The sequence below is a fragment of the Metapseudomonas otitidis genome, from assembly GCF_900111835.1.
In the GTDB taxonomy this organism is placed as follows: Bacteria; Pseudomonadota; Gammaproteobacteria; order Pseudomonadales; family Pseudomonadaceae; genus Metapseudomonas; species Metapseudomonas otitidis.
Map to the genome: position 1 here is coordinate 1 of NZ_FOJP01000025.1, position 56133 is coordinate 56133.

53 protein-coding genes, 1 pseudogene and 2 riboswitches (1 of these 56 only partly in view) are annotated in these 56133 nt (G+C 66.4%); of the genes and pseudogenes, 32 read left to right on the forward strand and 22 right to left on the reverse strand.

Going from position 1 to position 56133, the window contains the following annotated elements; translation table 11 throughout:
• Nucleotides 1-453 (forward strand): Imm49 family immunity protein (locus BM198_RS26205; protein WP_074973587.1); only part of this gene is annotated, 453 nt, incomplete at its 5' end.
• A gap of 228 nt (nt 454-681) precedes the next feature.
• A complete protein-coding gene (locus tag BM198_RS26210) occupies nt 682-1587 on the forward strand; it encodes a DUF637 domain-containing protein (protein WP_074973589.1) in 906 nt (301 codons plus the stop codon).
• 805 nt (nt 1588-2392) lie between these two features.
• Here the strand turns inward: BM198_RS26210 and BM198_RS26215 are convergent.
• Nucleotides 2393-3548 (reverse strand): IS3 family transposase gene (locus BM198_RS26215; RefSeq protein ID WP_394328360.1). Its coding sequence is split into 2 segments (ribosomal slippage): nt 2393-3286 and nt 3288-3548, totalling 1155 coding nucleotides; the frame shifts between segments, so codons are not numbered across the junction.
• A 112-nt stretch (nt 3549-3660) separates the two neighbouring features.
• On the opposite strand from BM198_RS26215, the pseudogene BM198_RS26225 reads away from it, so the two are divergent.
• From BM198_RS26225 to BM198_RS26235, 3 genes and pseudogenes are all read left to right on the forward strand, one after another.
• Nucleotides 3661-3996 (forward strand): annotated as a pseudogene (locus BM198_RS26225) (putative toxin); the annotation flags it as partial.
• Between the two features lie 4 nt (nt 3997-4000).
• Nucleotides 4001-4762: a hypothetical protein gene (locus BM198_RS26230; protein ID WP_074973595.1), complete on the forward strand. Its 762-nt coding sequence runs from the start codon at nt 4001-4003 to the stop codon at nt 4760-4762.
• 217 nt (nt 4763-4979) lie between these two features.
• Entirely contained in the window at nt 4980-5387 is a 408-nt protein-coding gene (locus BM198_RS26235; RefSeq protein ID WP_074973597.1) for a hypothetical protein, read from the forward strand.
• A gap of 505 nt (nt 5388-5892) precedes the next feature.
• Here BM198_RS26235 and BM198_RS30815 read toward each other — a convergent pair.
• The 3 genes from BM198_RS30815 to BM198_RS26250 all read right to left on the reverse strand — a co-directional run bounded on the left by BM198_RS30815 (nt 5893) and on the right by BM198_RS26250 (nt 8621).
• Complete coding sequence (locus tag BM198_RS30815; RefSeq protein WP_074973599.1) at nt 5893-6123, reverse strand: SymE family type I addiction module toxin; 231 nt, start codon at nt 6121-6123, stop codon at nt 5893-5895.
• On the reverse strand, nt 6098-6718 hold the full coding sequence (locus tag BM198_RS26245) for a trimeric intracellular cation channel family protein (protein ID WP_074973602.1): 621 nt from the start codon (nt 6716-6718) through the stop codon (nt 6098-6100). The genes BM198_RS30815 and BM198_RS26245 overlap by 26 nt, the downstream gene beginning before the upstream one ends.
• Before the next feature lie 21 nt (nt 6719-6739).
• A riboswitch (glycine riboswitch) is annotated at nt 6740-6839 on the reverse strand.
• Nucleotides 6840-6930, reverse strand: a riboswitch (glycine riboswitch). It lies immediately after the preceding riboswitch.
• 47 nt (nt 6931-6977) lie between these two features.
• Complete coding sequence (locus BM198_RS26250; protein ID WP_074973604.1) at nt 6978-8621, reverse strand: methyl-accepting chemotaxis protein; 1644 nt, start codon at nt 8619-8621, stop codon at nt 6978-6980.
• A gap of 289 nt (nt 8622-8910) precedes the next feature.
• Here BM198_RS26250 and BM198_RS26255 point away from each other — a divergent pair, with 289 nt between their 5' ends.
• On the forward strand, nt 8911-9675 hold the full coding sequence (locus tag BM198_RS26255) for a glycosyltransferase family protein (protein ID WP_139233712.1): 765 nt from the start codon (nt 8911-8913) through the stop codon (nt 9673-9675).
• 78 nt (nt 9676-9753) lie between these two features.
• Here the strand turns inward: BM198_RS26255 and BM198_RS26260 are convergent, their stop codons facing one another.
• Nucleotides 9754-11238: a M4 family metallopeptidase gene (locus BM198_RS26260; protein ID WP_074973608.1), complete on the reverse strand. Its 1485-nt coding sequence runs from the start codon at nt 11236-11238 to the stop codon at nt 9754-9756.
• A gap of 540 nt (nt 11239-11778) precedes the next feature.
• On the opposite strand from BM198_RS26260, the gene cptA reads away from it, so the two are divergent.
• Nucleotides 11779-13563, forward strand: coding sequence for a phosphoethanolamine transferase CptA (gene cptA / locus BM198_RS26265; RefSeq protein WP_074973610.1), 1785 nt, complete (start codon nt 11779-11781; stop codon nt 13561-13563).
• Nucleotides 13564-13754: 191 nt separating this feature from the next.
• On the forward strand, nt 13755-14663 hold the full coding sequence (locus tag BM198_RS26270; protein ID WP_074973612.1) for a DUF808 domain-containing protein: 909 nt from the start codon (nt 13755-13757) through the stop codon (nt 14661-14663).
• Nucleotides 14664-14729: 66 nt separating this feature from the next.
• On the opposite strand, the gene BM198_RS26275 is transcribed toward BM198_RS26270, so the two are convergent.
• The gene (locus BM198_RS26275) at nt 14730-15128 is read right to left on the reverse strand and encodes a YkgJ family cysteine cluster protein (protein WP_069559939.1); all 399 of its coding nucleotides are present in this window, start codon (nt 15126-15128) and stop codon (nt 14730-14732) included.
• 238 nt (nt 15129-15366) lie between these two features.
• Between BM198_RS26275 and BM198_RS26280 the strand changes: the two genes are divergently transcribed.
• From BM198_RS26280 to BM198_RS26310, 7 genes are all read left to right on the forward strand, one after another.
• Complete coding sequence (locus tag BM198_RS26280; protein WP_074973613.1) at nt 15367-19059, forward strand: DUF2339 domain-containing protein; 3693 nt, start codon at nt 15367-15369, stop codon at nt 19057-19059.
• A complete protein-coding gene (locus BM198_RS26285; protein ID WP_074973615.1) occupies nt 19056-20420 on the forward strand; it encodes a DUF3999 domain-containing protein in 1365 nt (454 codons plus the stop codon). The genes BM198_RS26280 and BM198_RS26285 overlap by 4 nt, the downstream gene beginning before the upstream one ends.
• 183 nt (nt 20421-20603) lie before the next feature.
• Nucleotides 20604-22253: a histidine kinase N-terminal 7TM domain-containing diguanylate cyclase gene (locus BM198_RS26290; RefSeq protein WP_074973617.1), complete on the forward strand. Its 1650-nt coding sequence runs from the start codon at nt 20604-20606 to the stop codon at nt 22251-22253.
• 158 nt (nt 22254-22411) lie between these two features.
• Nucleotides 22412-23422 carry a class 1 fructose-bisphosphatase gene (locus BM198_RS26295; protein WP_074973619.1) on the forward strand — a complete coding sequence of 337 codons (1011 nt, stop codon included), beginning with the start codon at nt 22412-22414 and terminating at the stop codon, nt 23420-23422.
• A 3-nt stretch (nt 23423-23425) separates the two neighbouring features.
• Complete coding sequence (locus tag BM198_RS26300) at nt 23426-24025, forward strand: DUF924 family protein (RefSeq protein WP_074973621.1); 600 nt, start codon at nt 23426-23428, stop codon at nt 24023-24025.
• A 69-nt stretch (nt 24026-24094) separates the two neighbouring features.
• A complete protein-coding gene (locus tag BM198_RS26305; RefSeq protein ID WP_044405457.1) occupies nt 24095-24349 on the forward strand; it encodes a lipoprotein in 255 nt (84 codons plus the stop codon).
• A complete protein-coding gene (locus BM198_RS26310; protein ID WP_074973709.1) occupies nt 24349-24900 on the forward strand; it encodes a lipocalin family protein in 552 nt (183 codons plus the stop codon). The genes BM198_RS26305 and BM198_RS26310 overlap by 1 nt, the downstream gene beginning before the upstream one ends.
• Before the next feature lie 16 nt (nt 24901-24916).
• Here the strand turns inward: BM198_RS26310 and BM198_RS26315 are convergent, their stop codons facing one another.
• On the reverse strand, nt 24917-26275 hold the full coding sequence (locus tag BM198_RS26315; protein ID WP_074973622.1) for a formimidoylglutamate deiminase: 1359 nt from the start codon (nt 26273-26275) through the stop codon (nt 24917-24919).
• A 162-nt stretch (nt 26276-26437) separates the two neighbouring features.
• Here BM198_RS26315 and hutC point away from each other — a divergent pair, with 162 nt between their 5' ends.
• The 9 genes from hutC to BM198_RS26360 all read left to right on the forward strand — a co-directional run bounded on the left by hutC (nt 26438) and on the right by BM198_RS26360 (nt 36932).
• Nucleotides 26438-27190, forward strand: a complete 753-nt coding sequence (hutC, locus tag BM198_RS26320; RefSeq protein ID WP_069559931.1) for a histidine utilization repressor — start codon at nt 26438-26440, stop codon at nt 27188-27190.
• The gene (locus tag BM198_RS26325) at nt 27187-27759 is read left to right on the forward strand and encodes a HutD/Ves family protein (protein WP_074973625.1); all 573 of its coding nucleotides are present in this window, start codon (nt 27187-27189) and stop codon (nt 27757-27759) included. Before hutC ends, BM198_RS26325 begins: the two co-directional genes overlap by 4 nt.
• A 318-nt stretch (nt 27760-28077) precedes the next feature.
• Nucleotides 28078-29403 carry a YjiH family protein gene (locus tag BM198_RS26330; protein WP_074973627.1) on the forward strand — a complete coding sequence of 442 codons (1326 nt, stop codon included), beginning with the start codon at nt 28078-28080 and terminating at the stop codon, nt 29401-29403.
• A 38-nt stretch (nt 29404-29441) separates the two neighbouring features.
• The gene (hutU, locus tag BM198_RS26335; RefSeq protein ID WP_074973629.1) at nt 29442-31112 is read left to right on the forward strand and encodes a urocanate hydratase; all 1671 of its coding nucleotides are present in this window, start codon (nt 29442-29444) and stop codon (nt 31110-31112) included.
• A 6-nt stretch (nt 31113-31118) separates the two neighbouring features.
• Entirely contained in the window at nt 31119-32651 is a 1533-nt protein-coding gene (gene hutH / locus BM198_RS26340) for a histidine ammonia-lyase (RefSeq protein WP_074973631.1), read from the forward strand.
• A gap of 76 nt (nt 32652-32727) precedes the next feature.
• A complete protein-coding gene (locus tag BM198_RS26345) occupies nt 32728-34122 on the forward strand; it encodes an amino acid permease (RefSeq protein ID WP_074973633.1) in 1395 nt (464 codons plus the stop codon).
• Nucleotides 34123-34209: 87 nt separating this feature from the next.
• A complete protein-coding gene (hutI, locus tag BM198_RS26350) occupies nt 34210-35418 on the forward strand; it encodes an imidazolonepropionase (protein ID WP_074973635.1) in 1209 nt (402 codons plus the stop codon).
• The gene (gene hutG, locus BM198_RS26355; RefSeq protein WP_074973639.1) at nt 35411-36214 is read left to right on the forward strand and encodes an N-formylglutamate deformylase; all 804 of its coding nucleotides are present in this window, start codon (nt 35411-35413) and stop codon (nt 36212-36214) included. Before hutI ends, hutG begins: the two co-directional genes overlap by 8 nt.
• A gap of 181 nt (nt 36215-36395) precedes the next feature.
• A complete protein-coding gene (locus tag BM198_RS26360; protein ID WP_044405485.1) occupies nt 36396-36932 on the forward strand; it encodes an REP-associated tyrosine transposase in 537 nt (178 codons plus the stop codon).
• Nucleotides 36933-37071: 139 nt separating this feature from the next.
• Here the strand turns inward: BM198_RS26360 and BM198_RS26365 are convergent, their stop codons facing one another.
• A complete protein-coding gene (locus tag BM198_RS26365) occupies nt 37072-37503 on the reverse strand; it encodes a hypothetical protein (protein WP_074973641.1) in 432 nt (143 codons plus the stop codon).
• 95 nt (nt 37504-37598) lie between these two features.
• Between BM198_RS26365 and pip the strand changes: the two genes are divergently transcribed.
• The 5 genes from pip (at nt 37599) to BM198_RS26390 (ending at nt 41743) form a co-directional block, all read left to right on the forward strand.
• Nucleotides 37599-38573 (forward strand): prolyl aminopeptidase, encoded by a 975-nt coding sequence (gene pip / locus BM198_RS26370; RefSeq protein ID WP_044405487.1) that lies wholly within the window; start codon nt 37599-37601, stop codon nt 38571-38573.
• Complete coding sequence (dtd, locus tag BM198_RS26375) at nt 38573-39010, forward strand: D-aminoacyl-tRNA deacylase (protein ID WP_044405489.1); 438 nt, start codon at nt 38573-38575, stop codon at nt 39008-39010. The genes pip and dtd overlap by 1 nt, the downstream gene beginning before the upstream one ends.
• A 157-nt stretch (nt 39011-39167) precedes the next feature.
• Nucleotides 39168-39959, forward strand: a complete 792-nt coding sequence (locus BM198_RS26380) for a transporter substrate-binding domain-containing protein (protein ID WP_074973643.1) — start codon at nt 39168-39170, stop codon at nt 39957-39959.
• Between the two features lie 94 nt (nt 39960-40053).
• Nucleotides 40054-41016 (forward strand): amino acid ABC transporter permease, encoded by a 963-nt coding sequence (locus tag BM198_RS26385; RefSeq protein ID WP_074973645.1) that lies wholly within the window; start codon nt 40054-40056, stop codon nt 41014-41016.
• Nucleotides 41009-41743, forward strand: a complete 735-nt coding sequence (locus BM198_RS26390) for an amino acid ABC transporter ATP-binding protein (protein WP_044405493.1) — start codon at nt 41009-41011, stop codon at nt 41741-41743. The genes BM198_RS26385 and BM198_RS26390 overlap by 8 nt, the downstream gene beginning before the upstream one ends.
• A 395-nt stretch (nt 41744-42138) precedes the next feature.
• Here BM198_RS26390 and BM198_RS26395 read toward each other — a convergent pair whose 3' ends face one another.
• The 12 genes from BM198_RS26395 to ubiE all read right to left on the reverse strand — a co-directional run bounded on the left by BM198_RS26395 (nt 42139) and on the right by ubiE (nt 52826).
• Entirely contained in the window at nt 42139-42561 is a 423-nt protein-coding gene (locus BM198_RS26395) for a UPF0158 family protein (protein WP_069565327.1), read from the reverse strand.
• A gap of 55 nt (nt 42562-42616) precedes the next feature.
• Nucleotides 42617-44557: a HAMP domain-containing methyl-accepting chemotaxis protein gene (locus BM198_RS26400; protein WP_074973647.1), complete on the reverse strand. Its 1941-nt coding sequence runs from the start codon at nt 44555-44557 to the stop codon at nt 42617-42619.
• A 205-nt stretch (nt 44558-44762) separates the two neighbouring features.
• Nucleotides 44763-46682 (reverse strand): methyl-accepting chemotaxis protein, encoded by a 1920-nt coding sequence (locus BM198_RS26405; protein WP_074973649.1) that lies wholly within the window; start codon nt 46680-46682, stop codon nt 44763-44765.
• Between the two features lie 86 nt (nt 46683-46768).
• Nucleotides 46769-47476 (reverse strand): 16S rRNA (uracil(1498)-N(3))-methyltransferase, encoded by a 708-nt coding sequence (locus tag BM198_RS26410; protein ID WP_074973651.1) that lies wholly within the window; start codon nt 47474-47476, stop codon nt 46769-46771.
• Nucleotides 47473-48258, reverse strand: coding sequence for a twin-arginine translocase subunit TatC (tatC, locus tag BM198_RS26415; protein ID WP_074973653.1), 786 nt, complete (start codon nt 48256-48258; stop codon nt 47473-47475). Before tatC ends, BM198_RS26410 begins: the two co-directional genes overlap by 4 nt.
• Nucleotides 48255-48749, reverse strand: coding sequence for a Sec-independent protein translocase protein TatB (gene tatB, locus BM198_RS26420; RefSeq protein ID WP_074973655.1), 495 nt, complete (start codon nt 48747-48749; stop codon nt 48255-48257). Before tatB ends, tatC begins: the two co-directional genes overlap by 4 nt.
• 6 nt (nt 48750-48755) lie before the next feature.
• On the reverse strand, nt 48756-49019 hold the full coding sequence (locus tag BM198_RS26425; RefSeq protein WP_074973657.1) for a twin-arginine translocase TatA/TatE family subunit: 264 nt from the start codon (nt 49017-49019) through the stop codon (nt 48756-48758).
• A gap of 24 nt (nt 49020-49043) precedes the next feature.
• Nucleotides 49044-49379 (reverse strand): phosphoribosyl-ATP diphosphatase, encoded by a 336-nt coding sequence (locus BM198_RS26430; protein ID WP_044406663.1) that lies wholly within the window; start codon nt 49377-49379, stop codon nt 49044-49046.
• Entirely contained in the window at nt 49372-49773 is a 402-nt protein-coding gene (gene hisI / locus BM198_RS26435) for a phosphoribosyl-AMP cyclohydrolase (RefSeq protein ID WP_044406666.1), read from the reverse strand. Before hisI ends, BM198_RS26430 begins: the two co-directional genes overlap by 8 nt.
• 73 nt (nt 49774-49846) lie before the next feature.
• Nucleotides 49847-51442, reverse strand: a complete 1596-nt coding sequence (gene ubiB / locus BM198_RS26440) for a ubiquinone biosynthesis regulatory protein kinase UbiB (protein WP_074973659.1) — start codon at nt 51440-51442, stop codon at nt 49847-49849.
• Nucleotides 51439-52056 carry a ubiquinone biosynthesis accessory factor UbiJ gene (locus BM198_RS26445; protein ID WP_074973661.1) on the reverse strand — a complete coding sequence of 206 codons (618 nt, stop codon included), beginning with the start codon at nt 52054-52056 and terminating at the stop codon, nt 51439-51441. Before BM198_RS26445 ends, ubiB begins: the two co-directional genes overlap by 4 nt.
• Entirely contained in the window at nt 52056-52826 is a 771-nt protein-coding gene (ubiE, locus tag BM198_RS26450) for a bifunctional demethylmenaquinone methyltransferase/2-methoxy-6-polyprenyl-1,4-benzoquinol methylase UbiE (RefSeq protein WP_044406675.1), read from the reverse strand. Before ubiE ends, BM198_RS26445 begins: the two co-directional genes overlap by 1 nt.
• A gap of 127 nt (nt 52827-52953) precedes the next feature.
• Between ubiE and BM198_RS26455 the strand changes: the two genes are divergently transcribed.
• From BM198_RS26455 to BM198_RS26465, 3 genes are all read left to right on the forward strand, one after another.
• Nucleotides 52954-53229 carry a polyhydroxyalkanoic acid system family protein gene (locus BM198_RS26455; RefSeq protein WP_044406678.1) on the forward strand — a complete coding sequence of 92 codons (276 nt, stop codon included), beginning with the start codon at nt 52954-52956 and terminating at the stop codon, nt 53227-53229.
• A gap of 111 nt (nt 53230-53340) precedes the next feature.
• Nucleotides 53341-53781, forward strand: coding sequence for a phasin family protein (locus BM198_RS26460; protein WP_044406681.1), 441 nt, complete (start codon nt 53341-53343; stop codon nt 53779-53781).
• Nucleotides 53782-53791: 10 nt separating this feature from the next.
• Nucleotides 53792-54613: a phasin family protein gene (locus tag BM198_RS26465; protein ID WP_074973663.1), complete on the forward strand. Its 822-nt coding sequence runs from the start codon at nt 53792-53794 to the stop codon at nt 54611-54613.
• Between the two features lie 47 nt (nt 54614-54660).
• Here the strand turns inward: BM198_RS26465 and BM198_RS26470 are convergent, their stop codons facing one another.
• Both BM198_RS26470 and phaC read right to left on the reverse strand, forming a co-directional pair.
• A complete protein-coding gene (locus tag BM198_RS26470) occupies nt 54661-55278 on the reverse strand; it encodes a TetR/AcrR family transcriptional regulator (RefSeq protein WP_044406688.1) in 618 nt (205 codons plus the stop codon).
• A gap of 56 nt (nt 55279-55334) precedes the next feature.
• Nucleotides 55335-56133: the final stretch of a class II poly(R)-hydroxyalkanoic acid synthase gene (gene phaC, locus BM198_RS26475; protein ID WP_074973665.1), read on the reverse strand. It continues 884 nt past the right edge of the window; the window shows 799 of its 1683 coding nt (coding positions 885-1683); its start codon lies beyond the right edge, outside the window — the gene reads right to left on this strand; its stop codon occupies nt 55335-55337.

The following is a 56133-nucleotide window of genomic DNA, read 5'->3' on the forward strand; positions in this document are numbered from 1 at the left end:
GAAAAAGATGACGTCAAGACGCCGCATTTCTATTGGCATCAATTCCAACTGGTGCTTCGCCGTGACGACGAAGCCCTGCGCCAAACCATTGCCATAGTGGCCAAAAAAGGCCGAAAACATGACAAAACACTTGCTCAAGCTGGGCAAGATTTTTTCTCGTTACTGCTCAAGCAAGACAAGGAAGGCTTGCAAGCCTTGATCGAAAACCAAGCCAAGATCAAATCGGTCAACGAACTGGAGGGTCAGTTCTTGGCAGGCTTTGCCGTGGTACACGCCAAGCTGTGCTGGTACCGAGGCATTGAAGTTCAAATTCAAAACCCCTTGGTGCCTATGGCGTTGATGCCCATCGAGTCGCTGGATGCCTACGACGTGGAATACGACTTTTTGCGTTCGAACTGGGAGCCACCGCCACCCCCGGGATTACTGAATAAAATTAAACGCTTCTTTTCCTAATCAAAAAATAGGGGGTAGATCAAGTTTATTGGTCTAGGGTTGTGGAGTTAAATGAAAAAAGTCAGTGTTTTACATCGAGCCCGCATTTCATAGTGCGAACTGGGTAGTTCGAATTTTTCTGCTGAAATGGAAGCAGCGTTAGGGCGAAGAGTCACAAGAGGAAAGCCAGAGCATCCCGGGAATACGCCTGATCTATAGTAAAAACGTGATTTTCTTCCTGTTTTTAACTTGAAGCATATTGATCAGAAGATCATCAGCCAGACCATTGACGCCATGGTGGCTGCTGATCCGCAACTGGCCTGGCTGAAGCAGGTCGAGCAGCGCGGCGATGTCGACTGGCGCCGGGTGAAAGAAATCCATGACTCCTTCAAGTACAGCCACTCTGGGTTGGGTGCAGGGGCGCAGTTGGCGATCGCTGTTTTTATCGCAGCCGTTGTTGGCCCCATGGCAATTGAAGCATTGGGCTCCGTAGGCGGTAGCGCGGCTACCAGTCTGGCTACAGCGGGAACGATCAGCACGGTCAACAACAAAGGCAACCTCGGGGCTGTTCTCAAGGAGACCTTCAGCGGCGACAGTCTGAAAAACGCAGCGGTTGCAGGCGTAACAGCGGGCCTGACTGAGAACTTCTATGACGGTGTGCTGAAGACTAAAACCAACCCGGTCACCGGCAAGGTTACGGTCGACCTCAGCAGCCTTGAGGGTATTGGGTGCTTTGCCGGCAACCAGATGCTGCAAGACGGAACCTCTGCCGTTTTGAACAAAGCCCTTGGCCGGGACGTGGACTTCAAGGATGCCTTGCAAACGGCATTGTTCAACACGATTGCAGCGGCCGCCTTCAATGCAGTGGGAGACCACACGAAGGATGCCCTGGCTGATGGGAGTCCGGGAAAAGTCGCCATCCACGCCCTTGTGGGAGGTTTGCTCAGTGAGGCAACAGGCGGTGACTTTACAAGTGGTGCACTGGCGGCCGGAGCTAACGAGGCGCTGATCGAAGACCTCAATGCCTTGGTGAAAGGTAATGAAACGCTTCTGCAAGTGTCGGTAGCGCGAGTAGTGTTCAGCAGATATCCGGGGGGAATATACGCCATATTAATGGCGCTCTTGGTGAAGCTCATGGCTGGAAAAATGCTCTAGATAGTGGTCACGTACCTGTAAAGGCTCCTGAAAAGGTTACAGCTCTAGGCGTGGACTTTTTACCTTCGACCCCAAGAGTGGCAGAGTCGTTCTTTGGGGCTCTAAGTGTCGTGGTCCAAGTGGCTATTACCCATAATCTATTCCCGAGTCGAAGTTGAAGAATTGGACTGCTGAAGCGAGGGCTGCAGTTGTCCAAATGCCAGAGGGGGCTATGAAGAACAGAATTCTGGAATCATTAGACAAAGGCAAGGTTGACGTAAAGATCTTCAGGTGGCCTCAGTAGGTGAAGTTAATGAATTGGAATAGTGTTTTTTTAATTAGAGCTTGGTCGCCGCTTAAGAGAGTAGCCGCGCAATGCTATGAGGTGGGTGATGGCTTGTACTGTGGTGGTGAAGGTATTTTTTTCATGACTCAACCCTATAATGAAAGTTTTGAGGAGGGACTTCCTGAGGCGCCTTTTGTAACGTCGGCCTATTGGGCTGCTTCCGTTGAGGCAATCAGGCATTGTGTATTGCAGGAGCTAGAAGCCTTTGATGGTACTAGTTGGCTCCCTCCGGAAGAGCTCTTGCTAGGGAGTCGTGGGAGTTACGAGGAACTATGTGCTATGGACGGGGCGTCCGAGGTGGCCACTTATCGCTCTACGGATGGTGCGTTTGTAAATAAGTCAATCTCTGTGGGTAGGTTTTGCTACTTTTTTATGGGAAGAGACATAGACCCCTATCAGATACCTTATGCTGTTGAGGTCGCTCTCGATTAGATGGTGCAAAAGGAACTGTGGTCTGTCCCGGGACTGGTGGACAGGTAGTTAAGAGCTACTGCTCGCATTTCGCCGCTCAAACTCCATCGGACTGAGATAGCCCAACGTCGAGTGGCGACGGCGGTGATTGTAAAAGCGGATGTAGTCGAACAGGTCGGTTTTCGCCTCCTGGTAACTGGCGTAGCGAGTCAGGTACACCCGCTCAGCCTTCAGCGAACGGAAGAAGCTCTCCATCGCGGCGTTGTCCCAGCAGTTCCCCGGACGTGAATGGCTGGGCACGATTCGATGTCGCCGAAGCAAGGCCTGGTAGTCGTACGCGCAGTATTGGCTGCCACGATCCGAGTGCAGCAGCACTTCTTTTTTCGGCTGTCGACGTGCAACGGCCATCTCCAGCGCGGCATGTACCAAAGCCTGCTGCATGCGGTGGTGCATCGCCCAACCGACGACAGCGCGTGAATAGAGATCGAGCACGACGGCCAGATACAGCCAGCCTTGGGCCGTCCGCACGTAGGTCATGTCCGAGACCCAGTGCCGATTGGCGCGATCCGAGGCGAACTGGCGATCCAGATGGTTCGGGGCAATCGGCAGAGCATGACGACTGCTGGAAACCAGCCGCCAACGCTTGCGCGAACGAACACGCAGGCCGGCTTCGCGCATCAGTCGAGCGACTCGGTGTCGACCACACGCATGCCCCATGGCCGCCAACTCGGCCTTGATTCGGCGATGGCCATAGATCCCATTCACCTCATGGTGGATGGTGCGGATCTCCTTGCTCAGACGCCGATTCGCCATCTCTCTCGCCGAAGGTGGCCGCTGCTGCCATGCATAGAAGCCGCTGCGGGATACCCGCAGCAGCCGACACATTGGCGCTACGGGATAGCGACCGGCCAACGCCTCGACGGCGCGGAACTTCACTTCGTGGGCTGCGAGAAGATGGCGAGCGCTTTTTTAAAACATCGCGCTCCATGGTGACCTGAGCCAGTTGCTGGCGTAGACGACGCAGTTCCGCGCTCTCGCCTCGCTGCTTGCCGTTGCCCGGAAAGGCGTCGTCACCTTGCTGCTCGTACTGGCGCTTCCATTTGCCCAACAGGCTTTCAGCGATGCCCAGCGTCTCGGCTACATGACGAAGCGGCGTGCCTGCAAGTACCTGGTCTACCGCCTCGCGTTTGAAGGATTCGGGAAAACGTCGTCTGGTCTGGGTCATGAACACTCCTTGCGGTGGACATTATCCACCTAAAGTCAGTGTCCACTCAGCGCGGGACAGACCAAACCCGGCTCATTGCAGCCATTAGCCGCATAAGAGCGGCGTCGAGTTTGAGAAGCAAGTGGTGGAAGCGTTTGACCATGTGGGCGGAGTGAAGAACACTACGCCTGTGACGGTTTCGGTCAACGGCGTTCAGGTAACAACGATTCCGGATATGTGGGGGAAATCTCTTGGTGGGATTTTGGAAGCTAAGAATGTCAAAAATCTTTCAATGTCGAACCAGTTGCGAGCGCAGATTCAACATGCTAGCGAAACAGGCCAACCCTTAAATCTTGTTGTAAGTCCTAGAACAATCAATGTTTCTGGTGAACTTATCAAGCAGGGGCGAATGACCGGTGGTGATGTTTATAGATGCAATCCTGCTACTGGTGAGTTGATGAAATTCTAATGCCATGAAGCCATATATTCAGATTTCAGTTAGAAGCAAAATCGAAACGGTTGGCTGGGACGTTGGTAGCCAGCTACTTGAGTCTTTATACTTGAATGACGGTCTGCTTACGCCAGAGTTTGTTTCGCACAATGCGGACAAAATAACTGAGGTTTTTGAAGGTAAGGAGCAAGCGGAAAGGCTCTGGGCGGAGAAGGCCTCTATAGGCGCTAATGGAAGTCTTTCGGATTTTTTTCTTGATTTTTCTTGGAAAAGGAAGAAATCCGTTAAGTCCTCTGGTCGCATCAGTCATATGTTTCGAAATATTCGAAATCAAATTATACCGGCAGATATATATCTGAATTCTGTATTTAGCGAGAAAATTGATTGGTATCAGCTCTTTAAAGTCTGGTGTGAAATATTCCCTCCCCAACTCGGCATGCTGCACTACTTCACGGAGTCGGAGCTATTGCCTCACCAGGTGAATGGAAGCTTCCAGATTGGTTCGTTCAATGCGGCACTGAAGCCGAATGTGCCAAATATTGGTTGGGCGATGTTCTACGGGAATGAATTTGCCGAGAAGGTCGATGCAGACCGGATTGCCAGTGCCGGTTTCCCTATTGGAAAGATGGGCGACGGATACTTGGTAAAGGTCACTGAGAACATTCGAGAAGTCCGTAATGATTTCCCGCTATTTTCTCGCCGACGTGCCGAGCTTAAAAATTTGTTTCCCGAAGGATTCTTCCTGATTCAGGACGAACCCGCCAGTGAAAAACCCAGCTCGTGAGTTGGGGTTTTTCTCTCTCCGCCGTAATCACAAACAGCCCTGTATTACCTATGTGCGTATCCGTTAGTTGACCTCGACAATAGCAGAGGCTACGTGAAGCTTGAATTGCCATGCGAATAATCCAGAACTGGCTAGTCAGTATTCGAAAGCGTTTACAGAGGCGGGTGTTGCAAATTTTAATTTTGTGATTACTCCAGTGAAAAATTGAGGTTGCGTAATGAGTGATCAATTTGAAGAATTAGAGCGGATACTTGGTGGAAAGCTGGAAAGAGCAGATGCCAGAACTGTTCCAGGAACTGATGGTGTAGCTACTCGAGAGGCTATTTATTTCTCTGATGATGGGAGGAATAAATTAAAAAAGCAGTTTAAGAACATAACCTGTTTTACTGAGCCGCCAAATGCAACTTGTGGTGGTATCAATGAGGCTGGGTGCGATATTACTCCTCCAGGTGGCCCCCTTTTTCATGCTGCCATATATCACGGCGATCTTGCTGGTTGGCGAAAGGACATGGAGGAGGGCGGCAAGGGGCTTGGATTACTCCTTGCTCGAATAGAGGGTGATAAGTTTGTTATTTCGGATGGGCGCTCATTTTTGCTCTCAGAATGCAAGATAGAATTCAGCTGAAAATAACGGGGCAGATTAATTTTGTTGGTCTTGGCTTATGAGGTTCAATGGAAGGATCTCTGAGTGGTTTGCTTTGACAAAACCGATAGGTTTGGGATGTCTATTAAGGTAAATATTTGTTAGTTCTCTGGATGGGATGTGGGTGGTGAGATTTATCAAGGATTGGTGAGGTTTTGGTTGCGATCTCTCCTGCTGATGCCGAAGTAGAGCTGGTAGAGAGCGAATTTTCTCCAGAGGGGGATTATGGTGAGTCCTCTGGAACCAAGCAGTAGTTTTCGCCGAGTAGTGCGAAGGTAGATAGTGATTCTCTGGATCTTTTTGTTCGGCTTGGAAGTTTATTCGAGTTAAATGGGTTCTATGCTGAAGGTAAGCCATGGAAAGGATGTGTTGTCGAGATCTGCCTGAGCAGTATGAAGATAAAAATAGACTTTAATTCTGAGTAACTAACTTGGATTTCTGTCCCGCTTGAATAAAAACAGCCCCGGCACTGCCGGGGCTATTTGTTTCACTCCGCCGTGATCACCAAACAGCCCTGCATTACCCGGATGCGTACCCGTTCGTTGACCTCGAACCCGGCCCATTGCAGCCAGTAGCCAGTAGCCGCGTAGCTTGATCCCCGGAATGAGCCGGTCCCCGCTGTGGGGTGCTTCCCCGGGCGGGAGTGGGGATAGCAATCAATGCTGATGTTGGGGCTGCAGCCGCTGGATTTTTCAGTGCTCCCACCGCCCCGGCGCATAGGAAAACATCGGCAGCGACCAGCCGAAGCGGATCGCCGAAAGGCGTAGCAGCAGGCCGACGCTGAAGGAGGCGAGCAGGTTGATGTCCTCGTTCACGCCCTGCTGGCGCAGGCCCAGGTAGAGCAGGGCGACCAGCAGGGAGACGCTGGCGTAGAGCTCCTGGCGCAGCACCTGCGGGGTGCGGTTGCAGAGGATGTCGCGGAGGATGCCGCCGAAGATGCCGGTGATGATCCCGGCCATCGCCACCACCGGCAGCGCGTAGTCCAGGCCCAGGGCGACGTTGCAGCCGATCACCGTAAAAGCGATCAAACCCATGGCATCGAGCACCAGGAACAGCTGCCGCAGGTGGTGCATGAAGCGTGACAGCAGCATCGCCGTGAGGCCGGCGCCGATGGTGAGGAAGATGTACTCGGGGTGCTGGGTCCAGCTCACCGGGTAGTGGCCGAGGAGGATGTCGCGGACGGTGCCGCCGCCCAGGGCGGTGAGGAAGGCGATGAGGCTGACGCCGAACAGGTCCATGTTGCGACGACCGGCAGCGAGGGCGCCGGACATGGCTTCTGCACAGATGGCGATCAGGTAGACAGAGGTAAGCACACAGAACTCCTGCGTTGTGCTGCCCCTCCCCCTGTCCTGTGTACCTGAGAGTTTCTACGGCGCGTGCCGTTTGCCCCTTCGGTGGGCCGCTCGCCGGCGGCCGCTCTCCAGTTGGCGATCATGGAAATCCGCAGTGACTGCTGCCTGAGCGATTATGGGAGTTTGCGCCTTCGGCGGGAGCGCATGGCGCCCCTCTCTCCTGCGGGGCGCGGAGTATATGCGTTGCACCAAAGTTGTGCGAGCGGTCAGCTTCCCTGTGTCAGGTGCGGAACACGCCCAGCCCGCTCTTCAGGGCGCGGGCCGTATCGCCCAGTTCGGCGGCGGAATGGTTGATGGCGTCCACGTCCTGGCGGGTGTGCTCGAAGGCGCTGCGCATGTCCCCCAGGCGGCCGGACATGTCGGCCACCGCGTGCTGGATGTGCTCGCTGCTGGCCAGGGCCTGCTCGACGTTGGCGTTCACCTCGCCCATCTGGCGCACCAGGGTGTCGAGGGCGTCCAGCGCCTCGTCGGCATTGCCGGCCAGGGCGCGGGAACGCTCGGCGGTGCTGCCCATGCGCTGGGCGATCTGGCGGATGGCGCCAGTCACCTGGTCGATCACCCGGTGGGCGTCGCTCAACACGCTCTTGGTCTGGCCCGCCAGCTTGCGCACCTCGTCGGCCACCACGGCGAAACCCCGGCCGGCGTCCCCGGCGCGGGCGGCTTCGATGGCGGCGTTGAGGGCCAGCAGGTTGGTCTGTTCGGAGATGCCAGCAATCATCTGCAGCACCTGGCCGATCTGCTCCGCCTCGCGGCTGAGGCCGTCGAGGTCGGTGGCCAGTTCGATGTTGGACGAGGTGCTGCCGTGCACGTCGGCGATCAGCTGCTGCAGCTCCTGGTGGGCCCGGCTCAGCTCGCTGCTGGTGCGCTCGAGGTTGCTGCGCACCGCGCCGGCCAGGTTGGAGGATTGCCCGGCGGCCTGCTGGATGGACTGGCCGTGATGATCCACGTCCGCCAGCTGGTGGGCGGCCTGCTGGATCTGCTGGGTGATGTCGTCGGCGCGGCGGAGGAAGGTTTCCGCCAGCTGCTGGTTGCTGTCGGCCATGCCGAGGGCGCCGGCAAGGGTCTGGCGCAGGTCCTGCAGCAGGCCGGAGAGGCGCGTGCCCATCTGCCCCAGCTCGTCCTCGCTGGTGACGGCCAGCGGGCGGGAGAGGTCGCGGTTCTGAGCGATCTGGTTGAGCTGGCCGGTCAGGCCGCGAATGGCGTGCACCAGCATGCGGGTCACCAGCCAGGACAGCAGCAGGCCGATGCCCAGGGTCACGCTGCCGATCAGCAGCAGGCTGTGCAGGCTGTCGGTGATGGCCTGGTCGAGGCTGGTCAGGGTCACGTCCACGCCGACGACATAGGGCTGGCCGCTGGCAGTGCGCATCGGCAGGAAGATGGAGCGGAAGGTCCCGTAGCTGTCGGTGTATTCGTCGAACTGCGCCTGGCCGCTGCGGGCCGCCTGGATCACCGCCGGGCTGGCGTCCTTGTACTCCTCCAGGTGCTTGGCGTAGCTGTCGCTGGCGATCTCGTCGCCGCTGGCGCCGTCGGAGAGGTAGAAGACCCGGCCGCTGCCGTCGACCATCAGGGTGTAGGCGAACTTCAGGCCCACCTCGCCGGCGTACTCGCCCAGGTTGCGCACCTGCTGCAGGTACTCGCCCTCGCGCAGGCCGTCGGCGGTGCGCGTGCGTTCCAGATAGTCGTTGCCCAGCAGGCGCGGCACGGCATGGCCGGCGGCGCGCAGGCGGTTGTCCATCTGCTCGCGGATGTCCAGTGACTTCACGTACTGCGCGTAGCTGATGAAGGTGGCGATGCTGATCAGGTTGACCAGGGTGATGGCCAGCAGAATCTTGGTCTGCAGGCTGACAGAACGCAGCGACGGCATGAGGTCAGTTCCATCCGAGAGGGGAGTCCGGCCGTCGTTGCGCCGGCCTACATTTTGTTTCGGAATACTCTGACAGAACTTGAATGGCAAGTGGCCAGGTCGTGCCTGGGATTTCGAAGATTTTCCCCGCTCCCTGGCCGTTCCTTTGTGTGACGCAGGCCCTTCGCCAAACGGCCGGCGCCGGTAAAATGGCCACTCGCCATCACTGGGGTGGCGGCATGTGCGCAATGGGTTGAGCAGTAAGGGTGAGGGGCCAGTGATCGGTGCCTTGCCATGGAGATGCAAGCCAGTGACTGGCCTGACGGTAGTGATTCTCGCCGCGGAGAGCGGCGTAAAGCGTGAGCGCTGGACCCGGGAGTCCGCGCCCAAGCAGTTGATCGAGGTGCGTGGCGAAACCCTCCTGGGTCGCACCCTGAGGATGCTGGAGGCCCGTGGCGTGCAGCGCCCCTGGCTGCTGACCGCGGACGAGACCCTCGCCCGCCTGCCGGTACGGGCCTGGTGCCCGGTGCGGCGCGACACCAAGGCCCACAGCCTGTTGTCGATCCGCCCGCTGTGGCAGCGCGGCGACCTGCTGGTGCTCTACAGCGATGTGTATTACTCCGAGGCGGCCTTCGAGGCGATCTTCGCCGACGCGGGTACCCGCTTCTTCGGGCGCGACGGCCGCAGTGCCTACACCTTCAAGAACTACGGCGAACTGTTCGCGCTGCGCATCGCCTCGGCGGACCGACCCCGGGCGCGCAAGGCCCTGGAGGCGACCGTGGACTTCCACCGGCGTACCGGCAATCAGAGCTTCTGGACCTTCTACCGGCTGATGGCTGGGTTGCCCCTGGAGGACATGAAGGCCATCGAGCGGGATTGCTTCGTGGACATCCACGATGAGACCGACGACATCGACTTCGTCGAGGAGGTGCCGCAACTGCTGGCAGCCATCGACAAGCCGCTGAGCTGGCGGGTGCGTCATCTGCTGCGGCGCCTCAGCCTGCTGAACAAGAAGCGCCGGGATCGCAAGCGGCTCGCCCTCGCCGGGGCGGGCTGTGCGCAGCCATCTGCCTAGGCGGGTGGTACTTGTTCAGCCTGAGAAGACGCATGACCCCGGCAGGTCAACCTGCCGGGGTCATGCGTCAGGCCTGGATTACAGCGTTGTCTTGCAACTCACGCCCACGGCCTTGAACGCGGCGATCACGTCCGCCGTCGACCGGCTGCGGTTCTGTGCCGAGCGGATCACGCCGCAGGCCCCCTGGTCGTAGGTGCTGGTCTCGGTCCAGTAGAAGCGGTTGGCGTCGACGAACACTTCGAAGGCCTTGCGGGTGTTCCAGCCGGTGGACTGGGCCAGCAGGTAGAAGGCCCGGTTGTACACCCCGCTGGCGTGGTGCACGTCGATGCCGTCGTAGTAGTCGCTGGCGTTGTCGATGGAACTGCCGTCACGGCTCGGCTGGTCCATGTAGCGCAGTGAGCCGGTGCCCTTGAAGATCTCGGCGCCCACCTTCCAGTCGTTCTGGCCTTTCATGTAGTACTCGGCGGCCTCGCCGGCCATGTCCGAGAAGGCCTCGTTCATGCCGCCCGACTGCCCCTCGTAGACCAGGCCGGAGTTCAGCTCGGTGAAGCCGTGGCTGACCTCGTGGGCCGACACGTCGAGGGACACCAGCGGGTAGAAGCGGCTCTTGCCGTCGCCGAAGGTCATCGCCTGGCCGTCCCAGAACGCGTTCTCGTAGCCGTTGCCGTAGTGGACCTTCATGTACAGCTTCTTCTCGTTCAGCGGGCGCAGGCCGCCGAACCAGTTGCCGTACATCTGGAACACCACGTTGCCGAAGTAGTGGGCGTCGTTGAGGGGCGAGTAGGCGCCGTTGGTCAGCTTGTACTCGTTGTACGGGCAGGCGAAGCGGAAGGGCTTGGTGCTGGTGTTGCTGGTGCTGTTGCCGAGGTTCACGGTGATCACGTCGCCGCTGTTCATCTCGCAGCGGTCATTGACGATCAGCGGGCCGTACTGGGTGCCGTACAGGTAGCGGCCGGTCTTGGTGTTGCCACCCGGGCCGGTGGCTTCGGCGTGGGCCAGGCCCTCCCAGCGGCGCAGCACCTCGCCGGTGTTGGCCTCGATCATCACGTGGGGCCGCGACGGCTCCGGCCCGCCGACGAAGAACGAGACCACATAGGCTAGCTGGGCCTGCTTCTGCTCGTTCAGGCGCACCACCAGTTCGCTCTGCTCATTGCTCACCGGCTGGCTGGTGTTCACCAGGCTGCGGGCCTGCTGCAGGGCCTGCTCGGCGCTGAGGGTCGGGGTGGCGTCGCGCACCAGGTCCTGCTCGATGCCGGCCACCAGTCGCCCGGCGCGCCGGGGCTGGCTGCCGGTGGCGGCCTCAGTGATGGCCTCGCCCCAGACGCGGACGCCCTTGTAGTACTGCTGGTAGCGGGTGACCTGCGTGCCGCTGGGCAGGCGGGTGCTCGATTCCTTGACCAGGTCATCGTCCGCCACGCCGAGGGCGGCGCGGATGTCGCCACCGGCCAGGCCGGAGCGCGGGGTGGGGAGGGTGGATACGTCGATCAGTTCCGCCGCGAATCCCATCGCGGGGGTGGCCAGGGCAGCCACGATCAACGAGTGCTGGAACAGTTTCCTTTGCATGGCGTGGTTCTCCTTTTTTGTTGGGAAACGGAGGGTGACTCCGTGTTGCTCCGGTGGCCTTGTGGGGGTGAGAGCGGAGCGAGACACCGCGCTGGCCCGGTGGGTGGCCCGGGCCAGGGCGATGAGCGCTTAGATATAGACGGGTGATTTCGAATATCAAAGATGTTCGAAGAGAATTTATTGATATCGAGTCAATTCGAAGAACTTAAGTCCTGCTTAAATCCTAGTGCGACAAGGGTTTCGCTGGGATGACCCAAATTGGTGCAGTCAGGGAAGGCGACGAAAGGACGTGCAGCGAAGGGCGGGAGGTCGCCTGGAGCGTTATAGCCGGCTTCGACCTCTTTTGCGATGCCGTTGGTCAAGTCGGCATTTTCGCCATGGCGTCCGTTAACCATGTCAGTTATATGGCAGCTTGATGTTATTCGGATTCGTGCCCCCTGTAGGACTTCACTTTGACGAAGTTTTCACAGCGCCTTGGGCACAGTCCTTTCGGATAGCGCCGACCCTGTCGGTACCCGAAGCTCGAACTGGGGAGTGTGTATGTCGCAAGCACAGGTTGCAGGGAAGCATGGAAAGGTCGACTGGGCCGGTATCGGCCGGTTGTTCCTGTACTTCTGGCTGTTCTCCGGTCTGACCCAGACCCTGATCCTCGCCACCGGCACCAGTGGTTTCACCGGCTTCCGCCAGGCCTTCCTGCTGAGCGGCCTTTGGCTGATCCCGGTGCTGCTGTTCCCCGCCCGTACCCGGCTGATCGCCGGGGTCATCGGCGTGTTCCTCTGGCTCGCCTCCCTGCCGGCGTTCTTCTACTTCCTGGTGTACGGCCAGGAGTTCTCCCAGAGCGTCATCTTCATCATGTTCGAGTCCAACACGGCCGAGGCCAGCGAGTACCTGACGCAGTACCTCGCCTGGTGGATCCCGCTGGTGCTGTTGGCCTACGCCGGCGTGGCCTGGCTGCTGTGGCGCGGCTTGCGACCCATCTACCTGCCCCGGCGCACCGCCTGGGTGACCAGCCTGGTGCTGGGCATCGCCCTGCTGGGCTACCCGGTGACCCGGCAGATGATGGTGAACGCCAACATGGACGAGGCCATGGACGCCATCGACAAGCGCCTGGAGCCGGCCGTGCCCTGGCAGCTGGCCGTGGGCTATCGGCAGTACCGCCAGCAGTTGTCGAACATGCAGGACCTGCTGGAAGGCAACCGCGCCGTCGCCACCCTGCCGGGCCTGAAGGACAGCCTCGGCAACGCACCGGCCACCCTGGTGCTGGTCATCGGCGAGTCCACCAACCGCCAGCGCATGAGCCTGTACGGCTACCCTCGCGCCACCACGCCCAACCTCGACCGCCTGCGCAGCGAGCTGCAGGTGTTCGACAACGTCGTCACCCCGCGCCCCTACACCATCGAGGCGCTGCAGCAGGTGCTGACCTTCGCCGACGAGCAGCACCCCGACGCCTACCTGTCCACGCCTTCCATCGTCAACGTGATGAAGCAGGCCGGCTACAAGACCTACTGGATCACCAACCAGCAGACCCTGACCAAGCGCAACACCATGCTCACCACCTTCTCCAAGCAGGCGGACGAGCAGTTCTACCTGAACAACAACCGCAACCAGAACGCCCGCCAGTACGACGACGACGTCTTCGAGCCGTTCTCCAAGGTCCTGGCCGAGGACGCCCCGCGCAAGTTCATCGTGGTGCACCTGCTGGGTACCCACATGAGCTACCAGTACCGCTACCCGGAAGCGTTCGAGCGCTTCACCGACCGCCAGGGCGTGCCGCCGAACGTCACCGACGACCAGCTGCCCACCTACAACAGCTACGACAACGCCGTGCTGTTCAACGACCACGTGGTCTCCACCCTGATCGGGCGCTTCAAGGCCACCGACCCCAACGGCTTCCTGCTCTACCTGTCCGACCACGGTGAGGCGGTGTTCGACCCCGAGCACCCCACGGTGCTGGGCCGCAACGAGGCGGCGCCCACCTCGCCCATGTACACCATCCCCTTCATGGTCTGGAGCAGCCCGAAGTGGAAGCGTGACCACCCGCAGCAAGTGGCCGGCGTCGAGTCGCGTCCGCTGAGCAGCAGTGCGCTGATCTACACCTGGGCGGACCTGGCGGGCCTGCGCTTCGACACCTTCGACCCCAGTCGCAGCGTGGTGAACGCCGCGTTCAAGGAGCGCCCGCGGCTGATCGGCAACCCGGACCAGCCCAAGTCGCTGATCGACTTCAGCCTGATCAAGCCGAAGCCAAAGGCGCCCGCCCCGGTGGAGGTGGCCCGTGAGGGCGATGAGGTGCCGCTCAAGAGCGGCCCGCCCAGCACTCGGGGCTGACCCCCAGCGGCCCGCGTCGGATGACGCGGGCCGTTTCGTTTCACCCCCTCGTCCGATCGCGCCGCTTTCCCATGAACGGTGAGGGCGTCTTTTTTGTCGGTTTTTTCCATCCCGTGCATGGAATGGGGCAGGGCGCTGTTGCATCATGCCGCCCCAGCGTTCCACCGCCCCAACCGACGAAGGATTCCCCCATGGCCGGAGCCAGCCTGCTCACCCTGATCGACGATATCGCCAGCGTGCTCGACGACGTATCCCTCATGACCAAGGTCGCCGCGAAGAAGACCGCCGGCGTGCTGGGAGACGACCTCGCCCTCAATGCCCAGCAGGTTTCCGGCGTGCAGGCCGAGCGTGAGTTGCCGGTGGTGTGGGCCGTGGCCAAGGGCTCGGCGGTGAACAAGGCCATCCTCGTGCCGGCCGCGTTGCTGATCAGCGCCGTCGCCCCCTGGCTGGTGACCCCGCTGCTGATGGTGGGCGGCGCCTACCTCTGCTTCGAAGGCTTCGAGAAGCTTGCCCACAAGTGGCTGCACAGCGCCGAGGACGACGAGAAGGCCCATGCCGAGCACGTCGACGCCCTGGCCAAGAGCGACGTCGACCTGGTGACTTTCGAGAAAGAGAAGATCAAGGGCGCGATCCGCACCGACTTCATCCTCTCGGCCGAAATCATCGCCATCACCCTCGGCACCGTCAGCGAGTCCAGCTTCGCCGTGCAGGTCGCGGTGCTGGTGGGCATCGCCGCGATCATGACCGTGGGCGTCTATGGCCTGGTGGCCGGCATCGTCAAACTCGACGACCTGGGTTTCTACCTGGTGCGCAAGGCCAGTGCGACGGCCCAGGCCATCGGTCGCGGCATCCTGCGGGCCGCGCCGTACATGATGAAGGCGCTCTCGGTGATCGGTACCGCCGCGATGTTCCTGGTCGGTGGCGGCATCCTCACCCACGGTATCCCCGCCGCCCATGAACCCATCCATCACCTGGCCGAGGCTGCCGGCTCCATGGGCGTGGCCGTCCCGACCCTGGTCAACGGCGTGGTCGGCATCCTCGCTGGCGCCGTGGTGTTGATGGGCGTGAGCCTGGTGAAGAAGGTGCTGGGCAAGGGCTGACCTTCAGCCGCTGCGCGTTCCTGGGCGGAAGCCCGGGCTGCAGGCGTTCCGTCCGGGCTAGGGCGATCAGGCCTCGATCGGCTTGAAGGCGCAGTAGCCGGGGCGGGGGCCGATCTTCGGGTGGTTGCGACAGGTTTCCGGGCGCTTGTCGTAGATGCTGCACAGGCGCGTCTTGCGGTTCAGGAAGTAGCAGTCGTTGTTGCTCATCCGCGTCAGGGTGAAGAGCCCGGTCTTCTGGTTGAAGCGCTCCACCACCCCGTCCTTCATCAGCCGCTTGGCGATGTTCTTCAACGGCTCGCCGCGCTCGAATTCGTCCACCAGCTCCATGCGGATCAGGTCGCTCAGGCGGGCTTCCACCGGCATGGTGCAGCAGCTGGAGACGCACGCGTGGCACATGCTTTTTTCGTAGCGGATCCAGGTTTCGGTGCGATCGAGATCGGCGCCGACGATCAGCAGGGTCTTCATGTCAGGGCAGGGTCAGGGCTTGGAGGGGCGCGCATCATAGCGGGATTGGCCAATTTGTGAACAGCGCGCCGCCGACCGGCGCGTGACGGCCCGAATTTCCGTGAAATTGCTGTGTCTGTGAGGCAACCGGCATTCGTCTGTAGGGAGCGGCACCTTGCGCCGAATATACTGGCGCATCGCCGCAAGGCCCGGCCTCGATGCCGGCACGGCGACTTTCTCACTCTCGGGAAGACAGCGCATGCAATGGATTTTCATGCTGGTCGGCTTGGCCATGGGGGCGGCGGCTGGTGAATCGATCACCGGCGCCTTGCTGGGAGGGCTGATGGGCCTCGGCCTGGGGCAGGCGATCCGCCTGCAGGGCCTGGGGCAGGAAAATGCCCGCCTGCAGAAGGAACTCCGCGAATTCTCCACCCGCTTCGAAAAGGGCACCGAAGCCCTGTTCCAGCGCCTGCTGGAGGTGGAGAAACGCACCGCCGAGCAGTCGACCCGCGCCCCGGTGGCCGACGCGCCGCCCGCCCCGCCGGTGGAAACGCCCGCCGCCGCGCCTCAGCCCGAGGTCACCGCCCGGCCCGAGCCGCAGCCTGAAGAGACCGAGCTGGTCTGGGAACTGCCGGCCGACGTGGAGCCGCCCGTGGCTGCGCAGGTCGCCGCCGAGGGGCCTGCCGCGCCCGAAGCGCCGCTGGACTGGACCCTCGAGCCCCTCCCCGAACCCGTTGCCGCCGCCGAAGTGGCGCCTCAGCAACCGGAACAACCTGCACCACGCCCCATCGTCCGGCATGCTCCGGCGCCCCGCAGCGAGCCGGGTTATCGCTACGAGCCCTCGCTGTTCGAGCGTGGGTTTGCCGCGGCCAAGGCCTGGCTGTTCGGCGGCAATACCGTGCTGCGCGTCGGTGTGCTGCTGCTGTTCCTCGGCCTGGCCTTCCTGCTGCGCTACGCCACCGAAGGCATGGTGGTGCCGATCCAGGTGCGCTACGCCGGCGTGGCGGCGGCCGCCATCGCCCTGCTGGGGCTCGGCTGGTGGTTGCGTCGCCGCAACCCGTCCTATGCCTTGATGCTGCAGGGTGCGGGGATCGCGGTGCTGTACCTGACGGTGTTCGCGGCCATGCGCCTGCACCCGCTGCTGGACCCGAAGGCCGCGCTGGTGCTGCTGGTGGTGGTCACGCTGTGCTCGGCCGTGCTCGCGGTACTGCAGGACGCCCTCGGCCTGGCCGCCGCTGCGGCGCTGGGCGGTTTCGCCGCGCCGATCCTCACCTCTACCGGTAGCGGCAACCATGTGGCGCTGTTCTCCTACTTCGCCCTGCTCAATGCCGGCATCTTTGCCATCGCCTGGTTCAAGGCCTGGCGCCTGCTCAACCTGATCGGCTTCGTCGGCACCTTCGGCATCGGCATGGCCTGGGGCATTAACAGCTATAAGCCGGAGCTGTTCGCCAGCACCGAGCCCTTCCTGGTGCTGTTCTTCCTGATGTACGTGGCCATCGGCCTGCTGTTCGCCCGTCGGCGCCTGCGGGAGGCGGCCAACGCACCGACGGAGCGCGACGCGCTGTTGAACTGGTCGGTCCGCCAGGGCGACTACCTCGACGCCACCGTGCTGTTCGGCCCGCCGCTGGTGGGCTTCGGCCTGCAGTACGCGGTGATCCGCCACCTGGAATTCGGTGCCGCCTTCAGCGCCCTGGCCCTCGGCCTGTTCTACATGGTGCTGGCGCGCCTGGTGGCCGGGCGCACCGCCGGCCGCGCGCTGCTGCTGGTGGAAACCTGCCTGGCTCTGGGCGTGGTGTTCGGCACCCTGGCCATCCCGCTGGGGCTGGACGCCCGCTGGACCTCCGCCGCCTGGGCGGTGGAAGGGGCTGGCATCTTCTGGCTCGGCCTGCGCCAGGGCCGCCCGCTGGCCCGCGCCTTCGCTCTGGCCCTGCAGGCCGGCGCGGCGCTGGCCTTCATCAGCGGCCTGGAGCTAGGCGAAGACAGCGTGCTGGAAGGCTCGCCCCTGGGCGCCCTGATGCTGGGCGTGGCCGGCCTGTTCAGCTACTGGCAGCTGCGCATCACCCCGGCGGACCGCCTGCGCAGCCACGAGCCCGGCCTGCAGCCGGTGCTGGCGGCCTGTGGCCTGGGCTTCCTCTACCTGATCGCGCCGCTGTGCTGGTACGCCGAAGGCACCGCCATCGCCTGGGCGCTGGCCGGCCTGGCCACGCTGTTCGCTGGCCTGCGCCTGCGTTCGCGCACCTTCCTCTTCGCCGCTTTCGCGGTGCAGTTGTTGGGTGGGGCGGTGTTCCTGCTGGGCATCGACCGCGACAGCCTGGGCGCCGGCGGCGCGCTGGGCTGGCGCAGCCTGATCACCGCCTCGCTGATTGGCCTGGCGCTGATCGGCGGCATGCTGGTGGCCGCGCGGGACGAGATGGTGCGCGACGACGCGCGCCTGCTGCGTGGCATGTCCGTGGTGCTGCTGGCGGGCCTGGTGTTCATCAACCTGGCGGTGCTGTTCGTCCTGCCGTGGCGCTCGGCCGCCGCCGTCTGGGGCGGCAGTGGCCTGCTGATCATCTGGCTCAGCCTGCACCTGCAACTGCGCGCCAGCTTCGTCTTCGGCCTGGGGCTGCAGGCCGTGGCCGGCATCACCTTCCTGGCGGTCAGCCCGCTGCTGCTGGGTGAGCTGAGCAGCGAGGGGCTGCGCCCGCTGGCCCATGCCGGCTTCTGGACGCCGGCCGTGCTGGCCCTGGCGGCGCTGGTGGGGGCCTGGCGCCTGCACCGCGAGCACCGCCGCGAAGACCCGCGCCTGCCGGGCGTCAGCCTCGGCCACCTGGCCCAGCTGCTGCTGGTGTGGAGTGCCGGCTGGTGGGCCCTGGCGGGGCTGTCGGAGATCATCCGCTTCGCCGAGCCGGCGCTGCGCGTGCCCCTGGCGCTGGTGCTGGCGGCCCTGAGCGTGGCGGCCTGGTCGCAACTGGCGCGTCGTGAGCGCTGGGAAGGCCTGGCGCTGCTCTGCCTGCTGCTGGTGCCGGCGGCACTGGTGGCCCTGCTCGGCGCCTGGACGCCGCGCTACCACCCGGCGGCCGACTTCGGCTGGCTGGGCTGGGGGCTGGTGTTCGCCGCTCACCTGCTGGTGCTCAAGCGCCTGCATGACCTGCTGCCGGAGGGCGCGCGCAGTGCCGCCCACGTGCTCGGCTGCTGGTTGATCCTCGGTGTGCTGGCGCTGGAGCTGCGCTACCTGCTCCTGCTGCTTTCCGAGCACTACAACGCCTGGCGCTGGCTGGGCTGGGCGCTGCTGCCGAGCCTCTACCTGCTGGCGATGACCCGCCTGCCGCGCCTGCCCTGGCCGGTGTCCGCGCACCCGCGCGAGTACCGCCTGTGGGCCGCGCTGCCGCTGGCGCTGATGATGCTCGGCTGGTTCTGGGTGGCCAACGCCTGGAGCGACGGCAGTGCCGATCCGCTGCCCTACCTGCCGCTGGTCAACCCGTTGGAGCTGGGCCTGCTGTTCGCCCTGCTGGGGGTCAGCCTGTGGCTGCGCGACTACCTGCCCGAGTTCGGCCTGGGCGAAGACGTGGAGCGCTGGCTGCCCCAGGTGGTGGTGGGCGCCTCGCTGTTCGCCCTGGCCACGGCCGTGGTGTTCCGCACCGCCCACCACTGGGGCGGCGTGCCCTTCACCCTGCAGGCCCAGCTGGATTCCATGTTGGTGCAGGCGGGGCTGTCCCTGGTCTGGACCACCATCGCCCTCGGCCTGATGGTTGGCGGCCACCGCCGCGTGCACCGCGAGCTGTGGCTGGTGGGCGCGGCGCTGATCGGCGTGGTGGTGGCCAAGCTGTTCTTCGTCGAACTGGGCAACCGGGGCGGCCTGGAACGCATCATTTCCTTCATCGGCGTCGGCGTGCTGCTGCTGGTCGTCGGTTACTTCGCGCCCTTGCCGCCCAAGCGGGGCGCCGCTGAAACGGAGCAGGTCAGTACATGAGTCGTCTAACCCTGTTGCTGGGCGTCTGCCTGGCAGTGGCCAGCCCGGCATTCGCCGCCGAGAAACTCGCCGACTACACCGCCCAGGTGCCGCTCAAGGTGGAGGGGCAGGGCCCCTGGTACCGCCTGGAGCTGCCCATGGCCCTGCAACTGGCGGCAGCCCATGGCGACCTGCGCGACCTGCGGGTGTTCAACGCCGAGGGCGAGCCGCTGGCCTATTCGCTGACCCGCAGCGAAGGCAGCACCGCCCGCACCGAGCAGGCCCTGGACCTCAAGTGGTTCCCCCTGCGTGGCCCGGCCAATGTGGACAGCGCGCCCCGCGTGCGGGTGGAGCGCAGCACCACCGGCACCCTGGTGGAAGTGGTGCCGGAGGAGCCCGCCGCACCGGGCGAGCGCCTGCGCGGCTGGCTGCTGGACGCCAGCGCCGCCCAGGGCCCGCTGGAGCGCCTGGTGCTGGACTGGACGACGGGCGAAGAAGGCTTCCAGCGCTTCTCCATCGAGGCCAGCGACGACCTGCAGGACTGGCGTCCCTGGGGCACCGGCCAACTGGCCCGGCTGAGCTTCGGCGGGGACCGCATCGACCAGCGTGAAGTGGCGCTGCCGGGCCAGCCCGCCCGCTACCTGCGCCTGTTGTGGCTGGACGCCGAGGCTCCGGTGCTGTCCGACGCGCGGGTCACCACGGCAAGCCGCGAGAGCCGCCCGGCGCCGATGGTCTGGTCCGATCCGCTGCCGGCGCGCAGCGAAGGGGAGGGTGAGTACCGCTGGGACCTGCCGCTGCCCATCGCCGCCGAGCGCCTGCGTTTCGCCCTGGAGCAGCCCAACACCCTGGCACCGGTCCAGCTGCAATCGCGCAACGACCCGGCCGGCCAGTGGCGGCCGCTCACTTCGGGCCTGCTCTACCGCCTGCCGGGGGAGGGGAAGGAGAACGTCCATGACGAGCTGATCCTCTCCGGCTGGGACCGCATCCAGCAGGTGCGCCTGAAAGTGGACCTGCGTGCCGGCGGCTTCGGCACCCAGGGCCCGGCGCTGCGGGTGGGCATGCGCGCCACCGAAGTGGTGTTCCTCGCGCGGGGCACCGGCCCCTTCGTGCTGGCCGTCGGGCGCCCGGCGGCCACGTCCTCGGCGCTGCCGCTGGGCACCCTGGTGCCCGGCCTGCGGGATGACTCGCTGGCGAAGATGGGCCAGGCGCGGATCGAGGGCGACTTGCGCGTCACCCAGGCCGTGGCGGAGGAGAAGGCCGCCGTCCAGGCCGAGCAGACCGACTGGAAGCGCTTCGGCCTGTGGGCCGTCCTGCTGCTGGGCGTGGGGCTGCTGGTGATGATGGCGGTCAGCCTGCTGCGTACCCAGAACAAGGGCGCATAAGCGGCGTTGTTGCCACCATCTGTCACATGAATGGTGGCTTTTTGCTGTATCGTTGCCCGGTCGCGCGGCATGGGCCGCGCCTCCCTTCCAGACAGGTTCCGACGCCGTGAAACGCGCTTCCTCCCCGCTGCCCCATGCCCTTGTCCGGCGTGCCGGGGCCGCTCGCCCGTTGGAAGCGTGTCGGTGAGCCTGTGTTCGATCCCGGGCTGGAGCCTCACGCCGCCGGTGCTGTTCACCGGTGTGGTGGCGGTCGGGGTCATCCTGCTGGCGCGCTGGGTCGGTCGGCAGCGTTACTTCCCCGGCCGCGCCAGCTTCATCCTCATGCACCTGGGCATCCTCTGGTGGCTGGGTGCCGCCGGCCTGGAGCTGGCTGCCGAGGGCGCCTCGTGCAAGGTGTTGTGGGCCACCATGGCCTGGCCGGGCATTGTCGGGGTGCCGACGCTCTGGGCGGTGTTTCTCTGGCAGTACGTCAACAGCATCCGTGAGCCCCTGTCTCCACGTCGCTACCTGGCCCTGTCCATCGCGCCGCTGCTGGCCTGGGCGCTGGCGGCCAGCAACCCCTGGCACCAGGCCTTCTACGGGCCGGGCACGGCGCCGCTGAGCGACCTGCCCGGTGCGCCGGTGCGTTACGAGCACGGGGTGCTGTTCCACGGCGTGGCGGTCTACGTCTACCTGCAGATGCTGTTCTGCCTCTACGTGGTGGCGCGCGCGGTGCTGGCCAGCCACGGCCTGCACCGCCGGCACTACCTGGCGTTCGTCTTCGTCACCTGCGTGCCCTGGGTGGCCAATGCGTCCTACGTGATCTTCGGCTGGACCCTGTTCGGGTTCGATCCGACGCCCTTCAGCTTCGCCTTCACCCTGGCGGCGTTCTCCTGGCTGATCGTCGGTGTGCGCCTGTTCGACCTGATGCCGGTGGCGCGCCACCTGCTGCTGGAGGAACTGCCCGACCCGGTGCTGGTGGTGGATGCCAAGGGCCGTGTCATCGAGGCCAACCCGGCAGCCCTGCGCCTGGCCGGTCTGCGCGGTGGCTGGCAGGGCCGGGTGCTGGCGGAGTGGCCGGTGGTCGGCCAGCCGCTGCAGGCGCTGTTGCAGGAGTCGGGCAACCTGGAGGCGATGCTCACCCTGGAGGCGCCGGAGCGCTACTTCGAGGTGCGCTGCCGGGCCATCGAGCGGCTGACCCGCACCGGCAACCACGTGCTGGGGCGGATGATCTACCTGCGCGACGTCACCGCGCGGCATTGCAGCGAGCTGCAGCTGGCCGAGGCCCTGGCCACCAGCGAGGAGCGCCTGCGGACCATCTCCAGCCTTCACGAACAGTTGCGCCAGCAGGCCCTGCGCGACCCGCTCACCGGCCTCTACAACCGCCGCTACCTCAGTGAGTTCTTCGAGCGCGAGATGGCCCGTGGCCTGCGCGAGCAGAGCCCGATCGCCCTGGCGCTGATCGACCTGGACCACTTCAAGCAGCTCAACGACCGTCATGGCCACCTGGTGGGGGACGACGTGCTCAAGGGCGTCGCCGGCTACCTGGAGTGCAGCCTGCGCAGCTCGGACGCGGTGTTCCGCTTCGGCGGCGAGGAGTTCCTGCTGGTGATGCCCGGGGCCGATGCCCACGAGGCGGCCGAACGCCTGGAGGCGATCCGCCGTGAATTGGCCACCACCGCCCTGGTGACCCGCAACGGCGAGCTGCGGGTGACCCTGTCCGCCGGCCTGGCGGTCTGGCCGGGCCAGGGGCAGGGCCTCGACGAGCTGCTGCAGATCGCCGATGCCGCCCTCTACGAGGCCAAGCGCAACGGCCGCAACCGCGTCTGCAGCCTGGCGAGCCTTTCGTCCTGAGCCGTCACTGAACCTGTGCGCCCGTGTCGCGTCTGATCCTTCGGCGCCGCTTCGTCAGGGCCCTGCCTGCCGTCCGCCGTGTCGCCTGGCGTGAAGCAATGCGCCGCGAGTCGCGCTAAACTGCGCGCGTTTTTTCCCATTCCATCCGGAGCCAATTCATGTCCCGCGTTACCCTCAGTCGCTATCTGATCGAGCAGACCCGTAGCCACAACACCCCTGCCGATCTGCGCTTCCTCATCGAGGTGGTGGCGCGTGCGTGCAAGGAGATCAGCCACGCGGTGTCCAAGGGTGCGCTGGGTGGCGTGCTGGGCAGCATGGGCACCGAGAACGTCCAGGGCGAAGTGCAGAAGAAGCTCGACGTGCTCTCCAACGAAATCCTGCTGGAAGCCAACGAATGGGGCGGCCACCTGGCCGGCATGGCCTCCGAGGAAATGGACAACGCCTACCAGATCCCCGGCAAGTACCCCAAGGGCGCGTACCTGCTGGTATTCGACCCGCTGGACGGCTCCTCCAACATCGACGTCAACGTCTCGGTCGGCACCATCTTCTCGGTGCTGCGCTGCCCGGATAAGTACCTCTCGCAGAATGACAGCCTGAACGAACAGGCCTTCCTCCAGCCCGGCACCCAGCAGGTCGCCGCCGGCTACGCCATCTATGGCCCGCAGACCATGCTCATGCTGACCCTGGGCGACGGCGTGAAGGGCTTCACCCTGGACCGCGAGCTGGGCTCCTTCGTGCTCACCCACGACAACATCCGCGTGCCGGAAACCACCGCCGAGTTCGCCATCAACATGTCCAACCAGCGCCACTGGGAAGCCCCGGTGAGCCGCTACGTGGGCGAGATGCTGGCCGGCAAGGAAGGCCCGCTGGGCAAGAACTACAACATGCGCTGGATCGCCTCCATGGTGGCCGACGTGCACCGCATCCTGACCCGTGGCGGCGTGTTCATGTACCCCTGGGACGCCCGTGAGCCGGAGAAGCCCGGCAAGCTGCGGCTGATGTACGAAGCCAACCCGATGTCCTTCATCATCGAGCAGGCCGGCGGCGCCGCCACCAACGGTCGCCAGCGCATCCTCGACCTCCAGCCCGAGTCCCTGCACCAGCGTGTGCCGGTGTTCCTGGGCTCCAAGGAAGAAGTGGCCCGGGTCACCGGCTACCACCTGGAGTAACCCATGCAGCCCTGGCAGCCGCTGCTGGACTGGTGGTTCGGGCCCGAGGCCCCGGCCAGCGAGGTGGTGGCGAGCCGCCAGGGCCTGTGGTTCGGCAAGCGTGACAGCCAGGACCGCGAGGCCAGGGAGCGCTTCGGCCCGCGGGTGGAGCAGGCCCTGGCCGGCGGCCTCGCCGAGTGGGGCCAGTGCCCGGACGGCTGGCTGGCCCGGCTGCTGTTGCTGGACCAGTTGCCGCGCATGATCTTCCGCGACCAGCCCCGCGCCTTTGCCGGCGATGCCCTGGCCCGCGAGCAGGTCCGCGACGGCCTGGCGCAGGCGTGGGACCGGCAGCTCCCGCCGATCCGCCGCGTCTTCGCCTACCTGGTGCTGGAGCACGCCGAGGACCTGGCCCTGCAGGACGAGGCCGTGCAGCGCTTCGCCGCCCTGCGGGATACGCTGCCCGAGGCCGAGCGCGGCCCCTTCGACAGCTACCTGGACTACGCCGAGCGGCACCGCGCGGTGATCGCCCGCTTCGGTCGCTTTCCCCACCGCAACGCCATCCTGTCGCGCGCCTCCACCGAGGCGGAGCTGCGTTTCCTCGAGGAACCCGGCTCGCGCTTCTGAATCCAATGGGCATCCGCCGCCTCGCTGTGCCAAGCTTTGCGGCGTTCCTACCCCTGAACGGAGTCATCCATGCGCCTGCGTATCCTCGCCCTGCTGTCCGTCTGCGTCGCACTCGCCGCGTGCAACAAGATCAACCAGGAGAACTACTCCAAGATCAAGGCCGGCATGGCCAAGACCGAGGTGGAGCAACTGATCGGCGAACCCACCGAATGCTCCGGCGCGGTCGGCCTCACCAGTTGCACCTGGGGTGACCAGCAGACCTTCATCAGCATCCAGTTCGCCGCCGACAAGGTGGTGATGTACCAGGGCAAGGGGCTGAAATGATGCGCCGAGCCCTGTTTGCTGCCGCCCTGCTGCTGGCCGGCTGTGCCGGCACCGGCAGCCCGGCGGAACCGCCGCGCACCGCCGGGCAGGTGGACCTGCAGCGCTACCAGGGCACCTGGTACGAGCTGGCGCGCCTGCCGATGTTCTTCCAGCGCAACTGCGCCCAGTCCGAGGCCCACTACAGCCTGGAAGGCGAGGGCCGTGTCGGCGTGCTCAACCGCTGCCGCACCCCCGAGGGCGAGTGGCAGGAGGCACGCGGCTATGCCGTGCCCCAGGTGGAGGGGCAGACCGACAAACTCTGGGTGCGCTTCGACAACGTCTTCACCCGGATCTTCCCGAACCTCGCCAAGGGTGACTACTGGGTGCTCTACCTGGACGAGGGCTACACCACCGCGCTGGTGGGCAACCCGAACCGCGAATACCTGTGGATGCTCTCGCGCACCCCGGTGGTTTCGGAGAAGACCCGCGCGCGCCTGGTGCGCCTGGCCCAGTCCCAGGGCTACGACACCGACCGGCTGATCTGGCGCACACCCGACAGCCAGATGCCCTGACCCCGGCGGCGGGCCGTCAGCCCAGGACGGTCCGCAGCACCTCGGCGAAGGCCCAGGCCGTCGCTTCCTCGGCAGGGTGGTGGCCGTTGCGCACCACCCAGCGCCCGCCCACCATCACATCCCGCACCTGACGGTCGCCGCCGGCGAACAGCCAGCGGTTGAGCAGCGCATCCCCCTCGGCGGTGGCCAGGTAGGGGTCGGTGCCGTCCAGCACGATCCAGTCGGCCCGGCTGCCCACGGCCAGCGCCCCCACCGGTTGGCCCAGGGCCTGGGCGCCGCCGGCCAGGGCCGCGTCGAACAGGGTGCGACCCACCTGGGGCTGCTCCGGGCGATACAGGCGATTGCGCCGCTGGTCACGCAGGCGCTGGCCGTATTCCAGCCAGCGCAGTTCCTCCACCACGCTCACCGACACATGGCTGTCGGAGCCGATGCCCAGGCGCCCGCCCCGGGCGAGGAAGTCCACCGCCGGGAAGATCCCGTCGCCCAGGTTGGCCTCGGTGGTCAGGCACAGACCCGCCACCGCACCGCTGCGGGCCATGGCCTGCACCTCATCGTCTTCGGCATGGGTGGCGTGCACCAGGCACCAGCGCGGGTCCACCGGCGCGTTCTCGTACAGCCACTGCAAGGGACGACGACCGCTCCAGGCCAGGCAGTCGTCCACCTCCTTCTGCTGCTCGGCGATGTGGATGTGGATCGGCCGGGCCCCGTCTTCGGCGGCCAGCACCGTGGCCAGTTGGTCGGGCGTCACCGCCCGCAGGGAGTGGAAGCACAGCCCCAGCCCCTGGTCCGCCGGCAGTGCCTCGCGCAGGCGCTGTTGCAGGGCCAGGTAGCTGTCGGTGCTGTGGATGAAACGGCGCTGGCCCTCGTTGGGCGGCAGGCCGCCGAAGCCGGCGTGGCTGTAGAGCACCGGCAGCAGGGTCAGGCCGATGCCGCTGTCGCGGGCGGCGCGGCTGATGCACAGTGCCAGCTCCGCAGGGTCGGCATAGGGACGGCCGGCTGGGTCGTGGTGCACGTAGTGGAACTCGGCCACGGCGGTGTAGCCGGCCTTGAGCATCTCAACGTAGAGCTGGCGGGCGATCACCTCCATCTGCTCGGGGCTGAGGCGGCCTACCAGGCGGTACATCAGCTCACGCCAGGTCCAGAAGCTGTCATTGGGGTTGCCCGCCACCTCGGCCAGGCCGGCCATGGCCCGCTGGAAGGCGTGGGAGTGCAGGTTGGGCATGCCCGGCAGCACCGGCCCGTGGAGCCGCTCGGCGCCCTCGGAACCGGCATCGGGGAGGACCTGTTCAAGCAGGCCGGAAGCCCCGACCTCGAAGCGGACATTACGTGCCCAGCCCGAGGGCAGGAGGGCTCGTTCAGCGTGGAAGGCAGGCATGGCGCGGGCTCCCGGTGAGTGGTCTTATTTGTATATACATATACAGACGTTGTAGGGCGCCGTAAACTTGCGCCTGTCCGTGCTTGTCCGCCGGTGTCGAATCCGGTACATGCCGGTAGCGGGTGCCTGCCTGGTGCCTGCCGTTTCCACAAGGAGATTCCCGTGTCCCCATCGCCCTCCGCGCCGTCCTCCCTGGCCGCCCAGATCGGTGACGCCCCCGCGCCGCTGTACGCCCGGGTGAAGCAGATGATCACCCAGCAGATCCAGTCCGGCGCCTGGCCGCCGCACTACCGGGTGCCATCGGAGAGCGAGCTGGTGAGCGAGCTGGGCTTCAGCCGCATGACCATCAACCGCGCCCTGCGCGAGCTGACCGCCGATGGCCTGCTGGTGCGCATGCAGGGCGTGGGCACTTTCGTCGCCGAGCCCAAGGGCCAGGCCGCGCTGTTCGAGGTGCACAACATCGCCGAGGAGATCGCCGCCCGTGGTCACCGCCACCACTGCGTGGTGGTCAGCCTGCAGGAAGAGCAGGCCGGCCCCGAGCGCGCCCTGGCGCTGGACCTGCGCGAAGGCCAGCGGGTGTTCCACTCGCGCATCGTGCACTTCGAGAACGACGTGCCGGTGCAGATCGAGGACCGCTACGTGAACCCCGCCGTGGCACCCGACTACCTGGCCCAGGATTTCACCCGCCAGACGCCCCACGCCTACCTGTCCCAGATCGCCCCACTCACCGAGGGCGAGCACGTGGTGGAGGCCATCCTCGCCGACGCCGACGAGTGCCGCCTGCTGCAGATCGAACGGGGCGAGCCCTGCCTGCTGATCCGCCGCCGCACCTGGTCCGGGCGCAACACCGTCACCAGCGCCCGCCTGCTGTACCCCGGCTCGCGTTACCGCCTCGAAGGACGCTTCGGCTCATGAACCGCATCCGCCTGCTCAAGGCAACCGACTACCCGCGCATGCCGTGGAAGAACGGCGCCGGCTCCACCCTGGAGATCCTCCGGGATGCCGGGGACGGCCTCGACGGCTTCGGCTGGCGCCTGTCCATCGCCGATGTCGGCCAGTCCGGCCCGTTTTCCGCCTTCACCGGCTACCAGCGCGTCATCACCGTGCTGGAAGGTGCCGGCATGCGCCTGACCGTGGACGGCCAGCCTTCCCGCGACCTGGGCCCGCTGGATGCCTTCGCCTTCGACGGCGGGGCGGCCGTGGACTGCACCCTCATCGACGGGCCGGTCCGCGACTTCAACCTCATCTACGCCCCCGCGCGCTACGCCGCCCGCTTGCAGTGGCTGCGCCTCGACGGGCCGCAGTCGCTGTTCAGCGATGCCGACCACCTGCTGCTGTTCGCCGCCGAAGCAGGCGCTGGCCTCCAGGGCGGCCCGCTGCTGGAACGCCATGACTGCCTGCACCTTGAGCGCTCGGGCGGCCTGTCCGAGGTCCGTCTCGAGGGGGCCGGCACCCTCTGCCTGATCGAGCTGCTGGCGCGCTGAGGCGCGCCCGACCTTCCCTGCGTTCCCCACGCTGCTCGCCTTTACCGGGCACCCCCGTCTGTCTGCCTCCCACTGTTACCGAACGCCTCAACGGTGTGCGGTGCTGCTCCCGAATGATGCGCCGCTGCCCCAGGTAGCGGTCGGATCGGCTGCCTCCCAGCAAACCGTAGGTGCCTGCCCGGGCCAGGAAATCCGGCGCTTCTCGCCGTCATGCAGGCGCAGCGGAGCGGGTTGGTCCCTGAATTGCATATGCTTGTATGTACAAGTAGATACGTGTCTGTTCCTGAGCCCTGAACAATCTGTAACCGGAGACGCGCGATGCCTGGCAACCTTTCAGCGACTGCACAGCCGAACCGCACCCTGGCACTCGTCCGCCTGCTGGGCTACAGCGCCATCGGCCTCGTGCTGTTCTTCGTTCCGTTCGAGATCGCCGGCCGTTCCACCATCCTGATCGACCACGCCGCCTCGGCCCTGCAGGTGCACGCGCGCCCGCTGGTCATCGGCCTGGCGTTGCTCTTCATGCTCTACGGCGCCATCGAGCCCTGGCGCAGCGGGCGCTGGCGCCAGGGCGTCACCCACCTGGTGTTCAGCGTCCTCAAGGGCGTCGGCTTGCTGGTCGGCGTCGCCTACCTGTTCCAGGTGGGGCCCGCCGCCGTCTATGAGCCGGGCATGCTGCCGTTCCTCTTCGACAAGCTGGTGCTGAGCCTGGCCCTGATCGTGCCGCTGGGGGCCCTGGCGCTGGTGTTCCTCATCGGCTTCGGCCTGCTGGAGCTGGTGGGCGTGCTGATGCAGCCGGTGATGCGTCCCATCTGGCGGACCCCGGGCAAGTCGGCCATCGACGCCGTGGCCTCCTTCGTCGGCAGCTACTCCGTCGGACTGCTGATCACCGACCGCATGTACCAGCAGGGCCACTACAGCGTGCGTGAGGCCGCCATCATCGCTACCGGGTTCTCCACGGTGTCGGCGCCCTTCATGGTGATCATCGCCAAGACCCTCGGCCTGATGGGGCAATGGAACCTCTACTTCTGGGGCGCCATGCTGGTGACCTTCGCCGTGACCGCCGTCAGCGCGCGGATCTATCCGCTGTCGCGGCTGCCGTCCGAGGGCCGGGCCGAACCGCCGCTGGCACCCGGTGCCAGCCGCCTGGCCAGTGCCTGGCGCGCCGGGCTGGAACAGGCGGCCCAGGCCCCGACGCTGGCATCGGCCCTGCGGGAAACCTTCGTCGATGGCCTGCGCATGACCGCCGCCATCCTGCCCAGCATCCTCGCCGTCGGGCTCCTCGGGTTGCTGGCCGCCCGCTACACGCCGCTGTTCGACGCCGTCGGCCTGCTGCTCTATCCCGTCACCTGGCTGCTGGGCCTGGGCGAGCCGATGGTGGTGGCCCGCGCCCTCGCCGCCGGCCTGGCCGAGATGTTCCTGCCGGCGATGCTGCTCAAGGACGCCGACGTGCTGGTGCGCTTCGTCACCGCCATCGTGTCCGTCAGCAGCGTGCTGTTCCTGTCCGCCTCGATCCCCTGCGTGCTGGCCACGCGGATCCCGCTCCGCCTGCGGGACCTGCTGCTGGTCTGGCTGCAGCGCACCCTTCTCAGCCTGGTGTTCAGCGTGCCGCTGGCCTACCTGGCGCAATTCCTGGGCTGGCTGTGAGCCGCCCGAACATCCATCCACCTTCGCTGGAGACTGCCATGACCAAGTACCGCGACATCGAGATCCGCGCCCCGCGCGGCACCACCCTCAACGCCCGGAGCTGGCTCACCGAAGCCCCGCTGCGCATGTTGATGAACAACCTCGACCCCGAGGTGGCGGAGAACCCGAAGGAGCTGGTGGTGTACGGCGGCATCGGCCGCGCCGCGCGCAACTGGGAATGCTTCGACGCCATCGTCGACAGCCTGAAGAAGCTCGGCGACGACGAGACCCTGCTGGTGCAGTCCGGCAAGCCGGTGGGGGTGTTCCGCACCCACGCCGACGCCCCCCGCGTGCTGATCGCCAACTCCAACCTGGTGCCGCACTGGGCCACCTGGGAGCACTTCAACGAACTGGATGCCAAGGGCCTGGCCATGTACGGCCAGATGACCGCCGGCAGCTGGATCTACATCGGCAGCCAGGGCATCGTCCAGGGCACCTATGAAACCTTCGTCGAGGCCGGCCGCCAGCACTACAACGGCGACCTCAAGGGCCGCTGGGTGCTCACCGCCGGCCTGGGCGGCATGGGCGGCGCCCAGCCCCTGGCCGCGACCCTGGCCGGGGCCTGCTCGCTGAACATCGAGTGCCAGCAGAGCCGCATCGACTTCCGCCTGAAGACCCGCTACGTGGACGAGCAGGCCAAGGACCTCGATGACGCCCTGGCACGCATCGCCCGCTACACCGCCGAAGGCAAGGCCATCTCCATCGCCCTGCACGGCAACGCCGCCGAAATCCTCCCGGAGCTGGTGCGCCGAGGCGTGCGCCCGGACATGGTCACCGACCAGACCAGCGCCCACGACCCGCTCAACGGCTACCTGCCCGCCGGCTGGACCTGGGAGCAGTACCGCGACCGCGCGCAGACCGACCCGGCCGGCGTGGTCAAGGCCGCCAAGCAGTCCATGGCCTTGCACGTGCGCGCCATGCTCGACTTCCAGAAGCAGGGCATCCCCACCTTCGACTACGGCAACAACATCCGCCAGATGGCCCAGGACGAGGGCGTGACCAATGCCTTCGACTTCCCCGGCTTCGTCCCGGCCTACATCCGCCCGCTGTTCTGCCGGGGCATCGGCCCGTTCCGCTGGGCCGCGCTCTCCGGTGACCCGCAGGACATCTACAAGACCGACGCCAAGGTGAAGGAGCTGATCCCCGACGACACCCACCTGCACCGCTGGCTGGACATGGCCCGCGAGCGCATCGCCTTCCAGGGCCTGCCGGCGCGTATCTGCTGGGTCGGCCTGGGCCTGCGCGCCAAGCTGGGCCTGGCCTTCAACGAAATGGTGCGCTCGGGCGAACTGTCCGCACCGGTGGTGATCGGCCGCGACCACCTGGACTCCGGCTCGGTGGCCAGCCCCAACCGTGAGACCGAAGCCATGGCCGACGGCTCCGACGCCGTCTCCGACTGGCCGCTGCTCAACGCCTTGCTCAACACCGCCAGCGGCGCCACCTGGGTGTCGCTGCACCATGGCGGCGGCGTGGGCATGGGCTTCTCCCAGCACTCCGGCGTGGTGATCGTCTGCGACGGCACCGACGCCGCTGCCGCGCGCATCGCCCGCGTGCTGACCAACGACCCGGCCACCGGCGTCATGCGCCATGCCGATGCTGGCTACGCTGTGGCCATCGATTGCGCCCGCGAGCAGGGCCTGAACCTGCCCATGATCGGCAAGGGGGAATAAGCCGAAATGAATGCCTTGCACCTCACTCCCGGCCACCTGACCCTGGCCCAGCTGCGCGCCGCCTTCCAGCAGCCCCAGCGCATCACCCTCGACGCCTCGGCCGATGCGCCCATCGCCGCCAGCGTCGGCTGCGTCGAAGCGATCATCGCCGAGGGCCGCACCGCCTACGGCATCAACACCGGGTTCGGCCTGCTGGCCTCCACCCGTATCGCCCCCCATGACCTGGAGAAGCTGCAGCGCTCCCTGGTGCTGTCCCACGCCGCCGGTGTCGGCGAGGCGCTGGACGACGCTATGGTGCGGCTGATCATGCTGCTCAAGGTCAACAGCCTGGCGCGCGGCTTCTCCGGTATCCGCCGCACGGTGATCGACGCCCTGGTAGCGCTGCTCAACGCCGAGGTCTATCCGCACATCCCGCTCAAGGGCTCGGTCGGTGCCTCCGGTGACCTGGCGCCGCTGGCGCATATGTCCCTGGTGCTGCTCGGCGAGAGCCGCGCCCGCCACAAGGGCCAGTGGCTGCCCGCCCGCGAAGCCCTGGCCATCGCCGGGCTGGAGCCGCTGACCCTGGCCGCCAAGGAAGGGCTGGCGCTGCTCAACGGCACCCAGGCGTCCACCGCCTACGCCCTGCGCGGGCTGTTCGAGGCTGAGGACCTGTTCGCCGCTGCCACCGTCTGCGGCAGCCTCAGTGTCGAGGCCATGCTCGGCTCGCGAGCACCGTTCGACGCGCGCATTCATGCCGCCCGTGGCCAGCGCGGCCAGGTGGACGTGGCGGCGGCGTACCGCGAACTGCTCACCGCCAGCAGCGAGATCGCCCGCTCCCACGAGAAGTGCGACAAGGTCCAGGACCCGTATTCCCTGCGCTGCCAGCCCCAGGTCATGGGCGCCTGCCTGACCCAGCTGCGCCAGGCCGCCGAGGTGCTGGAGATCGAAGCCAACGCGGTTTCCGACAACCCCCTGGTGTTCGCGGAGGAGGGCGACGTGGTGTCCGGCGGCAACTTCCACGCCGAGCCGGTGGCCATGGCCGCCGACAACCTGGCCCTGGCCATTGCCGAGATAGGCTCGCTGTCCGAGCGGCGCATCTCGCTGATGATGGACATGCACATGTCCCAGCTGCCGCCCTTCCTGGTGGAGAACGGTGGGGTCAACTCGGGCTTCATGATCGCCCAGGTCACCGCCGCCGCCCTGGCCAGCGACAACAAGGCCCTGGCCCATCCCCACAGCGTCGACAGCCTGCCCACCTCGGCCAACCAGGAGGACCACGTGTCCATGGCGCCGAACGCCGGCAAGCGCCTCTGGGCCATGGCCGAGAACGTGCGCGGCATCCTCGCCATCGAGTGGCTGGGGGCCTGCCAGGGGCTGGACTTCCGCACCGGCCTGAAAACCTCGCCGAAGCTGGAGCAGGCCCGCACCACCCTGCGCCAGCAGGTGCCCTACTACCAGGAGGACCGCTTCTTCGCCCCCGACATCGAGGCCGCCAGCGACCTGCTGGCCAGCGGTTGCCTCAACGCCCTGGTGCCAGCCGGCCTGCTGCCGAGCTTCTGAGCCCCTTCGCCGCCCCGGTCCCGGGGCGGCTCCATGCCTGCCTCTGCATGACAAGAACAATCAGGAGAGCAATGGAATGACCACGTCACACTCTTCCCTCCAGCGAGGCCTGAGCGCCCGCCACATCCGCTTCATCGCCCTGGGCTCGGCCATCGGCACCGGCCTGTTCTACGGCTCCGCCTCGGCCATCCAGATGGCCGGCCCTTCCGTGCTGCTGGCCTACCTGGTGGCCGGTGTCGCGGTGTACATGGTGATGCGCGCCCTCGGCGAAATGGCCGTGCGCAACCCCACGCCCGGCGCCTTCGCCGAATACGCCAGCACCTACATCGGTCCGCTGGCCGGGTTCATCACCGGCTGGACCTATGCGTTCGAGATGGTGATCGTCTGCCTCGCCGACGTGACCGCCTTCGGCATCTACATGGGGTTCTGGTTTCCCGACGTGCCCCGCTGGATCTGGGTGTTGTCGATCATCTGCTTCATCGGCGCGCTGAACCTGTGCACGGTGAAGGTCTTCGGTGAGCTGGAGTTCTGGCTGTCGCTGATCAAGGTCGGGGCCATCGTCGCCATGATCCTCGGCGGCTTCGGCATCATGCTCTACGGTTTCGGCCTGGAGACCGGCCATGCCGGCACCGGTCTCGAGAACCTCTGGCAGCACGGCGGTTTCATGCCCCATGGTTTCGGTGGCCTGGTGGCCTCCCTGGCCGTGGTGGTGTTCGCCTTCGGCGGCATCGAGATCATCGGCGTGACCGCTGCCGAAGCCCGCGACCCGCAGAAGGTCATCCCCCGTGCGGTGAACGCGGTGCCGGTGCGCATCCTGCTGTTCTACGTGCTGACCCTGTTCGTGCTCATGGCGATCTTCCCCTGGCCGCAGATCGGCACCCAGGGCAGTCCCTTCGTGCAGATCTTCGACGGGCTGGGCATCGGCTCGGCCGCCATGATCCTCAACCTGGTGGTGATCTCCGCCGCCGTGTCGGCCATCAACAGCGACGTATTCGGCGCTGGTCGCATGCTCTATGGACTGGCGCTGCAAGGCCAGGCGCCGTCCGGCTTCGCCCGGGTCTCGCGCCATGGCGTGCCCTGGCTGACCGTGGTGGTGATGGCCGGCGCACTGCTGATCGGCGTGGTGCTGAACTACCTGATCCCGGAGCGGGTGTTCCTGCTGATCGCCTCCATCGCCACCTTCGCCACCGTCTGGGTCTGGCTGATGATCCTCGTTTCCCAGGTGGCCATGCGTCGGCGCATGAGCCCGGCCGAACAGCAGGCATTGGCGTTCAAGGTGCCGTTCTGGCCGGTGGGACCGGTCCTGGCCATCGCCTTCATGCTGTTCATCTTCGCCGTGCTGGGCTGGTTCCCGAAGACCCAGATGGCGCTGTTGGTGGGGCTGGTGTGGATTGCACTGCTGGTGCTCGCCTACTGGCTCTGGGTGCGTCCGTCGGGCCGCGAGCCCGAGCCGCTCGCCGAACTGCCTTGAACCCCGTGCCGCCCGCAATGCGGGCGGCCTCATCCATGGAGGATCCATGACCCTCGCCCATTCCAGCCATGCAAAGGGCCCACGATCATGAAGACGCTCTGGCACAACGCCCACATCGCCACCCTGCGGGACGGGCGCTACTCCATCATCGAGCACGGCGCGCTGCTCACCGAAGGCGCGCTGATCCGCTGGGTCGGCCCGCTGGCCGAGGCCCCGGATACCGGCGATGCCAGGCGGGTCGACCTCGGTGGCGCCTGGGTCACCCCGGGGTTGATCGACTGCCACACCCACCTGGTGTTCGGTGGTGACCGCAGCGCCGAGTTCGAGCAGCGCCTGGAGGGCGTCAGCTACGCCGAGATCGCCGCCCGGGGCGGTGGCATCGCCAGCACCGTGCGCGCCACCCGCGAGGCCAGCGAGGACGAACTGCTGGCCAGCGCGGTGACACGCGCCCGGCATCTGCTGCGAGACGGCGTCACCACCCTGGAGGTGAAGTCCGGCTACGGGCTGGACCTGGCCAGCGAGCGCAAGATGCTGCGGGTCGCCCGGCGCCTGGGCGAGGTGCTGCCGGTGACGGTGAAGACCACCTGTCTCGCCGCCCACGCCTTGCCGCCGGAATACGCCGGCCGCGCCGACGACTACATCGAGTTAGTCTGCACCGAGATCCTGCCGGCACTGGCCGCCGAGGGCCTGGTGGATGCGGTGGATGCCTTCTGCGAGCACCTGGCCTTCTCCCCGGCCCAGGTCGAGCGGGTGTTCCAGGTCGCGCGCGGACTGGGGTTGCCGGTGAAGCTGCACGCCGAACAGCTGTCGTCCCTGCATGGTTCCAGCCTGGCGGCGCGCTACGACGCCCTGTCGGCGGACCACCTGGAATACATGACCGAGGACGACGCCATCGCCATGGCCGATGCCGGCACCGTCGCCGTGCTGCTGCCGGGCGCCTTCTACCTGCTGCGCGAGACCCAGCTGCCGCCCATCGACGCCCTGCGTCGCCACGGCGTGACCATGGCGGTGGCCAGCGACCTCAACCCCGGTACCTCGCCGGCGCTGTCCCTGCGGCTGATGCTCAACATGGCCTGCACCGCGTTCCGCCTGACCCCGGAAGAGGCCCTGGCCGGCGTCACCCTAAACGCCGCCCGCGCCCTGGGCCTGGCCGAGCGCTGCGGCAGCCTGGAAGCAGGCAAGCTCGCCGACTTCGTCGCCTGGGACATCCAGCGCCCGGCGGAGCTGGCCTATTGGCTCGGCGGCACCTTGCCCAACCGGGTGGTGCGCCACGGACAGGAGATCGACCTTGGATAACGTCCTCGACTTCACCCCCGGCCGCGTGCCGCTGCTGATCAGCATGCCGCACCCCGGCACCCGCCTGACCCCGGCGGTGGAGGCCGGCCTGAGCGATGCCGCGCGCTCGCTGATCGACACCGACTGGCACATCCCGCTGCTCTACGATTTCGCCGCCGAGCTGGGGGCCGCGACCCTGGCGGCGCGCTACTCGCGCTACGTCATCGACCTCAACCGCCCGGCGGACGACGCGCCGCTCTACGCCACCGCCACCACCGGCCTGTTCCCCGACGTGATGTTCGACGGCCAGCCGCTGTTCCGTGAAGGCGCGGCACCGTCCGCCGAAGAGCGCGCCGGCTACCTGGAACGCATCTGGACGCCGTACCACGGGCGCATCGCCGAGGAGCTGGCGCGGCTGAAGCGCGAGTTCGGTTATGCGCTGCTGTTCGACGCCCACTCCATCCGCGCCTTCATCCCCCGCCTGTTCGACGGCCACCTGCCGGACTTCAACCTCGGCACCAACGCCGGCGCCAGCTGCGACCCGGGCCTGGCCGATGCGCTGGTCAGCGTCTGCGCCCGCGCCGAGGGCTACAGCCATGTGCTCAACGGCCGCTTCAAGGGCGGCCACATCACCCGCCACTACGGCCAGCCGGCCCAGCACATCCATGCCGTGCAACTGGAGCTGGCCCAGCGCACCTACATGAACGAAGAGGCACCTTTCGCCTTCCGCGAAGACCTTGCCGTCCCCACCCGCAAGGTCATCCGCCAGCTGCTGCTGGCGATGCTCGCCTGGGGGCGGGAGCGCTATGGGCGATAGACCCTGCACCAGGTAGCCCGGGCTTCAGCCCGGGGAGGGGCGGGCACCTTCCACCTTTCCCGGGCTGAAGCCCGGGCTACGACGGATGCAGACGCTTCGGCGGGCCGTTCGGCCTCGAGCCGACAGAGCGCGGGTGGTCACCCTGCAAGGCTCTCCGGCCCCCTATCCGGACGTGCCATTCATGGTGATGTATCGACGAGCCCGCCAAGCCGGGGGCTGCTACTTCCTTACCCTGGCGCTGGCAGATCGGCGAAGCGATCTGCTCGTGCGCCATGTCGATCTGTTGCGCGAAGCGATTCGCCAGGCCCGCTCGCGACGGAGCTTTCGCCTCGATGCGATCGTTGTGCTGCCCGAGCACCTGCACATGGTGATGAGCCTGCCCGAAGGGGACGATGACTTCTCAAGCCGCATTGCGTCGATGAAGGCGGCCTTCGTCCGGGCGTTGCGTGCGCAGGGGCATCCCGTGAGACCCAACGCCAAGCGTGAGGCCGGGCTGTGGCAGCCTCGCTTCTGGGAGCACTTGCTACGGGACGAGAGGGATTTCGCTGCCCATGTCGACTACATCCACATCAATCCGCTCAAGCACGGCCTGGTCACACGGGTCGCCGACTGGCCGCATTCGAGTTTCCACCGTTACGTGCGGGAGGGCCTGTTACCGGCGGATTGGGCCGGGGGCGAGGAGAGCCGCATCACCGGAGCAGGCGAACGGCGTGCATAGCCAGGAGTGTTGTGTGAGGTGCACGGACTCCCGGGCTGAAGCCCGGGCTACGGGGGCGCTCCCTTGTGCCGGTGGTGCAGGCTGGGAGCTGGTGTAGCCCGGACTTCAGTCCGGGAGGAGCGAGGCACAACGGCCGGGATCACTCCCAACTGAGGCGGGCGAGCTTCCAGTCGCCGTCGTCCCGCCACCATTCGAGCTTCACGGCGTATTGGCGGGCGGCGTCGGGGATGAGGCCTTCGGCGCCGGTGAGGGCGACGCGGGCGTCGGTGTGGCCCTTCTCGCGGTAGGTGGGGTCGAGGCGGCTGTCCTGGCTCAGGGCGATAATCGCGATGTTCTTGTGGCGCATGAACAGCAGCGCCATGGTGCGCCGTGCCCATTCACGGTCGTTGCCATCGGCGGTGGTGAACTGCGGGTGCAGCTGCTTCATCACCGCGCCGGTGTCCTTCGCTTCCAGGTTGGCCTGCAGGGCCTTGACCGCTGCCTCCAGCTCGGCGGCCGGGTCTTCGCGGCCGCAACCGGCGAGCAGGGCCAGGAACAGTACGATCGGTAGGGTGAACAGCCTCGCTGACATATTCGAACTCCATTTCCCTCGTTTATGATGCCGGGCACATTAGGCGGCGGATGTCCCGGGGGGCATTGGCCTAGAGCACAGAATCGGAGCCCAGCATGCTGACTTTGTATCCGGAAATTAAGCCCTACGCCCGCCACGAACTGGCTGTGGACGAACCGCATGTGCTCTACATCGACGAGAGCGGCACCCCCGACGGCCTGCCGGTGGTGTTCATCCACGGCGGCCCGGGCGCCGGCTGCGATGCCCTGAGCCGGCGCTTCTTCGACCCGACCCTGTACCGCATCGTCACCTTCGACCAACGTGGCTGTGGACGCTCAACCCCCCACGCCAGCCTGGAGAACAACACCACCTGGGACCTGGTCGCCGACCTCGAACGCATCCGCGAGCACCTGGGCATCGACCGTTGGGTGCTGTTCGGCGGCTCCTGGGGCTCCACCCTGTCGCTGGCCTACGCCCAGGCCCACCCGGACCGGGTGCGGGCACTGATCCTGCGGGGCATCTTCCTGTGCCGTCCCCAGGAACTGAAGTGGTTCTACCAGGAGGGCGCGAGCCGTCTGTTCCCCGACTACTGGGAGGACTACCTGGCACCGATCCCGGCGGACGAGCAGGACGACCTGATCCAGGCCTTCTACAAGCGCCTCATCGGCACCGACCAGATCGCCCAGATGCACGCGGCCAAAGCCTGGTCCACCTGGGAAGGCCGCACCGCCACCCTGCGCCCCAGCGCCTCGGTGGTGGAGCGCTTCAGCGAGCCGATGCGCGCGCTGTCCATCGCCCGCATCGAGTGCCACTACTTCGTCAACAACGCCTTCCTCGAACCCAACCAGCTGCTGCGCGACATGCCGCGCATCGCCCACCTGCCGGGGGTGATCGTGCACGGTCGCTATGACGCCATCTGCCCCCTGGAGAACGCCTGGGAGCTGCACAAGGCCTGGCCCAACAGCGAGCTGCAGATCGTCCGCGACGCCGGCCACGCTGCCTCCGAAGCGGGCATCACCGATGCCCTGCTGCGCGCCACGGACAGCATCGCCCGCCGCCTGCTGGACCTGCCGCCGGAAGAGGAAGCCTGATGAAGGCGCTGCTGCAACGGGTCTCCGCTGCCCGGGTGGACGTCGCCGGGGAGACCGTCGGCGCCATCGACCGCGGCCTGCTGGTGCTGGTGGGCGTCGAGCCCCAGGACACCGAGGCCAGCGCCGACAAGCTGCTGCACAAGCTGCTCAACTACCGCGTGTTCAGCGATGCCGAGGGGAAGATGAACCTGTCCCTCGGTGCCGTGGAGGGCGGCCTGCTGCTGGTCTCGCAGTTCACCCTGGCCGCCGACACCCGCAGCGGCCTGCGCCCGAGTTTCTCCAGCGCCGCGCCGCCGGCCCAGGGCGAGCGCCTGTTCGACTACCTGGTGGCGCGGGCCCGTGCCCAGCACGCCCAGGTCGCCACCGGGCGCTTCGGCGCCGACATGCAGGTGCACCTGGTCAACGACGGCCCGGTCACCTTCCTGCTGGAAAGCTGAGCCCGCTTCGCTCCGCGCCGCCTGTCCGATAGTGGCGTGCTTGTTGCTTCGGGTTGACTCGCCATCCACGGTCCGGGCGGTTAGGATTTCGCGCCATGCCCGTCGGGTCCGTGGGCGCCGCTTCACACAATAACGATCTGCCCTGTCAGGAGTAAGAATGAAGAAGCTTCTCGCATCCCTGTTGCTCTCCGCCTGCGCCTTCACCGGCCTGGCCCACGCCGGCGTCGTCGATGACGCGGTCAAGCGCGGCACCCTGCGGGTCGGCATGGACCCGACCTACATGCCCTTCGAAATGACCAACAAGCGCGGCGAAATCATCGGCTTCGAAGTGGACCTGCTCAAGGCCATGTCCAAGGCCATGGGCGTGAAGCTGGAGCTGGTGTCCACCAGCTACGACGGCATCATCCCGGCTCTGCTGACCGACAAGTTCGACATGATCGGCTCCGGCATGACCCTGACCCAGGAGCGCAACCTGCGCATCAACTTCTCCGAGCCCTTCATCGTGGTCGGCCAGACCCTGCTGATCCGCAAGGACCTGGAAGGCAAGATCAAGTCCTACAAGGACCTCAACGACGGCCAGTACCGCATCACCTCCAAGATCGGCACCACCGGCGAGATGGTCGCCAAGAAGCTGATCGCCAAGGCCCAGTACCACGGCTTCGACAACGAGCAGGAAGCGGTGATGGACGTGGTCAACGGCAAGGCCGATGCCTTCATCTACGACGCCCCCTACAACGTGGTTGCGGTGAACAAGGCCGGCGCCGGCAAGCTGGTGTACCTGGAAGAGCCCTTCACCTACGAGCCCCTGGCCTTCGGCCTGAAGAAGGGTGACTACGACAGCATCAACTGGATCAACAACTGGCTGCACCAGATCCAGAAGGACGGCACCTACGATCGCATCCATGCCAAGTGGTTCAAGAACACCGCCTGGCTGAAGGACATGGAATAACGGGACGCGCTCCCCGCTGTACGCGACAGGTCCGGCCCACGAGGCCGGACCTGTCTTTTTCGCCCCCCAGGCATCGCCATGAGCGAGACCCATCGTGACTAGAAAACACCGCCGTACCTGGCCCTGGCACCTGCTGACGGGCCTGATCCTGCTGGTGGTCGCCTACGGCCTCTGGTACTCCACCTCCCTGATTTCCTACGAGTGGCGCTGGAACCGGGTGCCGCAGTATTTCGCCTACCAGGCCGAAGAGGCCCAGCGCGCGGCCGACTACGCGCGGGTCGAGGCCATTGCCGAGGAAGGCGCCAACGCCCGGGTGACCCTGGTCACCGAGGGCGGCGAGGAGCAACAGCTGCAGGTGGCCAAGGACAGCCTGCAGGTCAGCCAGGGCGACGACCTCTCCGAAGGCGACGTGGTCGGCGTGACCCGCCACTGGGCCGCCGGCCCGCTGCTCTGGGGCCTCTGGACCACCCTGTGGATATCCGTGCTTTCCGGCGCGCTGGGGCTGGTGATCGGCCTTTTCACCGGGCTCTGCCGGCTGTCGCAGAACCCCACCCTGCGCGACCTCTCCACCGTGTACGTCGAGCTGGTGCGGGGCACCCCGCTGCTGGTGCAGATCTTCATCTTCTACTTCTTCATCGGCACCGTGCTGGACCTCTCCCGGGAGTTCGCCGGCGTCGCCGCCCTGGCGCTGTTCACCGGGGCCTACGTGGGCGAGATCGTCCGCGCCGGCGTGCAGTCCATCGCCCGTGGGCAGAACGAGGCCGCGCGTTCCCTCGGCCTCACCGGCGGCCAGTCGATGCGCTACGTGATCCTGCCCCAGGCGTTCAAGCGCGTGCTGCCGCCGCTGGCCGGGCAGTTCATCAGCCTGGTGAAGGACACTTCGCTGGTGTCGGTGATCGCCATCACCGAGCTGACCAAGAGCGGCCGCGAGGCGATCACCACCTCGTTCTCCACCTTCGAGATCTGGTTCTGCGTCGCCGCGTTGTACCTGGTCATCAACCTGCCGCTGTCGCAGATCGCCAACCGACTGGAGCGGAGGCTCGGGAAAAGTGATTGAAGTCCGCAACCTGATGAAAGTCTTCGACGCCCGTGGCCAGGAAGTGCGCGCCGTCGACGACGTGACCACCTCGGTCAAGCGCGGCGAGGTGGTGGTGGTGATCGGCCCCTCCGGCTCCGGCAAGTCCACCTTCCTGCGCTGCCTCAACGGCCTGGAGGAACTGGACGCGGGCTCGGTGAGCATCGACGGCGTCGACCTGGCCAACCCGAAGACCGATGTGAATGCCTACCGCCGCGAAGTCGGCATGGTGTTCCAGCACTTCAACCTGTTCCCGCATATGACCGTGCTGGAGAACCTGTGCCTGGCGCAGAAGGTGGTGCGCAAGCGCGGCAAGGCCGAGCGCGAGGAGAAGGCCCGGGCGCTGCTGGCCAAGGTGGGCATCGCCCAGAAGGCCGGCGAGTACCCCTCGCGCCTGTCCGGCGGCCAGCAGCAGCGCGTGGCCATTGCCCGGGCGCTGTGCATGGAGCCGAAGGTGATGCTGTTCGACGAGCCCACCTCGGCGCTGGACCCGGAGATGGTCGGCGAGGTGCTGGACGTGATGAAGCAACTGGCCCAGGAGGGCATGACCATGGTCTGCGTCACCCACGAGATGGGCTTCGCCCGCGAGGTGGCCGACCGGGTGCTGTTCTTCGACCATGGCAAGTTGCTGGAGGACGCGCCGCCGGCGCAGTTCTTCGACCAGCCCCGGGACCCGCGTGCGCAGGCGTTCCTCAGGCAGGTGCTGTAAGGGAATGGAAAGGGCCGCGATGCGGCCCTTTTTCTTTGGATTTGAGGGTGGCGCGCACACCGAAGTGATGGGGGCGCCTAAGGTGGGGCGGGGATGAGTGCCCCTTCAGGAGGCCGAGCGGAGTCGTCGTGGAAGGGGTTGAGCGACATGGATGTCGCGAGAGCGCTGCCGGGCCAGGGATGGCCCGTCAGCGCGTGCCCCTGGAACGATGATGCAGCGAGGGGAGTCCCGCGAAGCGGGACCCGTATGCTGGGGCGAGCCTTTTTGGTTTCTTTTTTGTGGGCGGCATCCCGACGACTGAAAAAAGAAACTCGCCAGGCAAGGCGAAACAGGGGACGTCCGCAGAACGCGAAAACCAGCCTGGGTTGACGTCTCGTGCGCACGCCAGATTCGGCTCAATGCAAAGGCACCGCCGCCTGCAATTCGTTGTCCTCCAGCCAGTCCTGCGCCAGTTCCCTCAGGCGGGCCGCTTCGAAGTGGTGCCAGGCTTCCAGCAGCACCGGGTATTCCATCAGCACGTGGCGGAAGGCACGGGCCGGTTTGCGGCCGGCCAGGGCCTGTTGCAGGGCGGTGTAGGCGTGGGGGTGGACGACTTCGTGGAGGAATTCCTCCATCAGCCGCAGCTCGTCTCCGTGGGTGAGGGGTTCCACCAGCAGGAAGCGCTCCGGCTCTTCGCGCAGGAGGGTTTCCAGCTGGGGGTCGGCATCCTCTTCGGGGATCAGCAGGACCTTGCCGGTGAGCAGGTCCAGGTAGTGGTCCAGGCCCTCGGTGGAGAGGGCGAAGGCCAGTTGGTCGAGGTCGATGGTCAGGGGGCGCATGGCTCGGGCCTCGGCAAGGGGGAAGGCCCGATCCTACGCCCTCCGGCGGGCGGTGTCAGACCCGGAAGCGCCCGACCATCTGTTGCAGTTCGTTGCCCAGGCGCGCCAGCTCCACGCTGGACGCGGCGGTCTGGTCGCTGGCGGCGGCGGTCTGCTCGGAGATGTCGCGCACGTTGAGGACGCTGCGGTTGATCTCTTCGGCCACGGCGCTCTGCTGCTCGGCGGCGGCGGCGATCTGCTGGTTCATCGACTGGATGGCCGAGACGGCGCCGGTGATGGAGGTCAGCGAGTCGCCGGCCTCGCGGGCCAGGCGCAGGGTGTCTTCGGTCAGCTCCAGGCTGCTTTCCATCATGCCGGCGGCCTGCTGGCTGCCGTTCTGCAGGCCGGCGATCAGCTCCTGGATTTCCTCGGTGGACTGCTGGGTGCGCTGGGCCAGGCCGCGCACTTCGTCGGCCACCACGGCGAAGCCGCGCCCGGCCTCGCCGGCGCGGGCGGCTTCGATGGCGGCGTTGAGGGCCAGCAGGTTGGTCTGGTCGGCGACGGTCTTGATCACGTCCAGCACGCTGCCGATCTTGTCGCTCTCGCGGCGCAGCTGCTGCACGGACTCGGTGGAGCGGCCCACTTCGGCGGCGAGGCGGTCCACCTGGCCGAGGGCCTGGCGCACCAGGCGGTCGCCCTGGGCGGCCTCGCGGTCGGCGGAGGCGGCGGCTTCGGAGGCCTGCTCGGCGTTGCGCGCCACGTCGTGGACGGTGGCGGCCATTTCGTTCATGGCGGTGGCGACCTGGTCGGTCTCGACCTTCTGCGCGTTCACGCCGGCGCTGGTCTGTTCGGTGACGGCGGAGAGTTCTTCAGCGGCGCTGGCGATCTGGGTGACGCCGTCGCCGATGCGCCCGATCAGCTGGCGCAGGTTGCCGGCCATGGCCTGCAGGGCGCGCTGCAGCTGGCCCAGTTCGTCCTGGCGATTGGCCTGCAGTTCGGCGCGCAGGTCACCGTCGGCGATGCGCGAGGCGAAGGCCAGCGCCTGGCGCAGCGGGTCGAGGATCTGCCGGCTGATGGACCAGGCGGCGAACACGGCGAGGCTGATGGCCAACAAGGTGGTGACGAGCAGTTGGCTGCGGGCGCTGGTGGCGTCGCTGCTGCGGGCCTTCACCTGCAGCTCGTAGATCCGGTTGCCCTGGTCGCGCATGGTCTCCGCGTGCTTGCCCATGGTGTCGATGGCGGTGCGGCTGGCCTCGACGCCCTGGCCGAACTGGCGCACGGCGCTGAGGTAGGCATCGAAGGAGGGGCGGGCACGGGCCAGGTAGTCGGCGAAGTCGCCGGTGGCCTGCTGCCTGAGTGCGTCGAGGTCGCGCTGCAACTGCGCCAGGGCGGCCTGGGCCGGTTGTTCGGATTCCGGGGTCTGCTGGAAGACGAAGCCACGCACCAGGTAGCGGATGGACAGCAGCTGCTGGTTGAGCCCGGTGATGGTGCGGGTTTCGTCCAGTAGTGCAGGGTTGGTCGGGTCGCGGGCGAGGTCGTCGAAGCGCCGTTTCTGCAGTTCGGCGAACTGGGCGAGTACGGCCTCGGCGGACTTGATCAGCACGGCACGGGCGGCGTTGCGGTCCTCCTGGGCGCGGATCAGGGCGGCGAGGGACTGGCGGTAGGCGTTGATCTCGCTGCGCAGTTGCTCCAGTCGGGTCCGGCCTTGGGCGGTGTGGGCGTCGGCCTCCAGGCGGTCGCTGATGGCGAGCATGGCGTCGATCAGCTGTTCGATGTTGCGGGCGTGCTGCAGGTCGCCGGTGCTGACGAACTGCAGGCGCTGGGCGCGGGCGTCCTTGATGGCGTTTTCCAGTTCGCTGACGGTGACCATCTGGTCGCTGCTGTCGATCATGCGGTCGATGCCGCGGATGCCGGTGAACATCACCGCCAGGGTGAGGAGCAGGACGAGGCCGAAGCCGAAGGCAAGTTTGCGGCCGACCCGCAGGTCGGCGAGCCGTTGTGTGCACCAGTGGTACATGGTTTCTCCCGGGAATGCGTAAGCCCGGCGGTGCGCGGGGCATCGCCGTGGCGGGTGAGGCGTCTGTTGGAGTTATTGGGAAAGGCGCTGCCGAGACGGCGGCCTGTGACGCGGGGGCGGGAGAGTAGCCGGCGCCCCGGGGCGCCGGCAAGAATATGGTGGCAGTTTGATATTTCGTCTGATGGCCGGCCCGGGCGGCCTGCTATCAGACGCGGAAGCGGCTGACCAGATCCTGCAGGCTGCCGCCCAGGCGCGCCAGTTCGACGCTGGAGGTGGCGGTCTGGTGGCTGGCGGAGGCGGTCTGCTCGGAGATGTCGCGCACGCTGACCACGCTGCGGTTGATCTCTTCCGCCACGGCGCCCTGCTGCTCGGCGGCGGCGGCGATCTGCTGGTTCATGGCCTGGATGGTGGACACCGATTCGGCGATGGCGCCCAGGCGGCGGCCGGCGCGACGGGTCAGCTCGACGGTGCTGTCGGTCAGCTCGCGGCTGGTTTCCATCAGGCTGGCGGCGCGTTGGGCACCGCTCTGCAGGCCGGCGATCAGCGCTTCGATCTCCTGGGTGGATTGCTGGGTGCGCTGGGCCAGGCCGCGCACTTCGTCGGCGACCACGGCGAAGCCGCGACCGGCTTCACCGGCACGAGCGGCTTCGATGGCGGCGTTGAGGGCCAGCAGGTTGGTCTGGTCGGCCACGGTCTTGATCACGTCCAGCACGCTGCCGATGCGCTCGCTCTCCTGCTTGAGGTGGGTGACGGCATCGCTGGAGCGGGTGACCTCGTCGGCCAGGCGATCCATCTGCTGCACGGCGTCGTTGACGGCCGTCTCGCCTTCGCGGGCCTGGCGGTCGGCGGCGCTGGCGGACTGGGAGGCGTCTTCGGCGTTGCGGGCGACCTCGTGGACGGTGGCGGCCATCTCGTTCATGGCGGTGGCGACCTGATCGGTCTCGACCTTCTGGGCGTTCACGCCGGCGCTGGTCTGGGTGGTGATGGCGGACAGTTCTTCGGCGGCACTGGCGAGCTGGGTGACGCTGTCGCGGATGCGGCCGATCAGGTCGCGCAGGCTGGCGTTCATGCGCTGGATGCTGCCCTGCAACTGGCCGAGTTCGTCGCTGCGTTGCACCACCAGGTCGCGGCTGAGGTCGCCGGCGGCGATGCGCTCGGCGGCGTCGAGGGTGTCGCGCAGGGGCTGGGTAATTTGCCGGGTGATGAGCAGGGCGGCGAACAGGCCGAGCACCAGGGCGATGATCGAGGCCACCAGCAGCATGACGTGGGTCTGGCGGGTCTCGGCTTCGAGCTTGGCGTTCTGCTGGGTGTACAGGCGCGCGCTGATTTCCAGGAGGCGCTGGCCCTGCTGGCCCATGGCGTCGAACTGGGCCTGGGCGTTGTCGTTGGCACGGCGATAGGCGCTGATGGCGTCGCGGTAGGTCTTGAGGTTGCTGCCAACGCGGGCCAGGTCGGTGTCGTCGTTGCCCAGGTCGGCGGCGAGCTTGGCCTGGTTGCCGAGGGCGGCATCCACGGCTTGCAGGGCGGCATCCTGGAAGCTGGGGTCGTTGCTGAAGGTGTAGCCACGGACCTGGAAGCGGGCCTGCATCACCGAGTGCCGCAGGTCGGCCAGTTCGTGGAACTGGGTGAGGCGGCCGGCGTCGTCGAGGGTGATGTCGGCAAGGACACGCTCGCTGAGATTGCCGATGGAGGCCATGGCGGCGTCGGCACTGCTGCCCAGTTGGCTGCGGGCGCCTTCGCGGGTCTGGTAGGCCTGGCCGAGCTGGGTGAAGGCGGCCTGGTAGGCCTGGGTCGCCTGGCGGGCCTGCTCCATGTGCTCGCGGTCGCGGGCGTCGGTGAAGTGCTGTTCGAGGGTGCGGGTGTGGTCGTCGATGGCCTGCACGCGCGCGCGTACACGCTCGGCGTTGTTGGCGTCCTGCTTGAGCTGGTAGGCCTGCTGGCTGATCTGCAGGTCCTTGGCCAGTTCGCTGAGGCTGGCCGAGGCCTGGAGTTTCTGGCCTCGATCCAGGGTCTCGTCGATGGCGAGCCAGCCGGTGAGGGTGATGAGCAGGGTGAGCAGCAGGACGAGGCCGAAGCCGATGGCGAGCTTGAGGCTGACACTGAGGTTACCGAACCAGCGTGACATGCTTCTTCTCCTGGCGAACGCGGCAGAGAGGTTGAGGGAGGTGGGAGGTTATCGGCGGATTGCCGGGGCGCTTGATGGGGCGCCTGTCAGAACAGGCGGGCGAGCAGAGCGGTAACCGCCGTCTCGACCCGCAGGATGCGTTCGCCCAGTTGCACCGCTTCGAATCCGGTGGCTTGCAGCTTCTCGACTTCGTAGGGGATCCAGCCGCCTTCGGGGCCGATGGCGAGGGTGATGGGGCCTTCCACGGCACGGGGGCAGTCCGGCCAGGGGCCGGGGTGGCCGACCAGGGCACGGGTGCCGGCGGCGAGGGCGGGCAGGCAGTCTTCGACGAAGGGCTTGAAGCGTTTCTCGATCACCACCTCGGGGAGCACCGTGTCGCGGCCCTGTTCGAGGCCGAGGATCAGCTGCTCGCGGATGGCGGCGGGCTCGAGGAAGGGGGTCTGCCAGAAGCTCTTCTCGACCCGGTAGCTGTTGAGCAGCACCAGGCGCGGGACGCCCATGGTGGCGACGGTCTGCAGCACGCGGCGGAGCATCTTCGGGCGTGGCAGGGCCAGCAGCAGGGTCAGCGGCAGCTTGGCCGGCGGCGGCTGGTCGAGGCTCACCTGCAGTTCGGCGTGGTCGGCTTCCAGGACGGTCAGCCGGCCTTCGCCCATGGCGCCGCCGAGCAGGCCGACCCGCAGGCTGTCACCGGCTTCGGCGCGGTGCACGTCGTGCAGGTGCTTCAGGCGGCGGCCACGCAGGAGGGCATGGCCGGGGGCGACGAAGTCGCCCTCTTCCAGCAGCAGGAGGTTCACGGGCGTGTGGCGGGCGGCTGGTCTTCGGGCTCGCTTTCCGGCGTGTCGCTGCGCCGGCGCACCAGGCCGCCGCAGAACACGCCGACCTCGAATAGCAGCCACATGGGCACGGCCAGGAGGGTCTGGGAGAAGATGTCCGGCGGGGTGAGGATCATGCCGACCACGAAGCAGCCGATGATCACGTACGGGCGGATCTTCTTCAGGTAGGCCACGTCGACCACGCCGATCCAGATCAGCAGCACCACGGCGACGGGGATCTCGAAGGCGACGCCGAAGGCGAAGAATAGCGTCATGACGAAGTCGAGGTAGCTGGCGATGTCCGTCATCATCGACACGCCTTCGGGGGTGACGCTGGCGAAGAAGTGGAAGATCAGCGGGAACACCAGGAAGTAGGCGAAGGCCATCCCGGAGTAGAACAGCACGATGCTGGACACCAGCAAGGGCATGGCCACGCGCTTCTCGTGCTTGTACAGGCCGGGTGCGATGAAGCCCCAGACCTGGTGCAGGATCACCGGCATGGCGAGGAACAGCGCCACCACCATGGTCAGCTTGAACGGGGTGAGGAAGGGCGAGGCCACGTCGGTGGCGATCATCGTCGCGCCTTCCGGCAGGTACTGGCGCAGCGGTGCGGAGACGAGGGTGTAGATCTTCTGGGCGAAGTAGAACAGCCCGGCGAAGATCAGGAACACCGCCGCGACGCAACGCAGCAGGCGGGTACGCAGTTCGGCGAGGTGCGAGACCAGGGGCATCTCCTGGTCGTATTCCGGCTTCTGGTCGCTCATAGGGGGCGGGGCGGCTGTGGCGGTTCGGCGGAGGGGGGCGTGGCAGCCTGCGGGGTCGCCAGCGGGGTGGCGACCGTGGCGCCGGACGCGGCGGGTGTCGTGCCGGGCACGGGCTGGGCAGCAGGCGACGGTGGAGCGCTGGCTGCCGGGGCGGGAGCCGGTGCCGGCTGCGGGGCGGCCGGGGTGGGCGAGGCCTCGGCGGCTTCGTCACGCTGCGCCGGGTCGGCCAGCAGGTTCTCCAGGCTGGGCGGCACGATGCTTTCCTTGATCTGCCGCTCCATCGCCATGATCTGCTCGTTGTGCAGTTGGCGACGGATCTCGTCGGCGCCGATCTCGCGCTCCACTTCCTGCTTGATGGCGTTGAAGCTGCGTTTCAGGCGGCCGATCCACAGGCCTGCCGTACGTGCAGCACCCGGCAGGCGCTCGGGACCGAGCACCAGCAGGGCCACGAGGCCGATCAGCAGCAATTCACCAAAGCTGATGCCGAACATGGCGCATCAGTCCTTGCGCACAGTCGGCTCTTCGACCTTGTGTGCCTGGCCGTCGATGGTGTGCGGCTGGTTCAGCGGGGCGGCAGTCGGCTGGGCGGCGGGCTGCTGGGGCTGCTCGGCCTTCTGCTCCTCTTCGGTGTTCATGGCCTTGCGGAAGCCCTTGATGGCTTCGCCGACGTCGGAGCCGAGGTTCTTCAGGCGCTTGGTGCCGAAGACCAGGACGACGACGATCAGAATGACCACCCAGTGTTTCCAGTCGAAAATACCCATGGTTTGCTCCTGCGTATCGATTCGTTAGGCGGAAGGCTGGCGGGCGGCTTTTTCAGCGTGCCCGGACAGGCCGAAGCGACGCTCCAGTTCGTCCAGTACGGCCTGGGGATGCTGGCCGAGGGCGGCGAGCATGACCAGGCTGTGGAACCAGAGGTCGGCGGTTTCGTAGATCAGGTCGCTGCAGTCGCCGCTGGTGGCGGCATCCTTGGCGGCCAGGATGGTTTCAACCGATTCCTCGCCCACCTTCTCGAGGATCTTGTTCAGCCCCTTGTGGTACAGGCTGGCCACGTAGGAGGAGTCGGCCGGCGCGTTCTTGCGGGCTTCGAGCACCTCGGCGAGGCGGGAAAGGGTGTCACTCATGTGCATGTCCTGCGTGGTAGATCGCGTCGGGGTCCTTGATGACCGCGTCGACGGTCTTCCAGCCGCCGTTCTCGTAGACGCGGTAGAAGCAGCTTTCGCGGCCGGTGTGGCAGGCGATGCCGCCGATCTGCTCGACCATCAGCACGATCACGTCGGCGTCGCAGTCCAGGCGCAACTCGTGGAGCTTCTGCACATGGCCGGATTCCTCACCCTTGCGCCAGAGTTTGCCGCGCGAGCGTGACCAGTAGATGGCACGGTTCTCGGCTACGGTCAGGGCCAGGGATTCGCGGTTCATCCAGGCCATCATCAGGATGCGTCCGGTCTTGTGGTCCTGGGCAATGGCCGGGACCAGGCCGTCGGCGTTCCAGTGGATGTCTTCCAGCCAGTCGTTCATGTCGGTTTCCACGAGCAGGCCGGGTGCGGGCCCGGCCGGGGGCAGTAGTGTGCCAGCGCTGGCGCGGCCTTGGCTATCGGCGAAGTACGAGATACAGACCACTGGCCAGCATCAGCCAGGCCGGCCAGGCGGCGAGGTGCTGCTCCAGGCCGGTACTGGCCGCGCCCACCAGCAGGGCGGCGCCGATCAGGCGCGGGGCGAGACCGTCGCTGGCACGGCGCCAGGGCGGTGGCGGGTCGCTGGCGTGGGGTTGGCTCATGCGCTCCAGCAGGTCGCGGGTCATGCCGGCCAGGTGCGGCACCTGCTCGACCTGGGCCTGCAGGTTGGACAGCAGGCTCTTGGGGCTGACGCGCTCGCGCATCCAGCGCTCCAGGTAGGGCTGGGCGGTGCTCCAGAGGTCGAGGTCGGGGTAGAGCTGGCGACCGAGGCCTTCGATGTTGAGCAGGGTCTTCTGCAGCAATACCAGTTGCGGCTGCACTTCCATGTTGAAGCGGCGTGCGGTCTGGAACAGGCGCAGCAGCAGCTGGCCGAAGGAGATGTCCTTCAGCGGCTTTTCGAAGATGGGTTCGCAGACGGTGCGGATGGCCGCTTCGAAGTCGTTCACCCGGGTCTCCGCCGGGACCCAGCCGGAGTCGATGTGCAGCTGGGCGACGCGGCGGTAGTCACGCTTGAAGAAGGCGATGAGGTTGCGCGCGAGGTAGTCCTGGTCCTCGGGGGTGAGGCTGCCGATGATGCCGCAGTCGATGGCGATGTACTGCGGGTTCCAGGGCTGACGGGTGCTGACGAAGATGTTGCCGGGGTGCATGTCGGCGTGGAAGAAGCTGTCGCGGAACACCTGGGTGAAGAAGATCTCCACGCCGCGTTCGGCCAGCAACTTGAGGTCGGTTCGCTGGTCGGCGAGGGTGGCCAGGTCGGTGACCGGGACGCCGTAGATGCGCTCCATCACCAGCACCTTGGGGCGGCACCAGTCCCAGTAGACCTGGGGCACGTAGAGCAGCGGCGAGCCTTCGAAGTTGCGCCGCAGCTGGCTGGCGTTGGCCGCTTCGCGCAGCAGGTCGAGCTCGTCGTAGATGGTCTTCTCGTAGTCGCTGACCACTTCCACCGGGCGCAGGCGGCGGGCGTCGCTGGAGAGGCGCTCGGCCAGGCGGGCGATGAGGAACAGCCAGGCGAGGTCCTGGCGGATCACCGGCTTGAGGCCCGGGCGCACCACCTTGACCACCACGTCTTCGCCGCTCTTCAGGCGCGCGGCGTGGACCTGGGCCACGGAGGCGGAGGCCAGCGGGGCGACGTCGAAGCGGGTGAAGACGTCGCTGATGCGGGCGCCGAGCTGCTCTTCGATCAGGCGTACGGCCTGCTCGGGGTCGAAGGGAGGGACCTGGTCCTGCAGGCGTGCCAGCTCGTCGGCGATGTCCGGCGGCAGCAGGTCACGGCGGGTGGAGAGCAGTTGGCCGAACTTGATGAAGATCGGCCCGAGGCCTTCGAGGGCCAGGCGCAGGCGCTCGCCACGGGTCAGCTGCAGGTCGCGCCGGGGGAGCCAGCGCCAGGGCAGCAGGCAGCCGAGCATGCGCAGCCACCAGGGCAGCGGGAGGTCGAATATCAGGTCGTCGAGGCGGTAGCGGATGACCACGCTCTGGATGCGCAACAGGCGGCGGACGGCGAGCAGCTTCATGCGTCTGGGGGACTTTTCCGGGTCAGGCGACCGATGCGGGCTTCGAGACGGTCGAGATCGATCTTGAGACGGTCCAGTTCGGCGAAGCGGGCTTCCGCTTCACGCTGGCCCACCAGGGTGCGGGATTCCTCGGCGAGGTAGTCGGCGAGGTTCTGGCGCAGGCTGTCCAGACTCTGCCCGGCCCAGCCGGCGCGGCTGCGCAGGTGGCCGGCGAGCAGTTGGGTGCCCACCGGGCCGAGCCAGCGGGAGACTTCGTATTCCCAGTCCAGCTCCAGGTCCTGCAGCACCGCGGCCAGTTCCATGAGCGCGGCGCTGTCGCCGTCCAGCTCTACCTCGGGGCGGTGCAGGACGGCGGTCTTCTCCTTGCTCAGGGCCAGGCGCAGCAGGCTCGCGGCGGGGGCGCGCAGGGTGCAGTCGGCCGGTGCGGCCCAGTGGGCGGCGAGGACCAGACCGTCGCCACCGGGCAGCAGGTAGAGCTCCAGCGCGGGGGCCTGGCAGTCGATGCGGATCACCTTGCCTTCCAGGCGGGACAGCCGGGGCAGGGCGGTGGCGTCGAGGCGCAGGACCCGGTTGAGGCCGTGTTCGGCGCCGGCCAGCAGGGCCTGGGTGAGCATCAGGGCTTGATGCCGCGATGCAGGGCGACGATGCCGCCGGTCATGTTGTGGAAGGTGGTCCGTTCGAACCCGGCTTCCACCATCATGGCCTTGAGGGTTTCCTGGTCGGGGTGCATGCGGATCGATTCGGCCAGGTAGCGGTAGCTCTCGGCGTCGTTGGTGATCAGCTTGCCCATCAGCGGCAGCAGGGTGAAGGAGTAGGCGTCGTAGGCCTTGCTCAGCAGGTTGCTGGTGGGCTTGGAAAACTCCAGCACCAGCAGGCGGCCACCGGGCTTGAGCACGCGCAGCATGGAACGCAGGGCGGCGTCCTTGTGGGTGACGTTGCGTAGGCCGAAGGCGATGGTGACGACGTCGAAGTGGTTGTCGGGGAAGGGCAGCTTCTCGGCATCGGCCTGGACGAAGCTGACGTTGCCGGCGACTCCGCTGTCCAGCAGCTTGTCGCGACCGACCTGGAGCATGGAGGCGTTGATGTCGGCGAGGACCACTTCACCGGTGGGGCCGACCAGGCGGGAGAACTGGCGGGTGAGGTCGCCGGTGCCGCCGGCAATGTCCAGCACGCGGTTGCCCGGGCGCACGCCGGACAGCTCGATGGTGAAGCGCTTCCACAGCCGGTGGACGCCGCCGGACATCAGGTCGTTCATCAGGTCGTACTTGGCGGCCACCGAGTGGAACACTTCGGCGACCTTGGCGGCCTTCTGGCTCTCCGGCACGTTCTGGTAGCCGAAGTGGGTGGTGGGTTCGGCGTCGTGGCCTTTGCGCGGTTCGTTCATGTCGCTGCCCCGGAATAGAATTGGCGGCCATTCTAGGCTTGTCGGCCTGGTTTGTCTTGGGCTGCGCCCGGCGCCTGGAGTGGCCTGCTATAGTCGCGCGACCTTAAGTCGCAGTCCGGAGACACCCATGGCACGCATCCACGTCGAACGTTCCCACCAGCTCGGAAAAGCCGCCGTGCGGGAGAAGGCCGAGCAGCTCGCCGAGCGCCTGGCGCGCGAGTACGACGTGCGTTACCAGTGGCGCGGCGACACCCTGGAGTTCAGCCGCAGCGGGGCTGACGGGCGCATCGAGGTGAGCGACGACAGGGTCAATGTCGAGGTGAAGCTGGGCCTGCTGCTGTCGGCCATGGGCGGCAGCGTGAAGCGCGAGATCGAGAAGGCCCTGGACGAATACCTGGCCTGACGGCCGCCGCACCCGTCCTGCGGCTAGTATGCGGTTTCTAATTTTCCTGGCTAACGTGCACCCCAAGCCCCGATTCCGGGCGAGTCCCCCACAATCCGCGTGAGGTGCACCATGGCCAAGGCAGCCACCGCCAAGAAGAAAGTCGAAGTAGAGAAGACCCCCGTTCTTTCCGACGTACGCCTCTATGCCAGGAAGATCTGGCTGGCAGGCCTGGGCGCCTACGCCAAGGCCGGCCAGGAAGGCGTCGACTACCTGCGTGAGCTGGTCAAGGCCGGCGAAGGCGTCGAGAAGCGCGGCCGCAAGAGCGTCGATGCCGGTGTCGAGGCGGCCAACAGCCAGCTCGACTCGGTCAAGGGCAGCGTGCTCGAGAGCGTGGCGGGCGTGAAGGAAAAGGTCGAGGTCCAGATCGACCGCATCGAGAAAGCATTCGACAACCGCGTAGCAGTGGCACTCAATCGCCTCGGGATTCCCTCCCGCCAGGACGTTGAGGCACTCTCTGCTAAGCTCGATGAGTTGAGCGCATTGCTCGAACACGTCGCGCGAACCAAATAAGGAGAGCAGGATGGCTGGTAAGAAGAAAACCGCAAAAGAAACCAACTCCTGGATCGGCGAGATCGAGAAATACTCGCGCCAGATCTGGTTGGCGGGCCTCGGGGCCTATTCCAAGATCAGCAACGACGGCACCAAGCTGTTCGACACCCTGGTCAAGGATGGCGAGAAGGCCGAGAAGCAGGCCAAGACCGAAGTCGACAAGCAGGTCGATGCCGTCAAGTCCCGTGTCGGTTCGCGCGTGGATTCGGCCAAGTCCCGGGTCGATGAAGTGAAGGACAAGGCGCTCGGCAAGTGGAGCGAGCTGGAAGAGGCCTTCGACAAGCGCCTGAACAGCGCCATCTCCCGCCTGGGCGTGCCCAGCCGCAACGAGGTGAAGGAACTGCACGGCAAGGTCGAGGCCCTGACCAAGCAGATCGAGAAGCTGACCGGTGTTTCCGCCAAGGCGGTCAAACCGGCAGCCAAGCCCGCCGCCAAGGCAGCGCCGGCGAAGGCCGCTGCAGCCAAGCCGGCCGCTAAGCCTGCTGCCCAACCGGCGACCAAGCCTGCCGCCAAGGCTGCTCCGGCGAAAGCCACTGCTGCCAAGCCGGCCGCCAAGCCCGCAGCTGCCAAACCGGCTGCTGCGAAGCCGGCCGCCAAGGCTGCCGCTGCAAAACCTGCAGCCAAGCCTGCCGCCGCCAAGCCTGCAGCCAAACCGGCTGCGAAGAAGGCTCCGGCCAAGAAGCCGGCTCCAGCGAAAGCGGCGGCTCCGGCCCCGGCGGCTGCGCCCGCTGCTCCGGCAGCACCGGCTCCGGCTGCTGCGGATGCGCCGAGTGCGGCGACGCCCCAGGCCTGATCACCCCAGGTCACTTGAACGCCCGGCCCATGCCGGGCGTTCTCGTTTCAGGCTTCCAGGTAGCGACGGGCGAGGCCTTCGACGGCCATCCGCGCCTCCGGGCGCAGGTGGGGCGCCACCAGCATCATGATCTGGAAGACCACCAGTTGGCTCTCGCCGGCGCCGTTGCCGAGGATGCGCTGGTAGTCCAGCGAGAACAGCAGGGTGAGGGTGATCTGCTCCACCAGCTGGCCGAGGGCGGGGGTGTCGCTCACCAGCTGGTCGTCCGCCTTCAGGCGGGCCAGCAGGGCGGCCAGGGTGCGCTTGAGGGCGTTCAGCCAGTGGCGCATGCCGCGTGCGAGCCGGGGCAAGCGCCCGGCCAGGTTGGACAGGTCCTGGAAGAGGAAGCGGTAGCGCGCCACCCGCTCGACGATCAGGTGCAGGAACAGCCAGTACTCCTCCACGTCCAGCCGGGCGCCATCGGGTGGGTCGAGCAGGGGCTCGGTCTCGGCCTGGAAGCGCTCCAGCAGCGCCATCACCAGCGGCTCCTTGCCGTGGAAGTGGTAGTAGAGGTTGCCGGGGCTGATGCCCAGCTCGGTGGCGATCTCCAGGGTGGTGACGTTGGGTTCGCCCTCCTGGTTGAACAGCGCCAGGGCGCATTCGAGTATGCGGTCGCGGGTCTTCATCCTGCCTTCTTGTTCTGTTCTGCCGGACCCGCCCACCGGGTCCGGCGACTTCCTGTTCAGCGTACGTGTACGTAGGTGCCGGGCGAGGCCTCCATCGGCGGGTAGTCCGGGTTGCCCAGCGCCACCTGGGTTTCCCGCTGCTCGCCCGAGCGCGCCTGGATCCACTCCAGCCATTTCGGCCACCAGCTGCCGGCGACGCTCTCCGCGTCGTAGTACCAGGCACGGTGGTCGGAGCTGAGGGTGGGGTTCTCCAGGTGGGTGGCCTTGGGGTTGCCGGGCGGGTTGAGGATGCTCTGGATGTGGCCGCTGTTGGAGAGCACGAAGCGGCTCTCGCCCCCCAGCAGCAGGGCGGAGCGGTAGACCGACTCCCAGGGCGTGATGTGGTCGTTGATACCGGCCACGCTGAAGCTGTCGACGGTGACCTTCTTCAGGTCGATCGGCGTGCCGCACACTTCCAGCGCGCCGGGGCGGGTCAGCGGGTTGTGCTTGAACAGGTCGAGCATGTCGCCGTGCATGGCGGCCGGCAGCCGGGTGTTGTCGTTGTTCCAGTAGAGGATGTCGAAGGCCGGTGGCTGGCGGCCCAGCAGGTAGTTGTTGATGAAGTAGTTCCACACCAGGTCGTTGGGACGCATCCAGGCGAAGATCTTCGACATGTCGCGGCCATCCAGCACGCCGGCCTGGTAGGAGCGGCGCTTGGCGGCTTCGAGGGTCTGCTCGTCGGCGAACAGCGCGGCCGGTGTTTCCACCTGGGAGTCCAGCAGGCTGACCAGGTAGGTGGCGCTGCTGACCTTGCGCAACTGCCGCTTGGCCTGCAGGTGGCCTTGCAGGGCGGCGATGGTCAGGCCGCCGGCGCAG

Bases quoted from the DNA above. Each gene is read 5' to 3' on its own strand.
- BM198_RS26230 (WP_074973595.1), top strand. From the start codon at position 4,001: ATGAAGCCATATATTCAGATTTCAGTTAGAAGCAAAATCGAAACGGTT.
- BM198_RS26235 (WP_074973597.1), top strand. From the start codon at position 4,980: ATGAGTGATCAATTTGAAGAATTAGAGCGGATACTTGGTGGAAAGCTG.
- BM198_RS30815 (WP_074973599.1), bottom strand. From the start codon at position 6,123: ATGCGCCGGGGCGGTGGGAGCACTGAAAAATCCAGCGGCTGCAGCCCC.
- BM198_RS26250 (WP_074973604.1), bottom strand. From the start codon at position 8,621: ATGCCGTCGCTGCGTTCTGTCAGCCTGCAGACCAAGATTCTGCTGGCC.
- BM198_RS26260 (WP_074973608.1), bottom strand. From the start codon at position 11,238: ATGCAAAGGAAACTGTTCCAGCACTCGTTGATCGTGGCTGCCCTGGCC.
- cptA (WP_074973610.1), top strand. From the start codon at position 11,779: ATGTCGCAAGCACAGGTTGCAGGGAAGCATGGAAAGGTCGACTGGGCC.
- BM198_RS26270 (WP_074973612.1), top strand. From the start codon at position 13,755: ATGGCCGGAGCCAGCCTGCTCACCCTGATCGACGATATCGCCAGCGTG.
- BM198_RS26275 (WP_069559939.1), bottom strand. From the start codon at position 15,128: ATGAAGACCCTGCTGATCGTCGGCGCCGATCTCGATCGCACCGAAACC.
- BM198_RS26280 (WP_074973613.1), top strand. From the start codon at position 15,367: ATGCAATGGATTTTCATGCTGGTCGGCTTGGCCATGGGGGCGGCGGCT.
- BM198_RS26285 (WP_074973615.1), top strand. From the start codon at position 19,056: ATGAGTCGTCTAACCCTGTTGCTGGGCGTCTGCCTGGCAGTGGCCAGC.
- BM198_RS26295 (WP_074973619.1), top strand. From the start codon at position 22,412: ATGTCCCGCGTTACCCTCAGTCGCTATCTGATCGAGCAGACCCGTAGC.
- BM198_RS26300 (WP_074973621.1), top strand. From the start codon at position 23,426: ATGCAGCCCTGGCAGCCGCTGCTGGACTGGTGGTTCGGGCCCGAGGCC.
- BM198_RS26305 (WP_044405457.1), top strand. From the start codon at position 24,095: ATGCGCCTGCGTATCCTCGCCCTGCTGTCCGTCTGCGTCGCACTCGCC.
- BM198_RS26310 (WP_074973709.1), top strand. From the start codon at position 24,349: ATGCGCCGAGCCCTGTTTGCTGCCGCCCTGCTGCTGGCCGGCTGTGCC.
- BM198_RS26315 (WP_074973622.1), bottom strand. From the start codon at position 26,275: ATGCCTGCCTTCCACGCTGAACGAGCCCTCCTGCCCTCGGGCTGGGCA.
- BM198_RS26325 (WP_074973625.1), top strand. From the start codon at position 27,187: ATGAACCGCATCCGCCTGCTCAAGGCAACCGACTACCCGCGCATGCCG.
- BM198_RS26330 (WP_074973627.1), top strand. From the start codon at position 28,078: ATGCCTGGCAACCTTTCAGCGACTGCACAGCCGAACCGCACCCTGGCA.
- hutU (WP_074973629.1), top strand. From the start codon at position 29,442: ATGACCAAGTACCGCGACATCGAGATCCGCGCCCCGCGCGGCACCACC.
- hutH (WP_074973631.1), top strand. From the start codon at position 31,119: ATGAATGCCTTGCACCTCACTCCCGGCCACCTGACCCTGGCCCAGCTG.
- BM198_RS26345 (WP_074973633.1), top strand. From the start codon at position 32,728: ATGACCACGTCACACTCTTCCCTCCAGCGAGGCCTGAGCGCCCGCCAC.
- hutI (WP_074973635.1), top strand. From the start codon at position 34,210: ATGAAGACGCTCTGGCACAACGCCCACATCGCCACCCTGCGGGACGGG.
- BM198_RS26360 (WP_044405485.1), top strand. From the start codon at position 36,396: ATGGTGATGTATCGACGAGCCCGCCAAGCCGGGGGCTGCTACTTCCTT.
- BM198_RS26365 (WP_074973641.1), bottom strand. From the start codon at position 37,503: ATGTCAGCGAGGCTGTTCACCCTACCGATCGTACTGTTCCTGGCCCTG.
- pip (WP_044405487.1), top strand. From the start codon at position 37,599: ATGCTGACTTTGTATCCGGAAATTAAGCCCTACGCCCGCCACGAACTG.
- dtd (WP_044405489.1), top strand. From the start codon at position 38,573: ATGAAGGCGCTGCTGCAACGGGTCTCCGCTGCCCGGGTGGACGTCGCC.
- BM198_RS26380 (WP_074973643.1), top strand. From the start codon at position 39,168: ATGAAGAAGCTTCTCGCATCCCTGTTGCTCTCCGCCTGCGCCTTCACC.
- BM198_RS26395 (WP_069565327.1), bottom strand. From the start codon at position 42,561: ATGCGCCCCCTGACCATCGACCTCGACCAACTGGCCTTCGCCCTCTCC.
- BM198_RS26400 (WP_074973647.1), bottom strand. From the start codon at position 44,557: ATGTACCACTGGTGCACACAACGGCTCGCCGACCTGCGGGTCGGCCGC.
- BM198_RS26405 (WP_074973649.1), bottom strand. From the start codon at position 46,682: ATGTCACGCTGGTTCGGTAACCTCAGTGTCAGCCTCAAGCTCGCCATC.
- tatC (WP_074973653.1), bottom strand. From the start codon at position 48,258: ATGAGCGACCAGAAGCCGGAATACGACCAGGAGATGCCCCTGGTCTCG.
- tatB (WP_074973655.1), bottom strand. From the start codon at position 48,749: ATGTTCGGCATCAGCTTTGGTGAATTGCTGCTGATCGGCCTCGTGGCC.
- BM198_RS26425 (WP_074973657.1), bottom strand. From the start codon at position 49,019: ATGGGTATTTTCGACTGGAAACACTGGGTGGTCATTCTGATCGTCGTC.
- BM198_RS26430 (WP_044406663.1), bottom strand. From the start codon at position 49,379: ATGAGTGACACCCTTTCCCGCCTCGCCGAGGTGCTCGAAGCCCGCAAG.
- hisI (WP_044406666.1), bottom strand. From the start codon at position 49,773: ATGAACGACTGGCTGGAAGACATCCACTGGAACGCCGACGGCCTGGTC.
- ubiB (WP_074973659.1), bottom strand. From the start codon at position 51,442: ATGAAGCTGCTCGCCGTCCGCCGCCTGTTGCGCATCCAGAGCGTGGTC.
- BM198_RS26445 (WP_074973661.1), bottom strand. From the start codon at position 52,056: ATGCTCACCCAGGCCCTGCTGGCCGGCGCCGAACACGGCCTCAACCGG.
- ubiE (WP_044406675.1), bottom strand. From the start codon at position 52,826: ATGAACGAACCGCGCAAAGGCCACGACGCCGAACCCACCACCCACTTC.
- BM198_RS26455 (WP_044406678.1), top strand. From the start codon at position 52,954: ATGGCACGCATCCACGTCGAACGTTCCCACCAGCTCGGAAAAGCCGCC.
- BM198_RS26460 (WP_044406681.1), top strand. From the start codon at position 53,341: ATGGCCAAGGCAGCCACCGCCAAGAAGAAAGTCGAAGTAGAGAAGACC.
- BM198_RS26465 (WP_074973663.1), top strand. From the start codon at position 53,792: ATGGCTGGTAAGAAGAAAACCGCAAAAGAAACCAACTCCTGGATCGGC.
- BM198_RS26470 (WP_044406688.1), bottom strand. From the start codon at position 55,278: ATGAAGACCCGCGACCGCATACTCGAATGCGCCCTGGCGCTGTTCAAC.